At 60.8% G+C, this 57,180-nt stretch carries 48 protein-coding genes, 4 tRNA genes and 1 pseudogene (1 of these 53 only partly in view); 26 read left to right on the top strand and 27 right to left on the bottom strand.

All coding sequences use genetic code 11. The features are described 5' to 3' along the window. Window positions 1–2,776, top strand: a 2,776-nt coding sequence (locus ACIPQ1_RS26790; protein ID WP_446535067.1) for an RHS repeat domain-containing protein, incomplete at its 5' end; no start/stop codon positions are given. 108 nt (window positions 2,777–2,884) lie between these two features. On the opposite strand, the gene ACIPQ1_RS26795 is transcribed toward ACIPQ1_RS26790, so the two are convergent. Then, on the bottom strand, window positions 2,885–3,178 hold the full coding sequence (locus ACIPQ1_RS26795; protein WP_250964642.1) for a helix-turn-helix transcriptional regulator: 294 nt from the start codon (window positions 3,176–3,178) through the stop codon (window positions 2,885–2,887). A 337-nt stretch (window positions 3,179–3,515) separates the two neighbouring features. Between ACIPQ1_RS26795 and ACIPQ1_RS26800 the strand changes: the two genes are divergently transcribed. The 3 genes from ACIPQ1_RS26800 (at window position 3,516) to ACIPQ1_RS26810 (ending at window position 5,915) form a co-directional block, all read left to right on the top strand. Further along, window positions 3,516–3,920 carry a MarR family winged helix-turn-helix transcriptional regulator gene (locus ACIPQ1_RS26800; RefSeq protein WP_030142382.1) on the top strand — a complete coding sequence of 135 codons (405 nt, stop codon included), beginning with the start codon at window positions 3,516–3,518 and terminating at the stop codon, window positions 3,918–3,920. Between the two features lie 52 nt (window positions 3,921–3,972). Then, a complete protein-coding gene (locus ACIPQ1_RS26805; RefSeq protein WP_446535068.1) occupies window positions 3,973–5,181 on the top strand; it encodes an MFS transporter in 1,209 nt (402 codons plus the stop codon). A 182-nt stretch (window positions 5,182–5,363) separates the two neighbouring features. Then, window positions 5,364–5,915, top strand: coding sequence for a glutathione peroxidase (locus tag ACIPQ1_RS26810; protein ID WP_186709893.1), 552 nt, complete (start codon window positions 5,364–5,366; stop codon window positions 5,913–5,915). 89 nt (window positions 5,916–6,004) lie between these two features. Here ACIPQ1_RS26810 and ACIPQ1_RS26815 read toward each other — a convergent pair whose 3' ends face one another. The 3 genes from ACIPQ1_RS26815 to ACIPQ1_RS26825 form a co-directional block, all read right to left on the bottom strand. Beyond that, window positions 6,005–7,288: an OmpP1/FadL family transporter gene (locus ACIPQ1_RS26815; RefSeq protein ID WP_250964646.1), complete on the bottom strand. Its 1,284-nt coding sequence runs from the start codon at window positions 7,286–7,288 to the stop codon at window positions 6,005–6,007. A gap of 144 nt (window positions 7,289–7,432) precedes the next feature. After that, window positions 7,433–7,915, bottom strand: coding sequence for a hypothetical protein (locus tag ACIPQ1_RS26820; protein ID WP_250964647.1), 483 nt, complete (start codon window positions 7,913–7,915; stop codon window positions 7,433–7,435). A gap of 275 nt (window positions 7,916–8,190) precedes the next feature. Then, window positions 8,191–8,415 (bottom strand): hypothetical protein, encoded by a 225-nt coding sequence (locus tag ACIPQ1_RS26825; protein WP_008051046.1) that lies wholly within the window; start codon window positions 8,413–8,415, stop codon window positions 8,191–8,193. Between the two features lie 1,095 nt (window positions 8,416–9,510). Between ACIPQ1_RS26825 and ACIPQ1_RS26830 the strand changes: the two genes are divergently transcribed. Next, complete coding sequence (locus ACIPQ1_RS26830; protein ID WP_186728746.1) at window positions 9,511–9,834, top strand: sel1 repeat family protein; 324 nt, start codon at window positions 9,511–9,513, stop codon at window positions 9,832–9,834. Between the two features lie 188 nt (window positions 9,835–10,022). Beyond that, on the top strand, window positions 10,023–11,411 hold the full coding sequence (gene rmuC / locus ACIPQ1_RS26835; protein WP_411387547.1) for a DNA recombination protein RmuC: 1,389 nt from the start codon (window positions 10,023–10,025) through the stop codon (window positions 11,409–11,411). Window positions 11,412–11,586: 175 nt separating this feature from the next. Here the strand turns inward: rmuC and ACIPQ1_RS26840 are convergent, their stop codons facing one another. Beyond that, complete coding sequence (locus ACIPQ1_RS26840; RefSeq protein WP_411385370.1) at window positions 11,587–15,057, bottom strand: hybrid sensor histidine kinase/response regulator; 3,471 nt, start codon at window positions 15,055–15,057, stop codon at window positions 11,587–11,589. Window positions 15,058–15,443: 386 nt separating this feature from the next. Then, a pseudogene (locus tag ACIPQ1_RS26845) lies at window positions 15,444–15,557 on the bottom strand (TetR family transcriptional regulator); the annotation flags it as partial. 116 nt (window positions 15,558–15,673) lie between these two features. On the opposite strand from ACIPQ1_RS26845, the gene ACIPQ1_RS26850 reads away from it, so the two are divergent. The 3 genes from ACIPQ1_RS26850 to ACIPQ1_RS26860 all read left to right on the top strand — a co-directional run bounded on the left by ACIPQ1_RS26850 (window position 15,674) and on the right by ACIPQ1_RS26860 (window position 19,193). After that, window positions 15,674–15,985, top strand: a complete 312-nt coding sequence (locus tag ACIPQ1_RS26850) for a cupin (RefSeq protein WP_250964649.1) — start codon at window positions 15,674–15,676, stop codon at window positions 15,983–15,985. Window positions 15,986–16,088: 103 nt separating this feature from the next. Next, window positions 16,089–17,237, top strand: coding sequence for a TDT family transporter (locus ACIPQ1_RS26855; protein ID WP_411385368.1), 1,149 nt, complete (start codon window positions 16,089–16,091; stop codon window positions 17,235–17,237). 81 nt (window positions 17,238–17,318) lie between these two features. Then, window positions 17,319–19,193: an MFS transporter gene (locus tag ACIPQ1_RS26860; protein ID WP_446535069.1), complete on the top strand. Its 1,875-nt coding sequence runs from the start codon at window positions 17,319–17,321 to the stop codon at window positions 19,191–19,193. Window positions 19,194–19,307: 114 nt separating this feature from the next. Here ACIPQ1_RS26860 and sugE read toward each other — a convergent pair whose 3' ends face one another. From sugE to rdgC, 3 genes are all read right to left on the bottom strand, one after another. Beyond that, window positions 19,308–19,622: a quaternary ammonium compound efflux SMR transporter SugE gene (sugE, locus tag ACIPQ1_RS26865; RefSeq protein WP_411385366.1), complete on the bottom strand. Its 315-nt coding sequence runs from the start codon at window positions 19,620–19,622 to the stop codon at window positions 19,308–19,310. A 118-nt stretch (window positions 19,623–19,740) separates the two neighbouring features. Continuing rightward, window positions 19,741–20,706, bottom strand: coding sequence for a bile acid:sodium symporter family protein (locus ACIPQ1_RS26870; protein WP_411385365.1), 966 nt, complete (start codon window positions 20,704–20,706; stop codon window positions 19,741–19,743). A gap of 144 nt (window positions 20,707–20,850) precedes the next feature. Beyond that, window positions 20,851–21,771 carry a recombination-associated protein RdgC gene (rdgC, locus tag ACIPQ1_RS26875; RefSeq protein ID WP_014339706.1) on the bottom strand — a complete coding sequence of 307 codons (921 nt, stop codon included), beginning with the start codon at window positions 21,769–21,771 and terminating at the stop codon, window positions 20,851–20,853. A gap of 160 nt (window positions 21,772–21,931) precedes the next feature. On the opposite strand from rdgC, the gene ACIPQ1_RS26880 reads away from it, so the two are divergent. The 4 genes from ACIPQ1_RS26880 to ACIPQ1_RS26895 all read left to right on the top strand — a co-directional run bounded on the left by ACIPQ1_RS26880 (window position 21,932) and on the right by ACIPQ1_RS26895 (window position 22,448). After that, window positions 21,932–22,007 (top strand) — tRNA-Val (locus ACIPQ1_RS26880). 19 nt (window positions 22,008–22,026) lie between these two features. Further along, window positions 22,027–22,103 (top strand) — tRNA-Asp (locus ACIPQ1_RS26885). A gap of 175 nt (window positions 22,104–22,278) precedes the next feature. Beyond that, window positions 22,279–22,354 (top strand) — tRNA-Val (locus tag ACIPQ1_RS26890). A gap of 17 nt (window positions 22,355–22,371) precedes the next feature. Further along, window positions 22,372–22,448, top strand: a tRNA-Asp gene (locus ACIPQ1_RS26895). Window positions 22,449–22,827: 379 nt separating this feature from the next. Here the strand turns inward: ACIPQ1_RS26895 and ACIPQ1_RS26900 are convergent. Then, window positions 22,828–23,964 (bottom strand): catalase family protein, encoded by a 1,137-nt coding sequence (locus ACIPQ1_RS26900; protein ID WP_446535070.1) that lies wholly within the window; start codon window positions 23,962–23,964, stop codon window positions 22,828–22,830. Between the two features lie 31 nt (window positions 23,965–23,995). Further along, window positions 23,996–25,801, bottom strand: a complete 1,806-nt coding sequence (locus ACIPQ1_RS26905; RefSeq protein ID WP_446535071.1) for a di-heme-cytochrome C peroxidase — start codon at window positions 25,799–25,801, stop codon at window positions 23,996–23,998. Window positions 25,802–26,071: 270 nt separating this feature from the next. On the opposite strand from ACIPQ1_RS26905, the gene ACIPQ1_RS26910 reads away from it, so the two are divergent. From ACIPQ1_RS26910 to ACIPQ1_RS26940, 7 genes are all read left to right on the top strand, one after another. Beyond that, complete coding sequence (locus ACIPQ1_RS26910; RefSeq protein WP_030142016.1) at window positions 26,072–26,785, top strand: FKBP-type peptidyl-prolyl cis-trans isomerase; 714 nt, start codon at window positions 26,072–26,074, stop codon at window positions 26,783–26,785. A gap of 293 nt (window positions 26,786–27,078) precedes the next feature. Continuing rightward, window positions 27,079–27,534: a YkvA family protein gene (locus ACIPQ1_RS26915; protein WP_186709871.1), complete on the top strand. Its 456-nt coding sequence runs from the start codon at window positions 27,079–27,081 to the stop codon at window positions 27,532–27,534. Between the two features lie 102 nt (window positions 27,535–27,636). Continuing rightward, window positions 27,637–27,978 (top strand): helix-turn-helix domain-containing protein, encoded by a 342-nt coding sequence (locus tag ACIPQ1_RS26920; RefSeq protein ID WP_186709869.1) that lies wholly within the window; start codon window positions 27,637–27,639, stop codon window positions 27,976–27,978. Continuing rightward, the gene (locus tag ACIPQ1_RS26925; RefSeq protein ID WP_003179080.1) at window positions 27,975–28,346 is read left to right on the top strand and encodes a hypothetical protein; all 372 of its coding nucleotides are present in this window, start codon (window positions 27,975–27,977) and stop codon (window positions 28,344–28,346) included. Before ACIPQ1_RS26920 ends, ACIPQ1_RS26925 begins: the two co-directional genes overlap by 4 nt. Continuing rightward, window positions 28,347–28,748 carry a sel1 repeat family protein gene (locus tag ACIPQ1_RS26930; RefSeq protein ID WP_446535072.1) on the top strand — a complete coding sequence of 134 codons (402 nt, stop codon included), beginning with the start codon at window positions 28,347–28,349 and terminating at the stop codon, window positions 28,746–28,748. A 186-nt stretch (window positions 28,749–28,934) separates the two neighbouring features. Next, window positions 28,935–33,692: an RHS repeat-associated core domain-containing protein gene (locus ACIPQ1_RS26935; RefSeq protein ID WP_446535073.1), complete on the top strand. Its 4,758-nt coding sequence runs from the start codon at window positions 28,935–28,937 to the stop codon at window positions 33,690–33,692. A gap of 11 nt (window positions 33,693–33,703) precedes the next feature. Beyond that, on the top strand, window positions 33,704–34,126 hold the full coding sequence (locus ACIPQ1_RS26940; protein ID WP_250964661.1) for a hypothetical protein: 423 nt from the start codon (window positions 33,704–33,706) through the stop codon (window positions 34,124–34,126). 248 nt (window positions 34,127–34,374) lie between these two features. On the opposite strand, the gene ACIPQ1_RS26945 is transcribed toward ACIPQ1_RS26940, so the two are convergent. Continuing rightward, window positions 34,375–36,162 (bottom strand): bifunctional diguanylate cyclase/phosphodiesterase, encoded by a 1,788-nt coding sequence (locus ACIPQ1_RS26945; protein ID WP_446535074.1) that lies wholly within the window; start codon window positions 36,160–36,162, stop codon window positions 34,375–34,377. Window positions 36,163–36,280: 118 nt separating this feature from the next. Next, window positions 36,281–38,359, bottom strand: coding sequence for a carboxy terminal-processing peptidase (locus tag ACIPQ1_RS26950; RefSeq protein WP_446535078.1), 2,079 nt, complete (start codon window positions 38,357–38,359; stop codon window positions 36,281–36,283). A 139-nt stretch (window positions 38,360–38,498) separates the two neighbouring features. Between ACIPQ1_RS26950 and ACIPQ1_RS26955 the strand changes: the two genes are divergently transcribed. From ACIPQ1_RS26955 to ACIPQ1_RS26965, 3 genes are all read left to right on the top strand, one after another. After that, entirely contained in the window at window positions 38,499–39,461 is a 963-nt protein-coding gene (locus tag ACIPQ1_RS26955) for an NAD(P)H-quinone oxidoreductase (RefSeq protein ID WP_250964663.1), read from the top strand. Between the two features lie 252 nt (window positions 39,462–39,713). Further along, window positions 39,714–40,349 carry a DUF1326 domain-containing protein gene (locus tag ACIPQ1_RS26960; protein ID WP_186710137.1) on the top strand — a complete coding sequence of 212 codons (636 nt, stop codon included), beginning with the start codon at window positions 39,714–39,716 and terminating at the stop codon, window positions 40,347–40,349. A gap of 2 nt (window positions 40,350–40,351) precedes the next feature. Next, complete coding sequence (locus tag ACIPQ1_RS26965; protein ID WP_446535075.1) at window positions 40,352–41,140, top strand: DUF2182 domain-containing protein; 789 nt, start codon at window positions 40,352–40,354, stop codon at window positions 41,138–41,140. Between the two features lie 219 nt (window positions 41,141–41,359). Here the strand turns inward: ACIPQ1_RS26965 and ACIPQ1_RS26970 are convergent, their stop codons facing one another. From ACIPQ1_RS26970 to ACIPQ1_RS26995, 6 genes are all read right to left on the bottom strand, one after another. Continuing rightward, a complete protein-coding gene (locus tag ACIPQ1_RS26970; RefSeq protein ID WP_186710133.1) occupies window positions 41,360–42,013 on the bottom strand; it encodes an HAD family hydrolase in 654 nt (217 codons plus the stop codon). 46 nt (window positions 42,014–42,059) lie between these two features. Then, window positions 42,060–43,049 (bottom strand): ABC transporter ATP-binding protein, encoded by a 990-nt coding sequence (locus ACIPQ1_RS26975; protein ID WP_446535076.1) that lies wholly within the window; start codon window positions 43,047–43,049, stop codon window positions 42,060–42,062. Beyond that, window positions 43,046–43,846 carry an ABC transporter permease gene (locus ACIPQ1_RS26980; RefSeq protein ID WP_250964667.1) on the bottom strand — a complete coding sequence of 267 codons (801 nt, stop codon included), beginning with the start codon at window positions 43,844–43,846 and terminating at the stop codon, window positions 43,046–43,048. The genes ACIPQ1_RS26975 and ACIPQ1_RS26980 overlap by 4 nt, the downstream gene beginning before the upstream one ends. Next, on the bottom strand, window positions 43,833–44,669 hold the full coding sequence (locus ACIPQ1_RS26985; protein WP_186710146.1) for an ABC transporter permease: 837 nt from the start codon (window positions 44,667–44,669) through the stop codon (window positions 43,833–43,835). Before ACIPQ1_RS26985 ends, ACIPQ1_RS26980 begins: the two co-directional genes overlap by 14 nt. 5 nt (window positions 44,670–44,674) lie before the next feature. Continuing rightward, window positions 44,675–45,481: an alkaline phosphatase family protein gene (locus ACIPQ1_RS26990; protein ID WP_411385354.1), complete on the bottom strand. Its 807-nt coding sequence runs from the start codon at window positions 45,479–45,481 to the stop codon at window positions 44,675–44,677. Window positions 45,482–45,693: 212 nt separating this feature from the next. After that, window positions 45,694–46,761, bottom strand: a complete 1,068-nt coding sequence (locus ACIPQ1_RS26995) for an ABC transporter substrate-binding protein (RefSeq protein ID WP_411385353.1) — start codon at window positions 46,759–46,761, stop codon at window positions 45,694–45,696. A gap of 349 nt (window positions 46,762–47,110) precedes the next feature. On the opposite strand from ACIPQ1_RS26995, the gene ACIPQ1_RS27000 reads away from it, so the two are divergent. Further along, the gene (locus ACIPQ1_RS27000; RefSeq protein WP_186710122.1) at window positions 47,111–47,842 is read left to right on the top strand and encodes a UTRA domain-containing protein; all 732 of its coding nucleotides are present in this window, start codon (window positions 47,111–47,113) and stop codon (window positions 47,840–47,842) included. A 22-nt stretch (window positions 47,843–47,864) separates the two neighbouring features. Here the strand turns inward: ACIPQ1_RS27000 and ACIPQ1_RS27005 are convergent, their stop codons facing one another. The 6 genes from ACIPQ1_RS27005 to minC form a co-directional block, all read right to left on the bottom strand. Then, window positions 47,865–48,047 (bottom strand): hypothetical protein, encoded by a 183-nt coding sequence (locus tag ACIPQ1_RS27005; RefSeq protein WP_186730647.1) that lies wholly within the window; start codon window positions 48,045–48,047, stop codon window positions 47,865–47,867. Between the two features lie 124 nt (window positions 48,048–48,171). Continuing rightward, the gene (locus ACIPQ1_RS27010; protein ID WP_072406529.1) at window positions 48,172–49,461 is read right to left on the bottom strand and encodes a M18 family aminopeptidase; all 1,290 of its coding nucleotides are present in this window, start codon (window positions 49,459–49,461) and stop codon (window positions 48,172–48,174) included. 245 nt (window positions 49,462–49,706) lie between these two features. Then, entirely contained in the window at window positions 49,707–50,342 is a 636-nt protein-coding gene (locus ACIPQ1_RS27015; protein WP_018612476.1) for an RluA family pseudouridine synthase, read from the bottom strand. Window positions 50,343–50,529: 187 nt separating this feature from the next. Further along, window positions 50,530–50,784 carry a cell division topological specificity factor MinE gene (minE, locus tag ACIPQ1_RS27020; protein ID WP_003179111.1) on the bottom strand — a complete coding sequence of 85 codons (255 nt, stop codon included), beginning with the start codon at window positions 50,782–50,784 and terminating at the stop codon, window positions 50,530–50,532. Further along, a complete protein-coding gene (gene minD / locus ACIPQ1_RS27025) occupies window positions 50,784–51,596 on the bottom strand; it encodes a septum site-determining protein MinD (protein ID WP_003179114.1) in 813 nt (270 codons plus the stop codon). Before minD ends, minE begins: the two co-directional genes overlap by 1 nt. Window positions 51,597–51,796: 200 nt before the next feature. Beyond that, on the bottom strand, window positions 51,797–52,534 hold the full coding sequence (gene minC, locus ACIPQ1_RS27030) for a septum site-determining protein MinC (protein WP_411385352.1): 738 nt from the start codon (window positions 52,532–52,534) through the stop codon (window positions 51,797–51,799). Window positions 52,535–52,652: 118 nt separating this feature from the next. On the opposite strand from minC, the gene ACIPQ1_RS27035 reads away from it, so the two are divergent. After that, the gene (locus ACIPQ1_RS27035) at window positions 52,653–53,585 is read left to right on the top strand and encodes a lipid A biosynthesis lauroyl acyltransferase (protein WP_250964836.1); all 933 of its coding nucleotides are present in this window, start codon (window positions 52,653–52,655) and stop codon (window positions 53,583–53,585) included. A gap of 36 nt (window positions 53,586–53,621) precedes the next feature. Further along, the gene (locus tag ACIPQ1_RS27040) at window positions 53,622–54,776 is read left to right on the top strand and encodes a patatin-like phospholipase family protein (protein ID WP_411385351.1); all 1,155 of its coding nucleotides are present in this window, start codon (window positions 53,622–53,624) and stop codon (window positions 54,774–54,776) included. 348 nt (window positions 54,777–55,124) lie between these two features. On the opposite strand, the gene ACIPQ1_RS27045 is transcribed toward ACIPQ1_RS27040, so the two are convergent. Further along, complete coding sequence (locus tag ACIPQ1_RS27045) at window positions 55,125–55,910, bottom strand: outer membrane protein OmpK (protein ID WP_411385350.1); 786 nt, start codon at window positions 55,908–55,910, stop codon at window positions 55,125–55,127. A 485-nt stretch (window positions 55,911–56,395) separates the two neighbouring features. After that, window positions 56,396–57,180, bottom strand: partial view of a urate hydroxylase PuuD gene (locus ACIPQ1_RS27050; protein ID WP_411385349.1) — the 3' portion only. 517 nt of this gene lie beyond the right edge of the window; only the last 785 of its 1,302 coding nucleotides appear in the window; its start codon lies beyond the right edge, outside the window; the stop codon is at window positions 56,396–56,398.

Consider the following 57,180-nt stretch of genomic DNA (forward strand, 5'->3'; position numbering starts at 1 on the left):
ATACACCTTGGAAAATTTCATCGGTAACGGCGCGAACATCCAGTGGGAAAGCAACGGCCTGGATCAACTGTACAAGGCCTCGCGCACCTACTCCTACGGTTCCACCGCCAAGCATAAAATGGCCGGCGTGGTGGCGCGCACGGTGCAGCGCACCTTCAACAGCTTTCACCTGCTCACCGAGGAAAGTACGACCCAGGGCGATTGCGTCCAGCGGGTGCGCACCACCTTCCACACCGTCGACGGCCCCTTCGAACAGCAGCCGGCCTATTTCCAACTGCCTAAAACCGTGGAAAAGCGCTGGGAACTCACCAGCGATGTCACCCAGGTCCGCAGCGAAACATTGGCCACCACCTATGACAATTTCGGCAACCTGCTGCAAGAGCGCCAGCCCAACGGTATAACCACGGACTACGAATACTACCCGGTCGACGGCTACGTCGATGACGATGGAGACGTGCATTGCCCCGCCGACCCGCACGGTTTCGTGCGCAATCTGCGTTGCCAAACGGTGCACCCGGCCGAAGGGCACGAGGGTCAGGCGCCGGTCTTGCGCACTCGGTATCGCTATATGGAACTGTCGCCGCTGGACAATAGCCTGCCTGAGGGCAGTTTGCTCATGGCCAGTGAAGTGCTGCTTGAGGTTCGGGGGGATGGGGAAACAGAACAGCACAGGAGTCTCTTCGAGTACATCGACCACCCCACCGATGCCTTTCGGCACGGCAGGCCCCTGCAACACGTTGAATTGAAGAATGGCAACGCCACGACCACGGATTTTTGCTATGAAAAGATAGACGGGGAGGCGGGTGCCGAGACCGTGTTGCAGACCCTGGAAACCCTGACGGGCTTCGACCATGGCGAGCCGGATCGAAATGGCAAAGCCCGAAATGTGCAAAAAATAATCACCCGGCAGCATTCAGTGCTTCATGGCCAGGTGCTGCTCAGCCAGGACGACAATGATGTCGTGATCCGCACCACCTACGATGCGCTCCAGCGAGTGACCAGTGAAACCGTGGCGCCGGAAACCGAGTTCGAAGCCACGCGCCACTACACCTATGTCTTGACGTCCCTGGATGGGCAACAAGCGATGCAACAGCTTATCGACGTCAAGGGGGTGCGGACGCGCAGTTTCTTCGATGGACTAAACCGGGTGGTCCTGGAAGATCGCCAAGACGTGGACGACGACCCGGTAGGCAAGCCATGGCGGCCTGTATATTCGGCTCGATACGATGTGTTTGAGAACCTGGTCGAAGAAACCGAATTTGATTGGTTGGAAACACAATTACTGCCATTGGCCAGCGTCTACGAATTTGATGATTGGGGCCAGCAGTCCTGCGTGACCGGTCCGGACGGTGTCAAAACGTTCGAAATCACCGACCCGATCGGTGACAGGGTTGTGCCGATCGTACGTGCCTGGCGTCAGAGCTCCAGTGATGAGCTCTTGCACACGGGCGTGGAGACAACGTGGTTAGGTAAGTTCGAAAAACCGGAACGCATCGAGCGTCATGATCTGGCAGGACAACTGATCAGTGTGCACCGTTATGTTTACGACGGTCTCGGGCGTACGGTACGAGAGACTGACGCGCGCGATGCGATCACCGAGTATCGCTACGATGCCTATGACCGCATGACAGTGACCGTGCTGCCCGATAACGCACAGATCGTACGTGCATATGCTGAACACAGCAGCGAGGATCTGCCAACGAAGATCAGTGTCGATGGCGTGGTATTGGGTGAGCAGCGTTTCGATGGGCTCGACCGTATGACGCTGTCCAATACCGGTGGCCGTGTACGTCACATGATTTATGAGCCTGGCCAGGCCCAACCCGCTTCGGTACTCACTGCCTCGGGGCAGGAAGTAGTTTACGAATATGTGCCGTCATTAGGTGAGGAGCCCACACGGCGGCGTTTGCCGGGCGGTGACTCCAGCTACAGCTATGACAAGCTTACCGCTCGTTTACTCGATTGCCAGGAAGGCGATCAGCAACTGGTTCGGGAGTACTACAGCACCGGAGAGCTGAGAAGCGAGACGCGCCGCGAAAACGACCGTCAATACCAGATGGGATATGTCTACAGTTTTCGCGGGCGGCTGTTGCGCTATACCGATGTCCTGGGTCAGACCCAAAGCTATGACTATGACAACGCTGGACGCCTGAGATCGACCCGACTTGGCACTACCGTGTCGCAATTTACTTACGATGATCTGGGGCAGACCTGCGTCATTGAAACCCATGATGGGGTACAGATGTTGTGGTTGCGTATTGGCCTGACATATGACGCGCTTGGCCGCGAGATCTTGCGCACGTTCGACCGGGCGGGCTGGCAGCAGCAATTGATGCAGGCGTACAACGCCGTGGATGCCCTGGAACATAAATGTCTGAGCGAGGGTGGCGAGATTTTGCGTGACGAGCGTTATGAATACGATCTACGGGGGCGTTTGACGAACTACTTCTGCACAGGGCCCCTGTCTCCAATCGACCCTTATGGTAAGGCGATCAGAGCGCAGACATTCAGATTCGACGCACTGGATAACCTGACGCGTGTGCTGACCGACTTCCCAGAGGGGCGCAACGACGCTCACTATTTTTTCGAGGGCGAGGATCCGACACAGCTGAGCAGGGTGACCAACACGCATGCTGACTATCCTCGGCAAATCCAACTTGAATACGATGCCGATGGCAACATGACGCAGGATGAGTTGGCGCGCACGTTGGATTACGACGCGCTGGGGAGACTGATGACGGTTAGTGAGGGCGCCAGCGTTCGGGCCGGTGCCTAAGGTTGAGCGGCCCTCTGCTCGTTCGGCACACCGCTGGGTTGGGTATGACCGCCATGCTGGGTCAACGATGGCGGTCTCTTGAAGCTTGAGGGATTGCGAGGAGGAGGGTTACTTAATGAGTGGCTTATTGATCAAACCCAGTTCCAGCGCCTTGAACGCCGCCGTCCAGCGCGAATTCACACCAAACTTTCGCCGGATATTGCCAAAGTGATAGTTCACGCCGGCTTCGCTGCAGTTGATGATTTGGCTGATCTCCCAGGAAGACTTTCCGGCGGCGCTCCACTGTAGAACCTCTGTTTCCTTGCGGGTGAGTTTGACCGCTGTCGGTTGTTGCGAATCTTCGGACTGGAAATTGCCTTGGGCAGGTGCGGGATGGGTGCTGATTGGGTCGGTGCGATACATGATGAACACTCCCATTTAACGAAAATGGCATGGGGCGGCGAAGTCTCCCTACTTCTTGGCGTGGCTCGCACGACCCTGATTCAGACCTTGGGGGCTGTAGGAACGGTTTCGTTATAGCTCGATTCAAACCACTTGAAACCTGTCAGACATGACAGGTGGTGGATGCGAAATGATGAATGGTTGAAAGGTTGTCATACCGAAGCGATTGATATCTTTGGTATTTTTTAAGATTTGGTTGATTCACTGTGGTAAGGGGATTCGCTAGATCCCTCAGCCCAGGTTTAATATTTCTCCATTTAAATTTGCATTCAATCAATCCCGGGTATATACACGCACCATGCTTCCTTCCCAATGTCTGTGCATCAACCTGCGTCGCGCCGCCCGTGGCGTCAGCAGGTACTACGACGGCGCTCTCGATGGCTTCGGGATCAACGTTGCCCAGTATTCCTTGCTCAATAACCTGGCGCGCCTGGACCAGCCGAGCATCTCATCCCTGGCCGAGGCCATGGGGTTGGACCGCAGCACCCTCGGACGCAACCTGAGGGTGCTGGAAGGCGAGGGGCTGGTGAAGCTGGCTGAGGGCGACGATTTGCGTAACCGCATCGTCGTGCTCACCGAGGCGGGGAATGCCCGGTTGGCGGCGGCATTGCCGGCCTGGGAAGCGGCGCAACAGAAACTGATCGATAAGCTCGGTGCCGAAAAACGTGCGACCTTGCTGGCCTTGCTGGATGAACTGGCGTGACGCCGGTTCGTCCGATGATAAGTGGGTATATACCCGCGACCGGAGAACAAGAATGACATCGATGTGGCGTACCTGTGGTTGGGTCCTGGTGGGCAGCGCGCTGATCCTGGCGTTATCGCTGGGCGTGCGGCATGGTTTCGGGCTGTTCCTGGCGCCCATGAGTGCCGAGTTCGGCTGGGGCCGTGAGGTGTTCGCCTTCGCCATTGCCTTGCAGAACCTGATCTGGGGCCTGGCGCAGCCTTTCACCGGCGCCTTGGCCGATCGCTTCGGTGCCGCGAAAGTGGTGCTCATCGGCGGGGTTCTTTATGCCGTCGGCTTGGTATTCATGGGCATGGCCGACTCGCCATGGTCCTTGTCGCTGAGTGCGGGGCTGTTGATTGGCATCGGCCTGTCGGGCACGTCTTTCTCGGTGATCCTGGGCGTGGTCGGACGGGCCGTGCCGCCGGAAAAGCGCAGCATGGGCATGGGCATCGCCAGTGCTGCCGGTTCCTTCGGCCAGTTCGCCATGCTGCCGGGTACGCTGGGGCTGATCGGCTGGCTCGGTTGGTCGGCGGCGCTGCTGGCGCTGGGGTTGCTGGTGGCGTTGATCGTGCCACTGGTGAGCATGCTCAAGGATTCGCCGTTGCCGGTGGCCGGCCATGAACAAACCCTGGCCGAAGCCTTGCGCGAAGCGTGCAGCCATTCCGGGTTCTGGCTGCTGGCGGTGGGCTTCTTTGTCTGCGGTTTCCAGGTGGTGTTCATCGGCGTGCATCTGCCGGCGTACCTGGTGGACCAACACCTGCCCGCCAGCGTCGGTACCACCGTGTTGGCCCTGGTCGGTTTGTTCAATATTTTCGGCACCTATACCGCCGGCTGGCTGGGCGGGCGCATGTCCAAGCCGCGCCTGCTGACCGGGTTGTACCTGATGCGGGCGGTGGTGATCGGTTTGTTCCTGTGGCTGCCGGTAACGACCACCACGGCGTACCTGTTCGGCATGGCGATGGGCTTTCTGTGGCTGTCGACGGTGCCGTTGACCAATGGCACGGTGGCGACGTTGTTTGGTGTACGAAATCTCTCGATGTTGGGTGGGATCGTGTTCCTGTTCCACCAGTTGGGCTCGTTCCTCGGTGGTTGGCTGGGCGGGGTGGTGTATGACCGCACCGGCAGCTACGACTTGATCTGGCAGGTGTCGATCCTGCTCAGCCTGTTGGCGGCGGCGTTGAACTGGCCGGTGCGTGAGCGGCCAGTGGCGCGCTTGCAAGTCCAGGTCGGTGCGGCATGAGTCGCGTCGGCCCGTGGTTGATCGCTGTCGGTGCCGGCCTGCTGCTGGCGTTTGCCTGGTGGGGTTGGCATCAGGGCGGCTTGGCGTTGATGCAACTGGGCATGGGCACGTGCTGAACAATGGACGGCATCGGACGCGGCGAGTAACGTCGTGGTCTGACACGTTTTTAAGGACATACCGACATGTTGATGCGCTGGTTTGCTGTTCCCGCCCTGTTGCTGGCTGTGACCGGGCAAGTCTGGGCCGCCGACTGCCCGCCGTTGCTGGAGGGTTCGTTGCCCAAGCTGCGGGCCAAGGAAACCGTCGACTTATGCCAGCGCTTCGCCGGCAAGCCCCTGGTGGTGGTCAACACTGCCAGCTTCTGTGGGTTCGCCCCGCAATTCAAAGGCCTTGAGGCGCTCAACCAGCGCTACAAGGACCAAGGCTTGCAAGTGCTGGGCGTGCCGTCCAATGATTTCAAGCAGGAAGCCAAGGACGGGGCAGAAACCGCCAAGGTCTGCTACGTCAATTACGGCGTGACCTTTACCATGACCGAACCACAACCGGTGCGTGGTGCGGATGCGATACCGCTGTTCAAGCACCTGGCTGAACAATCCGCCGCGCCGAAGTGGAATTTCTACAAGTACGTGGTGGACCGCCAGGGTAAAGTCGTTGGCAGTTTTTCCAGTCGGATCAAGCCTGACGATCCGGATTTCATCAAGGCTGTGGAGACGGCCATCGCCTCAAAACCCTGATTGCCCGTCACGAAAAAGCCCCGCTTCCTTGCAGAGAGCGGGGCTTTTTTTGCTTCAGGTGGCGAGAGGTTCAGTTTCGCCGTGAAACATTAGAAGCGGTAGGTTGCACCCACACCGAAACCGTTGGCGCTGTTTTCGTATTTGGCGTTGTAGGACTGGCCGAGGGCGTTGTCGCCGCTGACGTTGACTTTTTCTTCCTTGAGGTAGGAATAAGCGACGTCGATGGTCAGGTCATCGGTCGGGCTCCAACCGGCGCCCAGGCTGAAGATGGTCCGGTCGCCGGTCGGGATGCGTGGCGAGCGGTCGGTGTTGTTGGTCGGCGCCTGGTCGAAGGTCAGGCCGGTACGCAGTACCCACTGCTTGTTCAACTGGTAGGAGGTCCCGATGGCGTAGGCCCAGGTGTCGTGCCAGTTCTGTTCTTCAGTAATGGAGCTGAAGAACCCCGGCGCGAAAGCGCCACCCGTCGCTGGCGTCACACCGTCATTGTTCACGGTGATTTCTTTCAGGCGGCTCCAACGCGTCCAGGTGCTGCCCGCGTAGACGGTCCAGGCATCGTTGATTTGCTGCGTGACCGAAAAGTCCACCGATTCAGGCGTCGTGATGTCCAGCGAAGCATCGTAGCGCGCGCCGTTCAGCAGGCTGGGAGGCGTGCCCGCCCCAGGGCTGATTTCGGTGTGGCCTTCGAGCTTGTACTTGACCTTGGAGTGGTAGGTCAGGCCAACACGGGTGGTATCGGTCGCCTGGACCAGCAAGCCGATGTTGTAGCCATAGCCGATGTCGTCACCCTTGATCTTCACACTACCGTCATTCGGCGACAGCGGCGAGGTCAAATCCGATTCCAGGGAGCCGGAAATACGGTTGATGGTCGGGCCGAAACCGATCGAGACCTTGTCGTTGAAGGCATAGCTGACGGTTGGCTGGAAAGTGACGACCTTCACTTCGCTCTTGCTGCCGAAGTTACGGCCTTGGAAGCCATTTTCATAATCGGTGATCAAGCCGAACGGTGCATAGACACCCAAGCCGAAAGCCCACTGATCATCGATAGGCTTGACGTAGTAACCCATCGGAACGCCAGTGAGCGGAACCATGTCGCCCTTGTTGGTACCGGACTGGGTGCCGCTGGCATCGTCGATGTCGGTCGAGGCATCAATGGCGGCGAAACCACCAGTGACTTGCTGGCGCTTGAGGCGCGACATGCCGGCAGGGTTGCCGAACACGGTGCTGGCGTCATCGGCAGAAGAAGAACGTCCTGCGAAACCAGTGCCCATGCCACTGATGCTTTGTTCGTTCAAGGCAAAGCCACTGGCGAAAAGTTGCGTGGATGCCAAGGTAACGGCAAGGCCAAGTGTGGTTTTGAGCATCATTTTTTTCATTGTTAGAACTCCTGGTGATCACCGGGGCGAAAATTACCAACATTTTCGTTCAAGCGCTATAGCCTGGATGGCTTGATTTAGAGCGGTTTTGTAGGACAATCCGACCAGATTCGCGACCGTTGTGGGAAGTTTCCAAATTTCCCGTCAGCAAGCGACCTGATTCAGCGGTGAAATACAGCTTCGCCAAGCGCAGGTGAAATCTCGCAGGCGCCCTTGGGGATGAAAGGTCTGGCGCCAGATGCGAGCCATGCCCAGCAGGTCATCGGCGTCGGGAAGCGCGGTGTTCTGTTCCTCCACCAACAGCCAGGCGATGGCGGTGGCGTAGCGCAGGTTGACGGTCAATTCCAGGTGCGGGCCGCTGAGAAAGGCGTGCTGGCTGGCCAGGCCGCGCACCAGGCTGGCCCGTTCCGGATCCCGCGCCAGGTAATGGTCCCAAAGGGCTTGGTGTCGGGGCTCTGTGATGCGATACAGGCCATGTCCGCGGCGATCATGCAGGGCTGAACCCAGGGCAGATTGGCTGGCGGCAATACCCAGCAACAAGGATTCCGCGGTTGCGCTGTGACACTCCAGGTAGAGGAGCGTCGGGCGGATCACATATCGACACAGTTCGCTGGCAGCGATACCCATAAAACCCTCGTGATGTGAGGTGGGCGGAGCCTGAGGAGTGTGGGCTTGGCAGCAGTGGATCGGTCCAGGCTCCGCCAGAAGCGGATCATGCCGCTTGACTTGAAGTGTAGTGTCATATTCCCGCTGTAAAGGACTGTTTTTAAAACATCTTCGGCGAATGGTTATAACTGTTATATCCCTTGGTGCTTACGCCGTTTCGCTTTATCGAGAAATTTCGGGCAATAAAAAGCCCCGCTTCATGGGCGGGGCCTTGGGGGTTTCAGCCTTTCTGCGTCTCAGGCAACCAGTGCCTGACGGGTACGCTCGATCACGGCCTGCAGCGGTTCGGCGCTGGAGTACTGGTCGGGGTACAGGCGTTCGCTGTGACGGGCGATGCCGTGTTCGTTGACCAGCGTGAAGCTGAAGCAGCCTTTGCGAGCGGCCATGATCAGGCAGTTCATTGGAGCAAAAGCGTTGGTTAGGGTGCGGATGGCATCCTGTGTCTGGATTTGAGTAGACATGTTATGGGTGTTCCTACAAATGACACGGTTAAGAACCGTGCAACGTTAAAACGTTCCAGTAACGTCGACCACCATTGGTCGAACGAAGAACCCGACTGGAACAAAGCAGCCAGTTTGAGCGCTATATAAAGTGCGCGCTTGGGCTGGCAGGTAGGTACTTAGGAGGGCAGGCAACACATCGAGGGCAAAGGTTCTGGGCCCGGGGTGAAGATCCTGATCAATTTTGCAGGTTGGTTCGGTCAGAGTAATGAGCCTGGCAACACCCTTCGGATTCGATCGAAGGCTGTGTTGGCGCAAGGTTTACCTGGAAACCATCGAGGGGGTCGGTCTCCTTTTTTCGGTGAGCGTCCTTTGGAGGATGGCTGACCGCGGAGATGTGTTCGACCCGGAATTGACTTTCAGCTTGGTACTAACGCCGCGGATACTAACGGATTGAATCTGTGAAGGGAAGGGTGTTGATTAAAAAATATTCAAACGAGCCCTGGCAATGAGTCGAGCCATGACCCGTGGCGAGGGAGCTTGCTCCCGCTGGGCTGCGCAGCAGTCCTAAAGATAGGGCCGCTTCGCGCTGGAGCGCCAGCCCGGCCCAGCGGGAGCAAGCTCCCTCGCCACGGGGTCGGTTTTCAATCTGATCCAAGGATGAACGGCTTAGCACAGGATTCTAACGTCTGCTGGTGTGGTCAGGTTACCCAAGCGTCGCGCATGGCCTCAGGTTATCCCCAGCTTCATACCGCCAGATGCGCCAAAAAATCGCAGCGTTATAACCCGTTCAGCTGTTACTTGTGCACACTCGCCGCACCACTTGTCACCTTACTGTCATGTCGAAACAATCCGGGGTGGGTGCCTGTATCCAAAATTTAAGTCAATGAAAAACATCGCTTTTTTTTACTGGTGAAAAAATCGTCAGTTTGAGCCCAGGCCCCGTTCCACAGGGCTTTGCGCGAGTTCAGGGTGGGTTGTCCACTGACTTATCCACAGCTTCTGTGGATTGTCCCAAGCGCTTGCTCTAGCACGGGCGTGCCGGTTTTTTTTCGGCTTTACCCGTACGAAAAAAGGAGTAAAGTGGCGCGCCTTCCGATCTGTCCCACAGTGTTTATGAAGTTTCGCTCAGTATCAAATCCTGTTACTTCCGCACCCTCTGGTGTTACCCCACCCAAGCGTATGTCGATGCGGGTGGCTGAGTGGCTGCTCGACAGCCCGCGGCTCGGGGACAGCCCCAGCGTCAAGCACCTCGCCGGTCGTTTGCTCAAGCAACCGGCCCGTGAAGGCGTGGTGGCTGCGCAAAGTCGTCTCGGGCAGTTGATGTGCCGTGAATGCGGCAACGCTCGGGATCGACGCATCGGCCACGACCTGCTGCGCCAGGCCGCCCGGGCCGGCGATGATCGTGCCCGCCGGGCCCTCGGTGAAATCGAAGACTGAAATCGCAGACTGCGCTGGGCAACCCCCAGCCGCTTGGTTAACCTTCGGGCTTTATTTGATCGGCAGGAATTGTCATGGCTATGGATTTGACCAGCCTGTTGTTTGGCCTGGCAGGCGCCGCGGTGCCGTTGCTGGCACTGGCCTGGCACCTGCAACGCCAAGCCGCCACTGCCCAGACCGAATTGGCTCTGCTGGAAGAGCGCCTGGCCACGGCCCACATGGCCCACGATGGCCTCAACGCCCAGCTCGATGCCTGCCGCGACGAGATCAGCGACCTGAGCCAGGCCAACGCCGCCAAGCAAGCCGAGCTTGCCGCGGCCTGTCGCGAAGTCGATTTGCTGCAGATCGAGCGCGACAATGCGCGGGATGCGGCCCACGCCTGGAACCTTGAACGCGCCAACAAGGAAGCCGAGCTGCGTCGGCTCGATGCCCAGGCGGCGTCGTTGCAGGCCGAACTGCGCGAGCAACAGGAAAGTCATCAGCAACGCCTGGATGACCTGCAAGGTTCGCGAGATGAGCTGCGGGCACAGTTCGCCGAGCTTGCTGGAAAGATCTTCGATGAACGTGAGCAACGCTTCGCCGAAACCAGCCAGCAACGCCTGGGCCAGTTGCTCGATCCGCTGAAAGAGCGCATCCAGTCCTTCGAAAAACGCGTTGAAGAAAGTTATCAGGCCGAGGCCCGGGAGCGTTTCTCCCTGGGCAAGGAACTGGAACGCCTGCAACAACTCAACCTGCGCCTGAGCGACGAGGCCACCAACCTCACCCGCGCGCTCAAGGGCCAGAAAACCCAGGGCAACTGGGGCGAACTGATCCTGGAGCGGGTGCTTGAACATGCCGGCCTGGAGAAGGGCCGCGAATATCAGACCCAAGTCAGCCTCAAGGGTCCGGACGGTGAGCGTTTCCAGCCGGACGTGTTGATTTACCTGCCGGGCGACAAGCAAGTGGTGGTCGATTCCAAGGTCAGCCTCACGGCCTACCAGCAGTACGTGGCGGCCGAAGATGACGCCATCGGCCAACTCGCCCTCAAGCAACATGTGCTGTCGTTGCGAACTCACGTCAAAGGCTTGGCCGGCAAGGACTACAAGCGCCTGGACGGTTTGCACAGCCTGGATTTCGTGTTGCTGTTCGTGCCGATCGAAGCGGCGTTTTCCGCCGCCCTGCAAGCCGAGCCGAACCTGTTCCAGGAAGCCTTCGACCGCAACATCGTGATCGTCAGCCCGACCACGCTGCTGGCGACACTACGGGTGATCGACAGCTTGTGGAAGCAGGAACGCCAGAGCCAGAACGCCCGGGAAATCGCCGAGCGGGCCGGGTGGCTGTATGACAAATTCGTTTTGTTTATCCAGGATCTGGACGAGATCGGCAGTCGCTTGCAGCAGTTGGACAAAGCCTACAGCGCAGCGCGCAACAAACTGACGGAAGGGCGCGGCAACCTGGTCAGCCGCAGCGAACAACTCAAGCTGCTTGGCGCCCGGGCCAGCAAGAGCTTGCCCAGCGAACTGCTCGAACGGGCGATGACCGATGCGGATGGGCTGCCGGAGTTGCCGGAAGAAGCCAGCGAGAAAACCCAGGGCTGAAGCGAACCCAAAGCTGAAGCCGCCCTCGGGCTGAATCAGATCTCAAGGCAAAAACAGCACCCTGTGGCGAGGGAGCTTGCTCCCGCTGGGCTGCGCAGCGGCCCTCTTTCTTGTGAGTGCTGCGCACTCAAGCGGGAGCAAGCTCCCTCGCCATAGGAGCTATCATTTGCCGAAGTTACAACGGCAAATGCCGACTCAACAACGCCCGCAACGCCGCCGGCTTCACCGGCTTGGCCAGGTAATCCAGGCCTGCCGCATGCACCAGTGCCACCGTCTCGGGCCGACCATCGGCGCTGATCACCACGCCCGGCACCGGTTCTCCCATGCGCCTGCGCAACCAGGCCATCAGTTCGGTGCCGGTCTCGCCGTCGTCCAGATGAAAGTCCACCAGCGCCAGTTGCGGTCGGCCGCCCTGGGCCAGCCAACGCTCGCATTCCTCGCGGTTGCGCGCCGTCCACACCTGGCAACCCCAGCGCGTCAGCAGGCTATTCATGCCGATCAGGATGCTGTCTTCGTTATCGACGCACAGCACCTGCGCGCCGCTTGGCAAATGACCGTTGGGCTCGGTCACGGCGCTCGGTGCGACAGTTTGCGTCTGGGCCAAGGGAACGCTGACACTAAACACGCTGCCACGCCCCGGCCAGGAGCGCACCTGCAGGCTATGGTCCAGCACGCGACAGAGCCCGTCGGCGATGGCCAGGCCCAGCCCCAGGCCTTTTTCGGCGCGGGTCTGGTGGCTGTCCAGGCGCTTGAACTCTTCGAATATGACCTGCAGCTTGTCCTCGGCGATGCCCGGCCCGCGATCCCAGACCTCCAGGCACAACTCGCCGTTGCGCCGGCGCACGCCCAGCAACACCGGCCCCTTGGCGTAGCGGAACGCGTTGGTCAAGAAGTTCTGCAAAATACGTCGCAGCAGCTTGATATCGCTGTCCACGCGCAGGGATGAGCCGCGAACCCGGAACTTCAAGCCTTGCTCCTGGGCCAGCGCCGTGAACTCTGCACCGAGGGTGTCGAACAGGTCGTTGAGGGCGAAGGGCTTGCGGTCGGGGTTGATCTTGCCGTTTTCCAGGCGGGAGATATCCAGCAGGTCGGTGATCAGGTCTTCCGCCGAGCGCAGCGAACTGTCCAAGTGGTGCACCAGTTGCCGGGCCTCGCTCGGCAACGCGTTGTGCTGATGGGACAACGCTGCGGAGAACAGGCGCGCGGCGTTGAGCGGTTGCATCAGGTCGTGGCTGACCGCGGCCAGGAACCGGGTCTTGGACTGGTAAGCCGCTTCGGCGGTGCCCTTGGCGTCGGTCAGGGCCAGGTTCAGTTGGGACAATTCCCGCGTGCGTTCGGCCACCCGTTGCTCCAGCCCCTCGTTGGCTTCCGTCAACGCCTGCGCGGCCTCGCGGAAGGCGGTGATGTCGGTGAAGCTCATGACGAAACCACCACCGGGCATGGGGTTGCCGATCAGCTCGATGACCCGGCCGTTGGGGAACAGTCGCTCGGAGGTATGGGCGCGGCCCTGGCGCATCCAGTGCAGGCGCCTGGCGACGTGGACTTCCGCCTCGCCCGGCCCACAGAGGCCACGTTCGGCGTTGTAGCGGATGATGTCGGCAATGGGCCGGCCGACACTGATCAAGCCATCCGGGTAGTTGAACAGTTCCAGGTAGCGACGATTCCACGCCACCAGCCTAAGGGATTGGTCGACCACGCTGATGCCCTGGCTGATGTTTTCGATGGCGCCTTGCAGCAGTGCGCGGTTGAACTGCAGCACTTCCGACGCTTCGTCCGCGATCCGGACCACGTCTTCAAGCTGCATTTCCCGACCTTCGATAGCGGCTTTTACCACGGCGCGTGTCGAAGAGGCGCCGAGTACACCGGCCAGCAGGCGTTCGGTGTGGGCGATCCATTCGCTGTCGGCGTTCTGGTTCGGGTTGAAGCCTTTGCCTTGGCGGTAGGCAAAGCGGATGAAGCTCTGCCGCGCCCGTTCTTCACCGACGAAACGCGCGGCCAGTTGCAACAGGTCTTCGATGTGCACCGCCAGCATCGAGCGGGGGTTGGGACGGGCGCTGATTTCCTGGCCGATGAAGCGTCCGGCCTGCCAGTGCTCCGAGACCCGGGTGCGCGACAGCACGGACACCCAGGCAAACAGCGTGAAGTTGCCGGCCAGGGAAAGGACCACCCCTTGGGTCAGCGGGGTAATCGGCAGGTTCAGCGGATTGCCGTGCAACCAGGCCAGGCCCGGGAAGGTGCTGAGCGACCAGCCGAGGCTGTGGGCGGCGATCGGCAGGACCAAGGTGTAGAACCACAGGAAGATCCCCGTGGCGAGGCCAGCGAATACGCCGCGGCGGTTGGCCTGTTTCCAGTACAGCGCACCGAGCATGGCTGGGGCCAGCTGGGTCACGGCGGCGAAGGCGATCTGGCCGATGGTCGCTAGGCTCGCCGTCGAACCCAGCAGACGGTAACTGACGTAGGCCAGCAACAGGATCACCACGATGCTCACTCGGCGCACCGAGAGCATCCACTGGCGGAACACCTCGAAAGGGCGTTCGGCGGCGTTGCGGCGCAGCAGCCACGGCAACAACATGTCGTTGGAAACCATGGTCGACAGCGCCACGCTGGCGACGATCACCATGCCGGTGGCCGCCGAGGCGCCGCCGATGAACGCCAGCACGGCCAGGGCCGGGTGGGCCTGGGCCAGCGGCAGGCTGATGACGAACGAGTCCGGCAGCACCGAGCTGGGCAGCATCATTTGCCCGGCGAGAGCGATGGGCACCACGAACAGCGCGGCCAGGGCCAGGTAGGCGGGAAACACCCATTTGGCCAGGCGCAGGTCCTGGGGCTCGATGTTTTCCACCACGGTCACGTGGAACTGCCGTGGCAAGCAGATGATCGCCATCATCGCCACCCCGGTCTGCACCACCATGGACGGCCAGTTGATGGTTTCTTTCCAGTATTGCTCCAGGCGTGGGGCGAGCATCGCCTGATTGAAAAGGTCGTCGAAGCCGTCATACAGGCCGTACGTGACGAACGCACCGACGGCCAGGAAGGCGAACAGCTTGACCAGGGATTCGAAGGCGATCGCCAGCACCATGCCGCGGTGGTGTTCGGTGGCGTCCAGGTTGCGGGTACCGAACACGATGGTGAACAGCGCCAGGATCAGCGAGACGATCAGCGCGGTGTCCTGGGCGCGCGTGCCCATGGCATCGGCGCCGGCGCCGATCAACAGGTTCACCCCGAGCACGATGCCCTTGAGCTGCAAGGCGATGTACGGCAGCACGCCGACCAGGCAGATCAACGCGACCACCACCGCCAGGGATTGGGATTTGCCGTAGCGGGCGGCAATGAAGTCGGCGATGGAGGTGATGTTCTCCTGCTTGCTGATCATCACCATTTTCTGCAGCACCCACGGCGCGAACACCAGCAGCAGGATCGGCCCGAGGTAGATCGGCAGGAATGACCAGAGCTGTTCGGCGGCCTGGCCCACGGCGCCAAAGAACGTCCAACTGGTGCAATAGACCGCCAGCGACAGGCTGTAGACCCAGGCCCGCACCCGTGGCGGCAGCGGCGTGCTGCGCCGGTCGCCGTAGAAGGCGATGGCGAACATGATGGCCATATAGGCCAGGGCGACAACGGCGATCAGCCCGCTGGACAACGACATGGAAACTCCCCGACAAAGACACCGGGGCTTGAGCCCGGCAGGACAGTCTCGCATGCCCGCTCGGGTTCGTCAGTGTCGACCAAGGTCGAGGCGTGGTGGGGTGTCGCAGGTGGGGGAGTACTCGGGTTATTGGGTGTTCTTTCGGGCCTCTTCGCGAGCAGGCTCGCTCCCACATTGGATCTGTGGTGGATACAAATCTTGTGTCCACTGGAGAACCCATGTGGGAGCGAGCCTGCTCGCGAAAGCGCTGGGTCAGCTTGCATCGATGTTGAATGTGCACCCCGCCTTCGCGAGCAAGCTCGCTCCCACAGGGATCTGGGGTGGACACTCGCTCTATGGGCACCCATGGAACCCGTGTGGGAGCGAGCTTGCTCGCGATGGCGGCCTTACTGACCCAACGCAATATCCACCAACCGATGCAGCTCTTCTACCGCCAACGGCGCGGTGGCAAAGAGTATGCGGAACACCGTCGGCGCCACCACCACATTGATCAGCCGCTCGATTGCGTCAGTCGGTGAAACCAGTCAGCGATGGCGTTCGGCCTTGAAACCCGGCATGCAAGAGCCGCCGGCAGTGGGTTAGTCTTGGCACCTCAACCTGCTTACGGACGGATTCCTTGAAAATCATTCGCAGCAAGTCCTTCACCGGTGACCGTGCCTGGGCGGCGCTCGATATCGCCAACATGAACGGCATCACCACGCGCCTGCACTGGACCGATCAGCCGTACAAATGGCACGTCAACGACGGCCAGGAAGTTTTCGTGGTGCTCGATGGGCAAGTGCGGATGTGCTATCGGGAAGAGGGTGTCGAAAAGGCGACCCTGCTGGACGTTGGGGACATTTTCTACGCCTCGGTGGGCACCGAACATGTCGCCAAGCCTTTGGGCGAAGCGAGAATCCTGGTGATCGAAACCGAGGGCAGCGTCTGACGTTTATCTGTAAAACAGATTACATATAGAGAAATTACCCGTTATATGGATATTCGATCCAGCCCTAGCATGGCTCCACCTCATCCGGGGACAGGAGTTCGCCATGACATGCTATGCCGCCAAAAACCGCTTGCGCCCGTTGAGCCATTTGCCCAGGCCGCTGGAAGCCATTCGCCAATTCACACCTAACTGGTTCGCCGTGACCATGGGCACCGGTGTGCTGGCGCTGGCCTTGGCGCAATGGCCGGCGCAGATGCCGGGCCTGCGCGCCTTGGGCGAAGGGTTGTGGTTGTTCAACACGCTGTTGTTCGTGGTGTTCGCCCTCATGTACACGGCCCGTTGGGTGCTGTTCTTCGACGAAGCGCGACGGATTTTCGGCCATTCGACGGTCTCGATGTTTTTCGGCACCATTCCCATGGGGCTGGCGACCCTCATCAACGGCTTTCTGGTCTTTGGGCTGCCGCGCTGGGGGGAGGGCGTGGTGGCGGTGGCCGAGACGTTATGGTGGATCGACGTGGCCATGTCGCTGGCCTGTGGCGTGCTGATCCCCTTCTTGATGTTCACCCGCCAGGAACACCGGATCGACCAGATGACCGCCGTGTGGTTGTTGCCGGTGGTGGCCGCCGAAGTCGCGGCGGCCAGCGGCGGGCTGTTGGCGCCGCATCTGGCCGACGTCCATGGGCAACTGGTCATGCTGGTGACCAGTTACGTGCTCTGGGCCTTTTCCCTGCCCGTGGCGTTCAGCATCCTGACGATTCTGCTGTTGCGCATGGCCCTGCACAAACTGCCTCACGAGAACATGGCCGCCTCGAGCTGGCTGGCCCTCGGCCCGATTGGCACCGGTGCCTTGGGCATGTTGCTGCTGGGCAACGATGCCCCGCTGATTTTTGCCGCCAATGGCCTGCCCGGCGTGGGCGACATCGCCGCCGGCTTGGGCCTGGTGGCTGGCATCACGCTGTGGGGCCTGGGCTTGTGGTGGATGTTGATGGCGCTGCTGATCACCGCGCGCTATTTGCGCGAAGGCATTCCCTTCAACCTAGGCTGGTGGGGCTTTACCTTTCCCCTGGGCGTGTACGCGCTAACGACACTGAAGCTTTCCGAGCTGCTGGGCCTGGGTTTCTTCGGCGTGTTCGGTGCTGTGCTGGTGGCCATGCTGGTGGTGATGTGGCTGATCGTTGGGCGGCGCACGGTGCTGGGCGCCTGGCACGGTGAGCTGTTTGTGTCGCCCTGCATCGCAGGGCTGGCGAAATAATCGCTAAAGACAGGTAATGTGTGGCCTGGATCGAAAAACGTTCATTCCAATAAGCGTCCACGCCACTCAGGAACATGGAAGATGAGTCACCCTTCGCAGTTCACCTTGCTTCGCACGCGGCGTTTTCTGCCGTTCTTCATCACGCAGTCCTTGGGCGCGTTCAACGACAACATTTTCAAGCAGTCGCTGATCCTCGCCATCCTCTACAAATTGACCATCGAAGGCGACCGCTCGATCTGGGTCAACCTCTGCGCGCTGCTGTTCATCCTGCCATTCTTTCTGTTCTCGGCATTGGCGGGGCAGTTCGGGGAAAAATTCGCCAAGGACGCGTTGATTCGTCTGATCAAGCTTGGCGAAATCGCCATCATGGCGGTGGGCGCGGTGGGTTTCCTGTTCGATCACTTGTGGCTGATGCTGGTGGCGCTGTTCGCCATGGGCACGCATTCGGCGTTGTTCGGTCCGGTGAAGTATTCGATCTTGCCGCAGGCCTTGCGTGAAGATGAGTTGGTCGGCGGCAACGGCTTGGTGGAGATGGGCACGTTCCTGGCGATCCTGGCAGGCACCATTGGCGCCGGAATCATGATGTCCTCGGCGCATTACGCCCCGGTGGTGGCTAGCGCGATCATCGGCATCGCCGTGCTTGGTTACCTGGCCAGTCGCAGCATTCCGCGCGCGGCGGCGGCCTCGCCGCAAATGCGTCTGAACTGGAACATCTTCAGTCAATCCTGGGCCACCCTGAAATTGGGGTTGGGGCAAACCCCGGCGGTGTCCCGGTCGATTGTCGGCAACTCCTGGTTCTGGTTCGTCGGGGCGATTTACCTGACGCAGATTCCCGCCTATGCCAAGGAGTGGATGCACGGCGACGAGACCGTGGTGACCTTGATCCTCACAGTGTTCTCGGTGGGGATCGCGTTGGGTTCCATGCTTTGTGAAAAGCTTTCCGGGCGCAAAGTCGAGATCGGCCTGGTGCCGTTCGGTTCGTTCGGTTTGACCGTGTTTGGCCTGCTGTTGTGGTGGCATTCCGGTGGAATTCCCGCCAGCGTCGAGGGCCACGGTTGGCTTGCAGTGCTCGGTTTTGGCCATGCCTGGCTGGTGTTGATCGACATCCTCGGATTGGGCGTCTTTGGCGGTTTCTACATCGTGCCGCTGTATGCGCTGATCCAGTCGCGCACCGTGGAGAACGAGCGGGCGCGGGTGATTGCCGCCAACAATATTCTTAATGCGTTGTTCATGGTGGTCTCGGCGATCGTCTCCATCATGTTGCTGAGCCTGGCCAAGCTGTCGATCCCGCAGCTGTTCCTGGTGGTGTCGTTGCTCAACATCGGCGTCAACGCCTACATCTTCAAGATCGTCCCCGAGTTCAGCATGCGTTTCATGATCTGGCTGCTGAGCCATTCCATGTACCGCGTGGAGCATCGCAACTTGGAGGCGATACCGGATGAAGGCGCAGCGCTGCTGGTCTGCAATCACGTGTCCTTCGTCGATGCCTTGCTGATTGGCGGCGCGGTGCGTCGGCCGATTCGCTTCGTGATGTACTACAAGATCTACAACCTGCCGGTCCTGAATTTCATCTTCCGCACCGCCGGCACCATCCCGATTGCCGGGCGCCAGGAAGATATCCATATCTATGAAAAAGCCTTCAAGCGAATTGCCCAATACTTGAAGGACGGCGAGCTGGTGTGCATTTTCCCTGAAGGAAAACTGACAGCAGACGGTGAGATCAATGAGTTCAAGAGTGGACTGACGCGCATCCTCCAGGAAACCCCGGTGCCAGTGATTCCCCTGGCGCTGCAGGGGTTGTGGGGCAGTTTCTTCAGTCGCGACCCGGCCAAGGGGCTGTTTCGCCGGTTCTGGTCGCGGGTGACGTTGGTGGCGGGTTCGGCGGTGGAAGTCGAGGCGGCAACGCCTTCGAGTTTGCAGGCGTTGGTGGGGGAACTGCGTGGGGCTGTCAGGTAACTGCTGACTGTGAGGGCCCCTTCGCGAGCAAGCTCGCTCCCACATTGGACCGAATCGCCTAGGCTGCATGCGGTCAAAGTGTGGGAGCGAGCTTGCTCGCGATAGCGGCAGTGGCTAGGCGCTGACCTTGAGGCCGATCAATCCGACGACAATCAACGCCACGCTGGCCAGGCGAACCAGCGCCATCGACTCACCAAACAAAATGATCCCGGCGATCACCGTGCCCACGGCACCGACCCCGGTCCAGATCGCATAGGCCGTCCCCAGCGGAAGTTCCTTCATCGCCAGGCCGAGCAGGCCGAGGCTGATCGCCATGGCGGCGATGGTCAGTGCGGTGGGAAGAGGGCGGCTGAAACCGTCGGTATATTTCAGGCCGACAGCCCAGCCGACTTCGAACAGGCCGGCAAAAAACAGAATGATCCAGGACATCACGCACCTCATCGATGGGTGGGGTCGTCCCCGGATAGTGAACTCTTTGGAGTTGCGGGGTCGTCCCCGCATTGGGCGCAAGAGTGCCCAATGCTGACTGTTTGGTCAAGTCGCTCGGTCAGTCTGCCGCTTGACGGTCAAGTAGCTCGCGGTCCTGTTTTTCGCTCATGCGCCGGAAGTACGTCGAGAGCAGGGCTCCGGAAATATTGTGCCAGACGCTGAACAGCGCACTGGGCACCGCCGCCAGCGGCGAAAAGTGCGCGCTCGCCAGCGCCGCGCCGAGGCCGGAGTTCTGCATGCCGACTTCCAATGAAAGGGTTTTGCGCTGGGCCAACGGCAAGCCGAACAAACGCCCGGTGAAGTACCCCAGCAGATAACCGAAGCTGTTGTGCAGCATCACAATGGCCATGATCAGCAGGCCGGATTCGGCGATCTTCGCCTGACTGGCCGCGACCACCGCCGCCACAATGATCACGATGCTCACCACGGATATCAGTGGCAGCACGTCTATGGCATGACGAACCCGGGCACCCAACAGGCGTTGGGCGACGATGCCCAGGGCGATCGGCACCAGCACGATTTGCAGGATCGACCAGAACAACGCCGAGAACGACACCGGCAACCAGGCCGAGGCCAGCAGCCAGATCAGCGCAGGGGTCAGCAGCGGAGCAAGCAGGGTGGTGATGGCGGAAATCGCCACGGCCAAGGCCAAATCACCGCGCGCCAGCCAGGTCATGACGTTGGACGATGTACCGCTCGGGCAGCAACCCACCAGAATGACGCCGACGGCGATCTCCGGCGGCAGGCTGAATATTTGGCAAAGCAACCACGCCGTACCGGGCATGATCACGAATTGGGCAACCACCCCCAGGGCTACGCGTCCTGGATGGCGGGCGACTTCGGCAAAATCCTCCAGCTTCAATGCCAGGCCCATGCCGAACATCACCAGGCCCAGTAGCGGCACGATGGCGACTTTCAGGCCAACGAACCATTGCGGTTGCAGGAAAGCCAGTACCGCGAAAAACAGTACCCAGTAAGCGAAGGTGTTGCCGACGAAGCGGCTTAATGCAGCCAATGCGCGCATGACCTGATCCTTATTATTAAGAACACCGAATACTAATGTGGGAGCGAGCTTGCTCGCGATAGCGGAGTGTCAGTCAACATCTTGGTGGCTGTCATACCGCTATCGCGAGCAAGCTCGCTCCCACAAGGGTAACCCGTTGCTTTTTTAGATCCCCTGGGGAATCTCTTCACCACCCAACGCTTCCACCAGCGCCGGCAAGAACTCGCCGAACGTCAGCATCATCAGCGTGAAGCTGGCGTCCAGTTGGCCGAGCGCTTCGTCGCCGCCGTCCTGCTCTGCCTGGTCCTGCAACAGGTCTTCGAACTTCAGGCGCTTGACCACCATCTTGTCGTCGAGCACGAAGGACAACTTGTCCTGCCAGGCCAGCGACAATTGCGTCACCACCTTGCCGGTGTTCAGGTGCAGCTGGATTTCGTCGCTGGTCAGATCCTGGCGCTTGCAACGCACGATGCCGCCGTCTTCATGGGTGTCGCGCAGTTCGCATTCATCCAGAACGAAGAAGTCGTCCGCGGCCTTTTGGGTCTTGACCCAGTCGGTCATGGTTGCGGTCGGGGCCATCTTGACCGTCAGCGGGCGTACCGGCAGCGAGCCGATGACTTCGCGCAGGGTCGACAGCAGGTCTTCGGCGCGTTTCGGGCTGGCCGAGTTCACCAGGATCAGGCCCTGTTTCGGCGCGATTGCGGCAAAGGTGGACGAGCGACGGATGAACGCACGGGGCAGGAACGCCTGGATGATTTCATCCTTGAGCTGGTCCCGTTCCTTTTTATAGACCTTGCGCATTTGCTCGGCTTCGATCTCTTCGACCTTTTCCTTCAGGGCATCGCGCACGACGCTGCCCGGCAAGATGCGTTCTTCCTTGCGCGCGGCGATCAGCAGGAAGTCCTGGCTGACGTGTACCAGCGGCGCGTCTTCGCCTTTGCCAAACGGCGCGACGAAACCGTAAGTGGTCAACTCCTGGCTTGCACATGGACGCGCCAGTTTGCTGGCCAGTGCAGTTTCCAACGCCTCGGCATCAAAAGGCAGATCTTGGGTCAGGCGATAGATAAGCAGGTTTTTGAACCACATGGGGTGAGTCTCTCCTTTATACAAAGGGGGGCATTATTCTCTTCGCGGCGCCATAGGCCAACCCTTCGCTAAGCCTTTGGAAGGCCTGAAAAAATTAATTTAAAAAGTGCTTGCCAGCTTAAAGAGTGCTCCGTAGAATGCGCGCCACACCGAAAGCGAAGGGTGATTAGCTCAGCTGGGAGAGCGTCTGCCTTACAAGCAGAATGTCGGCGGTTCGATCCCGTCATCACCCACCATTCGCTCAACGTGTTACGCGCAGCGGTAGTTCAGTCGGTTAGAATACCGGCCTGTCACGCCGGGGGTCGCGGGTTCGAGTCCCGTCCGCTGCGCCATATTCGGTAACCTGGAACACTGAACGCCAGGTCACCACGGAAAGCCCGCTCACGCGGGCTTTTTGCTGTTTGCAGTTCCCGCGGTGTGTGTTGCTCATGTTTTTTGCTAAATTTGCTAATTAAATCAGCACGTTACAAAAAACTGTGAGAGAATGCGCCCCGCATCGAAAGTGAAGGGTGATTAGCTCAGCTGGGAGAGCGTCTGCCTTACAAGCAGAATGTCGGCGGTTCGATCCCGTCATCACCCACCAAACTTTCAATGTTACGCGCAGCGGTAGTTCAGTCGGTTAGAATACCGGCCTGTCACGCCGGGGGTCGCGGGTTCGAGTCCCGTCCGCTGCGCCATATTCGGTTACCTGGAATGCTGAACGCCAGGTGGCTACTAGAAACGACGCTTTTCCTTTACGAGGGGAGAGCGTCGTTTTTTTTGTTCTCTTTTTTTGTGTGTGTTTCTGTTGCTGCAGTAACGGCGACTTAGGGTTCCGCCCTGGCGGCGGGTCACTTTGAAGAGCCCGGAAGCCGGCCCAGTCGAAAGTAACCAAAGCGCTCAAGCCCACCACGGTTTCATAGTCGATGAAGGTGCTGGATGGTCTGGCCTCATCGCGAGCAAGCTCGCTCCCACAGGTGATCTCGGGCGTCCATGAGTCTTGGGTTCATCGCAGACCCATTGTGGGAGCGAGCCTGCTCGCGATAGCGGAACGGATATACACCCAACCCCCCCCGTCTACTGCTCAGCATTCCGCCGATGCCGATAATCGCTGACCGCCTCATACACCGCCTTACGCAACCGATTAATCCCCCCGATCGGCCGATGCGCCTCAATCCCAAACCAAGGATTGAACGACTGATTATCACAAGCCAGATTCAACTTGGGCGTATCAAAATCCTGAGCCGGCACCTTAATGCGCGCCACGGTTTCGAATGGCGCATCACTTTCCTGCCATTCAATACTGGTGTCTTCGATCGGCATGTACTTGCTCGGATCCTGACGCTGGACCTGCAAGACAAAACACGCCGGCATCCGGTCTGTGGATAACTGCTGGTTCAGCGCGCTGCGCAAGAAATTCGGCAAATCCTGATTCTGCGGTGGCAGGGTATAGCTTGGACAGCTGTCCGGATCCGGCGCGACGCGAAACTTGGCGTTGGCCTCGCCAAACTTATAAGGCGATACCGAGAAATAAGTGGTCTGGGTCGGACTGGCCGGAGCCGGCGAGAGGGTCGCCAAAGCGATGAACAGATGCCGAATCTGCCAAGTGCGCGGGTCCAGGCTCGGAAAAAAAGCCATCGCCTTCTTCCCGTCAGCCTGAGCGGCCACATTCTGACGGTACTCGGCGACATCGCTGACAAAGAAGTTCGGATGATTGAACATTACGAAATCCTGCTCGCCGAATGATTGCCGGTCCGCCAGCAATTTCTTGCCGGGCACGTTCAGCAGTTTGATTGCCATCCCCCGGGCATCGCGCAGGCTGTCGAATTGCGGATAAGCGTTGCCGTTGGACAGGCGGATCGTGGCCTGCCAGGTCTTGCCCGGTTCGGCGAACACCCCCTGGCGCAACGGGCTAGGCAGGTCGCTCTGCACCTGGACCTCGGCCATGACGCAACCGTGCGCCTTGGCATGGGCATCACGCAGATAGCGTGTGCCTTCGCGGTGCTGATCGACGATGCGGATCGCAGTCTGGATGATGTCCTGGGTCATGGCGGTTTCGCCGGGTGCCACCTGTTCCTTGTCCGGGACAGGTCCCCTGTGTTGCCAGGCAAACCAGGCCGAGGACAGTGCCCAGCCGAGCAACCCGATGCCCAGCAGCCATAGGAGCGTCTTGCCCAAAAAGGCGCCGAGGCGCAGCCAGAGCGTGATCAACATGCCAACATCCTTTTACCGGTGGGGTTCATCATTACAGTTGCGACTCCAGTGGCCCGCCCAGCACTTTTAAATACTCCAGCAAGGCCCAGCGTTCCTGCGGTTGCAGCAGGCGGCCAATGACGCCGTTGCCGCGTTCGCCCGCGCGGAATTCATGGCCGCTGTTGTGATTGCCGGTAATCCGGGTATCGAAGTTAAAGCCGTTAGTGAAGGCTTCGGTGCGATAGCCCAAATGGCGTGGGTCGTATTCGAAGTTGCCTTTATAGAAGGTGGTCGCCCGCTCAGCCTGGGGGGACAACAGTTGATAAATCGTCGGCACCGAGCCGTTGTGCAGGAACGGTGGCGTGGCCCAGACACCCGCCAAAGGTCGGGCCTTGTAGGCGCGCAATTCACGGACGCCGATGGGCAGGCCGAAACCGTCCAGGGCCGGGCGTTCGGCGGGGGTGACCTCGGCGTCACGGTAAGCGCGGTTTTCGACGAAGGCAGTGACGTAGGCCAAGCCTTTGGCGACCGAGAGTTGGCTCAGGTCCAGCGGCTCCGTCGGGGTCGGGTGCAGTTGCACTTCCAGCTTCGCCAGCTCGGCCGGGTCCCACTGCAGGCTGGTCAGGTCGTAACGGTGATCAGCAATATTATTGGCAGTGCCCGGGTCGGTGCCGATCACTTTCACCGGCAGCATGTGCAACTGCTGTACCGGTCTGTCGGGCCCCTGGACCACTTTGGGCACATGGCAGCCGGCGCAGTTTTCGACGAACAGGGCCCGGCCCTTGGCGGCCAGCGGTTTATCGACCGCGCCCAGCAACGCTTCCGGCCACACGGGCGCCTTGAGCAGTTGCAGGGTCTCTTCGATCTTGTTCAAGTCCCGCACGCGCACGCTGGAGGGGTATCGCGCGTCGCCCTGCAGCGGTTTGCCCTGGGCGTCGAAAAAATTCAGTGTGGCGCCGACTCCCAGCGCTTCACCGACGTTTCGGGCCATCGGTTGCTGGGCCGATCCGTTCCACTGCACCCAGTCGAAGGTCCACATTTCCCACAACTGTGGGTAGTCCACCGGCGCGTTGGCGACCCGGTAGTTTTCCGCCGAGATGGCGTCGCCGAAGCTGGCGTTGGCGATACGGCCGAAGGCGTCGGTACGGCCAGGGCCTTCTTCGGTGGGGTAGAGGCCGCGATGGGTATCGTTCCAGGCCACCCGCAGGAAAGTATCCAGGGAGTCCTTGAACGCCTTGCGCAGGTCCTCGTGGCGGGCGTCGTAGTCCTTGCCCAGGACTTGGCGGGCGAAGCGTTCGAATTTCCAAGGGTTGTAGTACGTAGATGCCAGACTGGCGACTAATGCCTGTCCGAAACTGCCACCGCGTAGCGTAGGAACGCTGGAAGGCAGCACGTGCTGTGCCGAGCCGCCGTCGATTCGTATCGCCTGGCCCTTGAAGCGCAATTCGCCGGTGTGGCACGCAGCGCAGGTGATATCGAGGAATTGGTCGGCGCTGCCGGCGTTCTGGTGCCGGGTGAAACCCACCGGCAGATTGCCGGGATTCTCAGGCGTGGCTTTCTGGGCCGGATCGATCAGGAAGCCAAAGCGCGCCAAGTACTCCGGCGATGCGAAGCGTTGTTGCGAAAACGGCAGTTCGAGGGCCGTGAACCAGTCGTAGCGCAGGCCTTTGACCTGGGTGCCCTGGGGCGTGAAGTAATAGGTCTGGCGTTCGGCGGCGCTCCATTGATCCAGGTAATGCACCTGTTGGATGGGCTCATAGAACGGCAGCCGGGGATTGGCGACGTAATAAAGCACCACGGCCACGACGACGATCAGCAGCGCGAGGAGCAGCAAGAGAATGCGAGAGAGGAGGCGCACGGTAACGTCCTTGTTTTTTTTGATATGCCCTTATGCCTCAGCGCTGCGCGGCGGGCAAGTGGCCAGTAGCCCCGGCCTGTGGGGGAGCGGCGAGGTGTCCCTGTGCGTAACGGATGACAGATGCTTCATTTGCCTGGGATTAAAAAGCGTTTGCGGACCTGAACTTATCATCACTTTGCGGCTCACATGCCGGTAGCCATTGGTCGTGGCCGCCTGATAAGCTCGCGGCTTTACTCGATTGCCCTTTAGGCGCATGAACAAGGAAATAGCATGAAACAGCATCGGTTGGCGGCGGCGGTAGCCCTGGTTGGCCTGGTACTCGCGGGTTGCGACTCGCAGACCAGCGTAGAGCTGAAAACCCCGGCGCAGAAAGCTTCCTACGGTATCGGCCTGAACATGGGCAAAAGCCTGGCTCAGGAAGGTATGGATGACCTGGACTCCAAAGCGGTTGCCCAGGGCATCGAAGATGCCGTCGGCAAGAAAGAACAGAAGCTGAAAGACGAAGAACTGGTCGAAGCCTTTGCCGCGCTGCAAAAGCGTGCCGAAGAGCGCATGGCCAAGATGAGCGAAGAGTCGGCAGCCGCCGGCAAGAAATTCCTCGAAGAAAATGGCAAGAAAGCCGGTGTCACCACCACCGCTTCCGGCCTGCAGTACGAAGTGGTCAAGAAAGCCGATGGCGCGCAGCCTAAGCCGACCGACGTAGTGACCGTTCACTACACCGGCAAGCTGACCAATGGCACCGTGTTCGACAGCTCCGTCGAGCGTGGCAGCCCGATTGACCTGCCGGTCAGCGGCGTGATCCCAGGTTGGGTCGAAGGCCTGCAACTGATGCACGTCGGCGAGAAGTACAAGCTGTACATCCCGAGCGACCTGGCCTACGGCGCCCAGAGCCCGAGCCCGGCCATCCCGGCCAACTCGGTCCTGGTGTTCGACCTGGAGCTGCTGGCGATCAAGGATCCGGCAAAAGAAGACGCAGCCAAGTAACCGCGTCTGTTATAACGACAACGCCTCGCTTATGCGGGGCGTTGTTGCATCTGGGCGGCGGCAAGATGGCAAAAAAACGAACGCCCGGCGCACGCTATAGTCATAGGCATTACAGGCGCTGTGCTAGACGCAGTCGGCTGGTCAAGTCAATGAAATATTGGGTTTTTTTATGTGAGTAAAAAACGCCCGATCTAAGCCGGGCCCTTATGGAACGGGGGCTTCAGCGGTGAAATGCAGCTCTGTTCACAAGGTTATCCACAATTTGTGTGGATAACATTTCAGTGGGAGAAAAAATGAAGGCCCCGTGGAATTTTGCGCGATTTCTGCCCTTGGCAGGCCGCCTGTTGGCCCGCGGTCGATTGCCGACATTGCTCTTCGCCGTCGCCAGCAAAGGTGCCCGAGAGGGTGGGCGGCTGGGCAAGCTCAAGGAGGACCTGCGCCTGTTGCAGGCCTTGTGCCTGGCCTACTGGCGCGGCGAATACCGCGCGGTCAGCGCCAAGTCGATGCTGTCGATAGTGGCGGGGCTCATGTACTTCCTCAGCCCCTTGGACGCCATTCCAGACCTCTTGCCAATGTTTGGCATGTTCGATGACATCGCGGTGCTGGCCTGGATCATGAAAACCCTCGACGTTGAGCTCGAGGCATTCCGCGCCTGGCGTTATCGACAGTCACCCGAGACGCTGGCCAAAGTCGAAAGGCTTCCCGACACTCCGGAACAACTCCAGCTCCAAGGTCAGAAAAAGCCCTGATCCCCTGAGAATGCATCACCCCGCGACCTTAGCCGGCATTTAGGATTACACTTCCAAGGAAAAAGGCTGACTCGCTAAGTGTTGTTGTCCTACGGGGTAGACATGGATATTCAAATAATCACACGTGACGGAGAGCCCGAGTACGCGGTTTTGCCGTGGGACCAGTACCAAGCGTTGTTGAAAGCAGCAGGTGTCAATCAAGCTCCGCCGCGCGAAGCGACAGTCCGGCACGCGGCGGCACCCGACCAGGTTCTCCCTGGCCTGGATCAGTTACGCAGTTTGCGCGAAGGAAAGGGCATCGCCATTGAGGCGTTGGCTCGCACGGTAGGTATCAGCCCGTCTTATCTGGCCTTGATCGAGAGCGGCGAGCGACAGCCCGATGCCGCGATTCGGCGCAGTCTGGCCTGGGAGTTGACGGTGCCGGGTTGGAGGGAAGAATCGTGAGCGTACGCATCAGTCGGCAGCATTGGGATGGGTTGTTAGGTGAATTGGACCAGGCGCGGCGCCAGCGCCATTTATTGACTTACCGCGCCTTGCTGGAGCGCTTGCAACTCCCCAGCCCGGCCATGCAGACCTTGACCGCGGCCCTTGAGCATTTGGCGGCGCTGGACGCCCGGGCAGAACAGCCACTGCGCAGTTCCCTGGTGATCAGCCAGGGCGCGAGCCGGTTGCCGCGTACGGGGTTCTTCGAGTGCGTAGAACGCCTGGGCCGCTTTTCCGGGCCTTCCGATGGGGTGGCCGCCGCTTCCTGGCACGCTTCGGAAGTGGTCCGGGTGTTTGAATACGAATACCCCGAGTCGGCGGAGGCCTGAGTGCTCTGGCGACTCAAGGCGCGGCTTGGTTATTGGCTGGCGCGTCGGTTGTTTCACTGGCCCTGGTTCGTCCGCCAGGCACGTGGCTGGGCCTGGCTCGAGGGCCAGTTCTCGCGCATGGCCAACCTGGGCGATGTCGGTGCGCAAAGTTTCTACGGGCACATCCTCACCTTTCGCGGCCAAGGGTTGGGCGCCCGTGAAGAAGGGGTTCGCCTGCTGCGCCTGGCGGCACTGGCCGGTGATGGCAAGGCCGCCTACCAAGTCGGCGTGATCAGCCTGGCCGGTACCACCAACAAGGCGCCGGACCCGCTCGAAGCGGCACGCTGGTGGACCTTGGCGGCGAAAGCCGGGCATCCGTTGGCCGAGATCAAGCTCAAGGCCCTCGAAGCCCGCGACCCTTAGCGTTATCCACAGGCTATTCGTGGTGCAGTCGGGCGAATTTAGCGAATCGCCCTACATCCTTTGTCCCGTTCCCCTGACTTAATTCCTCCGCCATCCCCGGCACAGTCTCGCGCTCCTTGAGTGCTGCGAGACATTGCCCATGTTCGACCGTTTTTTCCTGCCGGCCCTTGAGCGAGCCCTGTCCTGATGGAGCAGGTTAGCCGTATCGAGCAGGAACTCGACAGCTTCAAAGACACCTTGTCGGTCTACCGCGAGCAGCTTGAGCGCTGGTACAGCCGGGCGGCGGACCGGGCCAGCCACGCGGCCGACTTGCCCTCGCTGATGGGCATGGAACGGCTGATCCGCTTCGGCGACAGCACCACTGCCGTCGGCACCCGTGACGATGATTTTCTCTCCACGGTCGTCCAGTGCCCCCAGGGCGGCGTGATGACGATCGAGAGCAAGTTCGAGTCGGTGTACGACATCCCCTTGGGCGACATCGTGGTGGATGTGGTGGCGGTGGAGGGCGGCGAGGTTACGCCGGTCACTCTGGACGCCCAGGGCCTGGGGACCTTCACAGGGGAGGCGGGCCAGTCCTATCGGGTTCACGTTCAGGGCGAGGTGTCTGCCAAGCAAATAGAGAACTTGTTTTCTTCCTACGATGGCTTGGCCGGTGATCTGACGGACTGGCTACGCGGCGAGTGGCAAGGTTTCAAGCCGCGATGGGCGCAGCAGTCCTTGGCGACGTCGGCGGCTGCGGTGGGGAACGGGTTGCTCGCTGGCAGTTGGGCAGCGATTGAAAGTGTGTGGGACAGCATCAGCTTGCTCTCGGACATCCTCAAGGATCCCGGTCAGTTTGTTGATCGGTTGGGCGAAAGCGCTGATCAGTTGAAAAAACTGGCTCAGGACACGCCGCAAGTGATGGCCAGGCTGCAGCTGCTGACCAGCGACGAAGCGGCACTGTGCCTGTTGGTGCGCACCGCCAGTCTCTGGCTGGACATGCTGCCGCCCAGTGAGATTGCTGGTGACACGGCCGAAGCCTTGTCGAGGGTGACGGTGCAGTTGTTGATCGATCTGTTGATCGGTGTCGTCCTGACCTTCACCGGGGCGGGGGCCGGTATCGCTTATCTGTCGATGCGCCTGGGGAATGTAGGTGTGCACCTGCTGGGTGCCCTGCAACGTTTCATCCGTGCGATCTTCGCGATGGTCAACGGCTTCATGACCTACGTGGACCGCTACAAAACCGTGGCGGCACGCGGCATCGCGGCGGGAATAAAAAAAGGTCGGATGCAACTGCGCTGGGATGCGCAGCGCCATACCACGCTGAAAAAACACGAACATCACGACGACGCCCCCGCCCAATCGAAAAACCCCAACGGCGACAGCGCCGACACCGCCGCCCAGACCCAGACCAGCGGCTGCCCGGTGTCGATGGTCACCGGTGAAGAGCTGCTGACCCTCGACGATGGCACCCTCGACGGCCGTTTGCCGTTCGTTTTTACCCGTTTGTACCGCACCAGCGCCGCCGACCTGGACGTCGGCCTCGGACGCGGCTGGCGCCATGCCCTGGCCCATCGCCTGGAACTCGACGGCGAACAGGTCACCTGGGTCGACCAGGAAAACCGTCGCACGCTCTTTCCATTGCCCACCACCCAGCGCCCGGCGATCCACAACAGCCTGGCCCGGGCGGCGATCTACCTAGGCAGCGAGCCGGATGAACTGATCGTCGCCCAACCCGGCGAAAACGCCCCGTTCCTGCACTTTCGCGACGGCCACCTGATCGCCCTCAGCGACCGCTACGACAACCGCCTGACCCTCCAGCGCAACATCCACGGCGACATTTGCCGCCTGGACAACGGCGCCGGGCGTTCCCTGCGCCTGCGCTACGAACAGCGCCACCTGATCGCCGTCGACTACCAGAGCTTCCACCCGGCCATCACCCTCGACGAAGCCTGGCGGACCGAGCAGACGCTGGTGTCCTACCGCTACGACGGACGTTTCCGACTGATCGAAGCGACCAATGCCGCCGGAGAAAGCGAACGCTACGACTACGACGACCAGCACGTCATCCTCCAGCGGCAATTGGCCGGCGGGGCGAGTTTTTATTGGGAGTGGCAAGGCGTCGGGCCGGCGTCCCGTTGCGTACGGCATTGGGCCTCGTTTGCGCAGATGGACAGCCGCTACACCTGGGGCGAGGACGGCAGCGTCACGGTCCGGCACCTGGATGGCAGCCAGGAGGTGTATGTCCACGACGACCGGGCGCGGCTGGTGCGCAAGGTCGAGCCCGACGGCGGCGAACACCTCAAGGCCTATGACGAACAGGGCCGGTTGATCGCCGAACAGGACCCGCTGGGGGCGGTCCGTGAATACCGCTACGACGACGTCGGACGGCTGCTGGCGCTGATTCCTCCAGATGAAGCGCCGACGTCCTACGAATACCGCAACGGTTTCCTGCACACCCGTTCCCGTGGCAAGGCGGTGTGGACCTACCGGCGCAATGACCACGGTGATGTGATTGCCAGCATCGACCCGGACGGCCAGCGTACGGAATATGCCTACGACGCCCATGGGCAACTGCTGGCGAAGTATGACCCGGACGGCGGCGAACATCGCTTCACCTGGAGTCGCCTGGGCCAACTGACTGAAGAAATCCTGCCCGACGGCGGTCACCGGCATTTTTCCTACGATGCCCTGGGACGTTTGCTCAGCCGCCGGGACGAACACGGCGCCCTCACGCACTACCAATGGGACGCCGTCGGCCGACTGCTGCAAGTGACCCTGCCCACCGGCGCCATCCGGGCCTGGAGCTACAACGCCTACGGCAAGGTCATCGCCGAACGCGACGAGCAGGGCCGGACCACCCGCTACGAATACGCCGATGACCTGCACCTGGTCAGTCGTCGCCTGAACCCCGACGGCAGCGAGCTGAAGTATCGCTACGACTCGGCGCGGCTGTTGCTGACCGAGATCGAGAACGAATCCGGCGAACAATATCAGCTGGACTACACGCCCAACGGCTTGATCCGACAGCAAGTCGGCTTCGACGGGCAACGCACCGCCTACGCCTACGACCTCAACGGTCACCTGCTGGAGAAAACCGAGCACGGCGAGGACGGCTCGCAATGGGTCACCCGCTACCAGCGCGACGCGGCCGGGCGGCTGCAACTCAAGACCTTGCCCGACGGCCAGGCCATCGAATACCGCTACGACGAACTGGGCCGGCTGGTCTACGTCGACGACGGCAGCGACCATCCGCTGGCCTTCGAATACGACGCCCAGGACCGCCTGATCAGCGAACATCAGGGCTGGGGCACCCTGCGTTATCGCTACGATGCCTGCGGGCGCCTCAACCACCTGCGCCTGCCGGACGACAGCCAACTCGACTACCACCACGCCCCAGGCGGTGTACTGACCGCCATCGACCTCAACGGCGCGCGCCTGACCGAACACCGCTTTGACGGCAACCGCGAACGACAACGCCAGCAAGGCCAGTTGCTCAGTGACTACAGGTACGACGAACAGGGCCGCCTCAAGGCCCAGACCGTGTGGCAGAACCCACAGCAGCAACTGCTCTGGCGCGACTATACCTACAGCCCCAAGGGCAACCTGCAAACCCTTTCCGACCACCGAAGCCGCCGCAGCTACCAGTACGATTCTCTAGATCGCCTGACCCGCATCGACTTTTCCCACAGCGAACCGCCGGAACACTTCAGCCACGACCCGGCCGGCAACCTGCTGATGCAGGACCGCCCCGGCCCGACCACCCTCAAGGGCAACCGCCTGCTGAAGGAGGGCGACCGCCACTACGACTACGACGCCTTCGGCAACCTGATCCGCGAACGCCGCGGCGAGTCCCTGGTCAGCGCCTACCGCTACGACAGCCAACACCGCCTGGTCGGCATCACCACGGCCGACGGCTGCGAAACCTCCTACCGCTACGACGCCTTCGGCCGACGCATCAGCAAGACCGTGGACGGCCTGACCACGGAATTTTTCTGGCAGGGCGACCAGCTCGTCGCCGAAAACAGCCCGCGCCACCACCGCAGCTACGTCTATGAACCCGGCACCTTCCGTCCACTGGCGATGCTCGACGGTGAAGGCCCGGAAAAAGCCGCGCCGTTCTACTACCACCTCGACCACCTGGGCACGCCCCAGGAACTGACTAACCCCGCCGGCCAGATCGTCTGGTCGGCGCGCTACAACGGCTACGGCAAAGTCACCGCACTCACGCACGGTGACGGTGAACAGCTTGAGCAACCGCTGCGCTTCCAAGGCCAATACTTCGACCCCGAAAGCGGCCTGCACTACAACCGGCACCGCTACTACAATCCCGAGACTGGCCGCTATTTGACGCCTGATCCGAGCAAGTTGGTGGGTGGGCTCAATGGGTACCGGTACACCCTGAACCCGACGGGGTGGGTGGATCCGTTGGGGTTGGTGGATTGTCCGGGGAAGGGTGGGTGTAGGCCGGCGGTTGGGGATCAGGATCCGGCGGCGAAGGTTGGGGTGGATGAGGGTGAGCCGGCGCTGCCCAAGCCGACTGCCGCTGAGTTGGCCGAAAAAGAAGTCAGGCGTCTAGATCGGGAGCAAGGCATGCATATGGTTGGTAAGCATAGCCTTGCGGTTCCAGACCAAGTGTGGAAGCAGCGAGCCATTGATGGTACAGATCCCTTAACTGGTAGAACCCCTTCGCATAGGAAGGGGAATCCAAGTTCAAGGTTTAATAGTTGGGAGTTACAGCTAAAGGCCTATGAGTTAGCAATTGCAAAAAAAAATAGCGGGCATGAACTGCTGGTAGACAAAAGCGGAAGCAAATATCTACGGGCAGATCTACCGGGTGCGGGGAAAGGATACATTCCAAACTCCAAGGATCCAACCAATCCAAAACTGGTTGACATGAACCGTATAGAAATGAAATTTGATCGGGATACCGAAATTCCATTTACACTGTATCCAATAAAATAGGAAGTAATAAAGTGATCGATCCAAGCACCGGCCAGCCATATATACCCACGCCTGCGTATTTTTTGGGTTGTTTTGATATATATGATCGAGAAGAAACGCTAGGGGAAGAGCTTGAAAAATATGACCCCAACAGCCCAGCGGATCGAGAGATATTAATCTTAAACTACTCGCTGTCTAAAAAATGGAAAATAACGTACAGGCAAAAATTTGCATTGTATAAAAGTTTAGAAGAAGCGTTGCAAGACAGCGATTATGATTTTCAGACTTTACTAGAACATGATTGTCAGGAGTGCTCATCGCTACCCGACGGGTGGGACACAATGAACGACCCAAGAATTTTTTTTGAAGATATATACAGACTGGCAAGTGAGCTATGGGCGGATGATCTTCGCAAAGCTGAATCTGAGGACAGATCTACTTGGGATTATATATAGCAGAATTGCCGATAAGGGGATTTGTCTCAAAGGTGGAGATATGATCGTTCCTACTGCACCACCAAACCGCTTTTGTGGCGAGGGAGCTTGCTCCCGCTGGGCTGCGCAGCAGCCCCCTCTTCTGACCGACGCCTCGGTGTGTCTGACTGACCGAGTGGGTTGTTTTTAGGGCTGCTTCGCAGCCCAGCGGGAGCAAGCTCCCTCGCCACAGGGTTAGCGCCAGGCGTTCGGGCCAATGCGGGACTCACTTACACCGACAACCCCAACTCCACCACAACCTCCCGCTCAGCCAAACCCTCCACCAAATACACACTCCCTCCCAAAATCTCCTTGGCATGGTGCTTGGCCTGCGAAGCCAATTCCGCCAACTGGCTGGCATCCAACTCCCCACAAGCCTCGGCACGCAAGTGCACCACGCCAATCGACAATGACAACAACGCGAACTCCTGCCTAATCCCCTGCCGATTCAACGCCGTAAAGCATCCCGCCTCCAAATGCTCGGGGCGGTAGAAGCGGCGGCAGTGGGTCTGGAAGTCGCTGAGCAACTGGTCCAGACGCTTGCGCCAGTCGTCCGGGCCGAGGACCAGCAGGAAGTCGTCGCCGCCGATGTGGCCGACGAAGTCGCGGCTGGGGTCGATGCGTTCGTTCAGGCATTGGGCCAGGCACAGCAGGACTTCGTCGCCTCGACCGTAGCCGTAGATGTCATTGAAGGGCTTGAAGCTGTCGATGTCGACGTAGCAGATCACCGATTCCTGCCGTTGTTGCAGCAGGCGCGTGAGGCATTGCTGGATCGGCACATTGCCCGGCAGCAGGGTCAGCGGGTTGGCGTAGCGGGCTTGTTGGATTTTCAGTTCGGTGATGAGCTTGAGCACGTCGATCACCCGGCCCAGGCCCAGGTAGCCGCCGTTGAGGGTGATGATGAAATCTTCTTCGATGCGTTGCCGGGCGCGGCTGGTGATCAGGCGGCTGACTTGTTGCAGCGACTGGTTCAACTCCACCGCCAGGAAGTCATCGCTCATCAGCCGACTGATGGGCTTGCGGGCGAACAGGTCGGTGGCAAAGGGCTTGAGCAAGGCGTCCGAGAGTGAATGGCGATGGACGATGCCACAGGGCTGATTCTGATTGTCCAGCACCGCCAGGGAGTTGAGATTGGCCTGGCGCCGGAACGCTTCCAGCACGGAGGCTGTCGGCGTGTCGTGAGCCACCGCCGGTTGTTCGTTGAGCAGCGCACCGAGGTCGTTGACCTCATCATTCATTGCCACCACGCCGCTGTCCTGCCGGGGCATCAGCGCCCTGGCATCGCGGGACGGTTGTTCCTGGGGCCGGGCCAGCAGATAGCCCTGGACCAGATCGACGCCCATTTCGATCAGCACCGCCAGTTCTTCCGGTAGTTCGATGCCCTCGGCAATCACCTGGGCGCGGGAAGCCCGGGCAATTTTCAGGATCGAGCCGACGAACTCGCGCTTGAGGGCGTCCTGATGAATGCCATCGATGAAGTGCCGGTCGATCTTCACATAGTCGGGTCGCAATTCGGACCACAGCCGCAGGCTCGAATAACCGGCACCGAGGTCGTCCAAGGCAATCGAGAAACCCATCGCCCGGTAATGATGCAGGGCGGTTTGCAAGAGCTGGAAGTCATCGATGGGGGTCTGTTCGGTCAGTTCGATCACCACCTGGCTAGGGGCAATGCCGAAGTCTTGCAGCAATTGCAGCGTGCGTCCTGTCTGGTGCGCGGATTCCAGCAAGGACTCGGGCGAAACGTTGAGAAACAGCTTGCCCGGCAGCTTTTGCTCATTGAAGCGTTGGCAGGCGCTGCGGCGGCAGGCCAGTTCTAGTTCACTGAGGCGTCCAGCCTGACGGGCCACCGAGAGCAGCGCGATGGGCGAGTGCAGCGGGCTGTTGGAAGGGCCTCGGGTCAAGGCTTCATAGCCCACGATGCGCCGTTCGGAAAGGCAGATGATCGGTTGGAACAGACTGTGCAAACCGCTTTGAGCCAGGATCGAACTCAAGGCACCCAGCTGTTCTGTCGTGGTCATGGCAATCTCTGGCGATAAAAAAAGGACCGGGTGCGGGGCACCCAGTCCTGTATTTCACGACAGACTGATGTCAGTTTGATGACACTCCGACGAGCATCACCATTAAATGGCCATCATCTTAGTGCTTGGCGATGGCCGTGTTGAGTTTCAGGTAATCCAGCAGGATCCGCCCGGTCTCGCTCAGGTAGGCGTCGTCTTCCGGCTTGGTTTTCTCCGGCTCGGTGATCAGGTCTTCGTCTTCTTTCTTCAGCTCTTTGAGCGGTTCTTCGCCCTTGGCCTTGCGACGCAGGTTTTCCATGGCCAGTTGCTTGGCCTCGATGTCGGCATGCTGCGCCCGACGGTCGGCTTCGTTGAGGGTGACGGTTTTTTCCATCATCAACTTCTGCGCCAGGGCCAGCTTGTCGCGGATAAACACGAACTCCGCGTCCTGGGACGAGCGCGCGTCATGGTCGGACTTGAGTTGGGCCAGGTACGGCTTGAACGGGTCCACGGCCGGTTTGATCGCTGGCCGGATGGTGTCCCATGGCATGGCTTCGGGCAGGGCGCTTTCACCGATTTCCTTGGTGTCGATGATCGACGGGTAATCGATGTCAGGCAGCACGCCTTGGTGCTGGGTGCTCTGGCCGGACACCCGGTAGAACTTCGCCAGGGTCAGCTTCAGTTCGCCGTGGTTGAGCGGCTGGATGGTCTGCACGGTGCCTTTGCCGAAGGTCTGGCCACCGATGATCAACGCACGGTGATAGTCCTGCATGGCGCCGGCGAAAATCTCCGAGGCCGACGCCGACAGGCGGTTGACCAGCAAGGCCATCGGCCCCTTGTAGAACGCGCCCGGATTTTCGTCTTCCAGCACATCCACTCGGCCATCGGCGTTGCGCACGAGCACGGTCGGGCCCTTGTCGATGAACAGGCTGGTCAACTCGGTGGCTTCCTGCAGGGAGCCGCCGCCGTTGTTGCGCAGGTCGATGACGACACCGTCGACGTTTTCCTTTTGCAGTTCGGTCAGCAGCTTCTTGACGTCGCGAGTCGTGCTCTTGTAGTCCGGATCGCCAGCGCGGAACGCCTTGAAGTTCAGGTAGAAGGTCGGGATCTCGATGATGCCGATCTTGTAGTCCTTGCCATCCTGCTTGAGGTTGAGGACCGATTTCTTCGCTGCCTGGTCATCCAGATTCACCGCTTCACGGGTGATGGACACGATCTTGCTGGTCTGGTCGTTCGGCGCATTGCTGGCCGGAATGACCTCCAGGCGCACCACCGAGCCTTTCGGGCCGCGGATCAGCTTGACCACTTCCTCCAGGCGCCAGCCGACCACATCGACCATTTCCTTGTTGCCCTGGGCGACGCCGATGATCTTGTCCGCCGGGCTGACCTGCTTGGTCTTGTCGGCAGGCCCGGCCGGTACCAGGCGCACGATCTTCACTTGATCGTTATCGCTCTGCAGCACCGCGCCGATGCCTTCCAGGGACAGGCTCATGTTGATGTCGAAGTTTTCCGCGTTATCCGGCGACAGGTAATTGGTGTGCGGGTCGTAGGACATGGCGAAGGTATTGATGTACGCCTGGAAAATATCCTCGGCGCGGGTCTGGTCCAGGCGCGCCAACTGGTTCTTGTAGCGCTTGGTCAGGGTTTCCTGGATCTGCTTGGAATCCTTGCCGGCGATCTTCATGCGCAGCACTTCGTCCTTGACGCGCTTGCGCCACAGGTCATCGAGTTCGGCCGTGCTTTTGAGCCAAGGGGCGTCCTTGCGGTCGACTTGCAAGGTTTCCTTGGCATTGAAGTCGATTTTGTCGACGCCTTTGTTCAGTTCGGCCAGGGTGTAGTCCAGGCGCGCCTTCACGCGGTCCAGGTAACGTTTGTAGATGGTGAACCCGGCGTTCAGGTCGCCGCTCTTGAGGAAATCGTCGAACTGGGTTTTCCACTTGTCGAATTCGGCGATGTCACTGGCCAGGAAGTAACTGCGCGATGGATCGAGCAGCTTCAAGTAGCTGTCGTAGATGATGACCGAGCGCGCGTCATCGAGCGGTGGCTTGCTGTAGTGATGGCGCTTGAGCAATTCGACGACGTTAAGGCTGGCAATCACTTCGTCGCGATCGGGCTGAAGCTTGTCCCAGCTGTTGGCCGCGAACGTATCGTTCGACAACGGTAACAGGCCGAGGCCAATGACGAGCGCGAGGGCGGTGCTGGGGAACAGGTGCTTCATGCTGATTCGACGCAGGGACAATTGATAACGCATATTAGGCCGTCTTTGAAGTCGCCGGTTCCATGTGGCCCGGGCGCATAATGCAAGAAAGCCCGGCGTTGAAGCAGCGGGCCCAGTCGAGACTCACTATGGAGGCACCGTGAAAGCATTGCAAGGCGTTGAAGGCCAAGTGGTATGGGCTGATGAGCCAAGTCCGGCATGTGATGTCGGGCAAGTTCGCATCCGTGTGGCGGCCGCCGGCCTGAATCGGGCCGATTTGTTGCAAAAAGCCGGGCTTTACCCGCCGCCACCCGGCGCCAGCCAAGTGTTGGGGCTGGAATGTTCGGGGGTGATCAGCGAGGTGGGGCCGGGCTCGTCCTGGCAGGTGGGCGACCGCGTTTGCGCGTTGCTGGCCGGCGGCGGGATGGCCGAAGAGGTGGTGGTCGATGGCCGGCATGTGCTGCCGGTGCCGGAGGGCTTGTCACTGGCTGAAGCGGCCGCGCTGCCTGAGGTCTACAGCACCGCGTGGCTGAATCTGTTCCAGTTGGCGGCGCTCAAACCGGGCGAGAAAGTGCTGCTGCACGCCGGCGCCAGCGGTGTCGGTTCGGCCGCGATCCAGTTGTGCAAGGCCTTTGGCAACCCGTGCTGGGTCAGTGTCGGTTCGGCCGAACGGCTGGCCTATTGCGAGGCCCTGGGTGCCCAAGGCGGTGTAATCCGCACCGATGGCCTGGAGAGCCTGAACGACCTTGGCCCCTTCGACGTGATCCTCGATCCGGTGGGCGGCAGCTACGCCAAACTCAACGTGAAACTTTTGTCAGTTGACGGCCGCTGGGTGTTGATCGGCCTGATGGGCGGGCGCACGACCGAACTCGATCTGGCACAGGTATTGGGCAAGCGTATCCAACTGCTCGGCTCGACCTTGCGCAGTCGCGACGAGCAGTTCAAGGCCGACCTGATCAGCGAACTGTGGCAACAAGTGTGGCCGCTGTTTGCCGACAAACGCCTGAGCCCGCAACTGGCCCGGACCTTCGCGATCAAGGATGCTGAAGCGGCGTTTGCCGAGCTGGCGACCAACCAGGTGTCCGGGAAGTTGGTGCTGCTGATCGATGAAAGCCTGAGCTGATACAGATCCTGTGGGAGCGAGCTTGCTCGCGATAGCGGTGTGACAGTCAATGACGTTGTTGAATGATCGACCGCCATCGCGAGCAAGCTCGCTCCCACAGGTTTGTTTATTTGCAGGGCCGGCTGTAGGTCGGGTGCCTACTTTGCACCTTCGGTCGGCCGCCCGTATCCGATGCGCGCGTCCTGCTAGCGTTAACTAATGGGGATGGGGTAACCGCAGCTTTCATTTCACCAGCAGGTGAAGAGGTTGATCATGGCCATCGCCGAATGGCGCATGCAGGGCGTCGAATTCATTGCCTGCAACTGCAATTGGGGCTGCCCCTGCCAATTCAATGCGCCACCGACCCACGGCCACTGCCAGGCGGTGGCGTCGATGCGAGTGGAACACGGGTATTTCAATCAGGTGGCGCTGGACGGCTTGTGCTGGGCCGCCACCTTCGCTTGGCCGGGCGCCATCCACGAGGGCAACGGCAGTTGTCAGGTGTTCATCGATGAACGTGCCGACGAGGCGCAACGCCAGGCCCTGTTGACGATCCTTTCCGGGCTGGAGAGCGACCCTGGGGCCAACGTGTTCCAGGTGTTCAGCAGCACCATGACTGAAGCGTTCGATCCGCTGTTCGTGCCCATCACCTTATCCATCGATGTCGATCAGCGCTTGGCGCACCTGGACATTCCAGGCGTGTTGCAGGCCAGCGGCGAGCCGATCCGCAGCCCGATCGACGGCTCACCGCATCGCGTCCGCCTGTCCCTGCCCGAGGGCTTCGAGTTCCATGAGGCCGAAGTCGCCAGCGGTAGCTACCAGACGCATTCAGCCCTCAAGCTGCAGTCCCAGGGCAGTCATAGCCACCTCGCCCACGTGCACTTCACTGGCCACGGCATAGAGCCGTAGCGATGGCAGAACCTCAGGCGGCGACCCCGGGCAAGCGGCTGACAGGCGAGCAGTGGCTCCTGCTGCTCTGTCTGCTCGGGCTGACCACCCTGGCCTGGCTGACACTGCTGCGCATGGCCCACGACCTGAGTGCGCCGGGCGGCATGGCGGATGCGGCAATGGCCGGCATGATCATGCCCTGGAGCCCGGCCGATGCGCTGCTGATGTTCGCCATGTGGACGGTGATGATGATCGGCATGATGCTGCCCAGCGCGCTGCCCATGTTGCTGATCTACCAGCAGATGCTGCGCAAGCGCATGCCGACACCGCAGCGACACCTGGCCCTGCTGCTGTTCTGCAGTGCCTATGGCGTGGTCTGGGCCGGCTTCGCCCTCGGCGCCACGGCGCTGCAATGGGCGCTCGAGCAGCTCGCCTTGCTCAGCCCAGGGATGCGCACCACCAGTACCGGGCTGGGCGCCGGCCTGTTGCTGGTCGCTGGGGTCTATCAGTGGCTGCCAAGCAAGGCGGCCTGCCTTGAGCATTGTCGCGGGCCGCTGCATTTTCTTCTCGCCTACTGGCGCCCCGACGTGCTCGGCGGCTGGCGCATGGGCCTGGCCCATGGCGCTTACTGCCTGGGCTGCTGCTGGGCCCTGATGGGCCTGCTGTTCGTGGTCGGTGTGATGAACCTGCTTTGGGTGGCAGTGATCGGTGCCTTCATCTTGCTGGAAAAAAACCTGCCCCAGGGACTCTGGCTCAGTCGTCTCTGCGGTGTGTTGTTGCTCGGCTGGAGTTTTTGGCTGCTGCTAGGTTGAACCTGTGGGCGAGCAAGCTCGCTCCCACAGGTCTTTTATTCGCAGGCATGGATCACCCCCGTGGCGAGGGAGCTTGCTCCCGCTGGGTGGCGCAGCCGCCCCAATCGGGACGACGCAACTATCCAGGTAGACCGCGTCAGCCGGTTTACGACTGCTTCGCAGCCGAGCGGGAGCAAGCTCCCTCGCCACAGGGACCGGAGTTTTGTTCCCGTCCGATATTTATTTCCAGGTATGAATCGGCCAGCCGGCTGATTCGGCATGGGCCTTCAATACCGGGTCGGGGTTCACCACGTGCGGGTGATCGACCTTGAGCAACAGCGGCAAGTCATTGCGCGAGTCGGAATAAAAACTCGCGCCTTCCAGGTTCTCTTCCTCGGCATCCAGCCAGTCCAGCAGCCGGGCGATCTTGCCTTCGCGGTAGGTCAGGGTGCCGACGGTCTGGCCGCTGTACACCCCATGGGCCACTTCCAGTTCGATGGCCAGGATTTCGTCGATGCCCAGGCGTTCGGCAATCGGCTTGACCAGGTGTGTGCCCGAGGCCGAGATCACCAGGATCCGGTCACCGGCCTTGCGGTGTTCGGCAATGGCCTTGGTGGCGTCGCTGAAGATGATTGGCTCGATGAAATCTTCCACCCACGGCGCCACCAGATGCTCGATCTCCTCGGGCGTGCGGCCGATCATCGGCTCCAGGCTGAAGTCCATGTACGTTTCCATGCTCAACTTGCCGTGGCTGTAGGCGTCCATCAGCTCGTTGTTGCGCCGCATGAACGACTCGGGATCGACCCAGCCCAGGCGGCCCATTTGCTCACTCCAGAGGGTGGCGCAGTCGCCGTGGATCAGGGTTTCGTCCAAATCAAAAATTGCCAGGGCCATCAGCAGGTTTTCCTTCTTAAGATCAGCTTCAAAATCAACAAGGCCGTCAGGCTACCTCACACAGGGCCGACGGATCGATGGAAAGTGCCAGCCGTGTGCCGTCAGCATGCAGGTCGGCAGCCGAGCGATTGAGCACATCCACCACCAGTTCCACGCCGCGGGCCTCGACCCGGTAACGGATGACGTTGCCCAACAGGCTGTGGCTGCGAATCAGCGCGTCGGCCTCGCCGCTGCGGCTCAGCTCGATGGCTTCCGGGCGGATGGCGATGCGACCGTTCACTGGCCGCTGCAGCAGTTTGCTCGCGCTGTCAGCGTCCAGCAGGTTGTAGTTGCCGATGAAGCCGGCGGCAAAGACATCGACTGGCGCCGTGTAAAGGGTTTCGGCATCGCCGCTTTGTACGATCTTTCCCTGGTTCATCAGGAAAATCCGGTCAGACATGGTCAGGGCTTCTTCCTGATCGTGTGTGACGAAGATCGTGGTCAGGCCCAACTCACGCTGGATCTGTCGGATCTGTTCGCGCAAGTGCTTGCGAATCCGCGCATCCAGGGCCGACAGCGGCTCGTCCAGCAGCAACAGGCGCGGCCGTGTGACCAGGGAGCGGGCCAGGGCGACGCGCTGGCATTGGCCGCCGGAGAGTTGATGGGGATAGCGGCCGGCAAAATCATGCAGCTCCACCAGGCGCAGGATCTCCAGCACCCGCTGGCGGCTGTCCCCGGCATCGACCTTCTGCATGCGCAGGCCGAAGGCGACGTTCTGCTCCACGGTCATGTTGGGAAACAAGGCGTAGCTCTGGAAAACCATGCCGATGCCGCGTTTCTGTGGGCTCAGCGGGACGATGTCTTGCCCGTCGAGGATGATCTGGCCAGCATCCACCGCAGTCAGGCCGGCGATGCAGCGCAACAGCGTGGATTTGCCGCAACCGGAAGGGCCGAGGAGGGTGACGAATTCGCCCTTGCCGATCTCGCAGTTGATGTCGCTGAACACCGGCGTGCCGGCGTAGCTTTTTTGCAGGTGTTGGACGCTGACGTAGCTCATTGGCTTTTGTCCTTGCTCAAGATGTTGGCCGCCCAGGTCAGGACCAGTACGAAGAAGAAATAGGAAATCACCAGGGCACTGGTGAAGTGACCGCTGCTGTTGCGCATGTTGTTCAGGTAGACCTGCAGGGTTTCATAGCGGGTGCCGACGAGGATGTTGGCAAACACGAACTCGCCGAACAGAAATGAAAAGGACAGCAGTAGCGCCACCATCAGGCCCTTGCGCAGGTTCGGCAGCACCACCAGGAACGCGGCCTGGAAGGTGCTGGCGCCGAGCAGTTGGGCAGCGTCCATCAAGTCGCGCAGGTTGATCGCTTGCAGGTTGTTGGTGATCGCCCGGTACATGAAGGGCAGGGCGACGGTGAAGTAGCAACCGATCAGGATCCACGGCGTACCGACCATCGCCAGCGGCCCGGAACCATAGAGTTGCAACAGCCCCACCGACGACACCACCGGCGGCACCGCGAAGGGCAGCAGGATCAGGATGTTCATCAGCGCGTCGAGCTTGGGAAAGTGGTAATGCACCACGAACAGCAACGGCAGGATCAACACCACCGAGAGCACCAGCGCACCGACACAGACCAGCAGCGATTGACCGAAGGCGTGGAGAAAACGCGGATCGCTCCACAACTGCACATACCATTTGAAGGTGAAGCCGCTGGGCAGCACGGTGGCCGACCAACTGCTGGCGATGGAGTAGACGAGTGTGCCGGCCAGGGGCAGCAGCAGGATGGCGAACAGCAGGTACACCACTATCCGATGATAGAGCCCGACGGAGCCCGGTTCAGCGCGAGACATGGTAGCTCCTCTTGAGCAGCAACTGATGGACGACGGTCACCACGGTCATCAACGCCACCAGTATCACGGCCAGGGCACTGGCCATGTTCGGGTCGAGGGAAATGTCGCCGGAGACCATGGCGGCGATGCGGATCGGCAGCACGTTGAAGTTGCCGGTGGTCAACGCGTAGACCGTGGCGTAGGCGCCGAGGGCGTTGGCCAGCAGGATCACGAAAGTGCCCAGCAGCGCCGGGGTCAGCACCGGCAAGCCGATGTGCCGCCAGAACTGCCAGCCGTTGGCGCCGAGCAACTCGGCGGACTCGCGCCAGTCTTCGCGCAGGGCGTCGAAGGCCGGGTAGAGCAGCAGCACGCCCAGGGGAATCTGGAAGTAGGTGTAGAGAATGATCAGCCCGGTTTTCGAATACAGGTTGAAATCCTCGATGATCCCCGCCTGCTTGAGCATGAGCGTGATGCTGCCGTTGAACCCCAGCAAGATGATGAAGGCGAAGGCCAGGGGCACGCCGGCGAAGTTGCTGGTCATGTTGGCGAACGCATTGACGAAATTGCGCAGCCGCGAATCCACCCGGCGCAGCGAATAGCTGCCGAGCACGGCAATGACGATGCCGAACACGCTGGACCAGAAGCTGATCTCCAGGCTGTGCTGGATTGCCTGCCGATAAAACTTCGAACTGAAGATTTTGCTGAAGTTGGCCAGGCCCCAGCCGAACTCCTCCGATTCCAGGCTGTTGACCAGCACCCAGAGCAGCGGGGCGATCTGGAACACGATGAAGAAAATCGCGAAGGGCACCAGGCACAACGCTGCCAGCCATTTGCCGCGCGTCATGGCGTTCACTTGAGTAGCTCCTGGCAATAAGGTTTGTCGTGGTCGACGCCGAGCAATTGGCAGATGGTGCCGCACAGTTCGGTCTGCTTGGGCGCGGCAGCGGGATCGAGACTGAAGCTGTCACCCAGCACGAACAGCGGCACTTCCCGTTCTTCAGCCAGCAGGCCGTTGTGGGAACGGTCGTTGTTCATGCCATGGTCGGCGGTCACCAGCACCTGGTAACCGGCGTCGAGCCACGCTTGCAGATAGACCGCCAGGTTGATATCGGCCGAGCGGGCGCTGTTGCGGTATTGCGGGGTGTCGAGGCCGTGCTTGTGGCCGGCGTCGTCGATATTCATCGGGTGCACCAGCAGGAAGTTCGGCAAGTAGCGCAGGCGCAGGTGTTCGGCGTCGGCGAACAGATGGGAATCGGGGTAGTGGTCATTCCAATAGAAATGCCCGTATTGGATCGGCAGGCCGGGGTTGTCGGTGTGACGGTCGCGACCGGCGACGAAGGGGGACGCGTTGTAGAGTTCGCTGACCCAGTGATACGCCGCAGCCGCCGTGCTCAGGCCGGCCTGGGTGGCGTAGTGGAAAATGCTGCGCTGGTTCGACAGGCGCGAGACGTTGTTGTGCACGATCCCGCTGTCGATGGGCACGACGCCGGTGAGGATGCATTCGTAGAGCGGGCGGGACAGGGCGGGCAACTCACATTCCAGTTTGTAGAGGGCCGCGCGTCCTGCGCCGACGTAAGCCTGCAAATGCCCCATGGCATGCCGGGCGACCTCATGGTTGAGACCGTCGAGCACCACCAGGATGACGTTGTGCTTCATGGGTACCGGGACTCCGGGCAGATACCAGAAAACTCGGATCCTCCAGGAACCTGATGTGAGAACCAGCTTCTGTGGGAGCGAGCTTGCTCGCGATGAGGGCGACACGGTTCAACTGCGGGACCGTGTCATCGTTCATCGCGAGCAAGCTCGCTCCCACGGGGCTTGCTCTCACAGTTGGATTTCCAGTGGATCTCCGAGCGGGAGCGACCGCCTTATTGCATGTTGATGATCACTTCTTCCTGCCACTTCTGCGGCAGTGCCTTGGAAGTCTTCTCCCACGCATCCGCATCCTTGATCGGGGTCACGCCTTTGTACTGCTCGTTCGGCAGCAGTTTGGCCTGGACCTCTTCCGGCAGTTTCAGGTGCTCGGCGCGGATTGGACGGGCATTGCCCTTGGCCAGGTTGATCTGGCCGGCGTCGCTGAAGATGTACTCACGGGCCAACTTGGCGGCGTTCGGGTGCTTGGCGTATTTGTTGATGATGGTGGTGTAGCCGGAGATCACCGAGCCGTCGGACGGAATCAGTACGACGTAGTCATCGGGGTTGGCCATCTTGGCCTTGTAGCTCAGGCCGTTGAAATCCCAGACCACGCCGACTTCGACTTCACCTTTCTCCATCGTGGCGATGGTCGGGTTGGCCATGGACAGGCGTCCTTGCTTGGCGATATCGGCAAACATCAACAGCGCCGGCTGGACGTTCTTCTCGTCGCCGCCGTTGGCCAGGGCCGCGGCCAGCACGCCGTTGGCGGCCTGGGCGGCGGTGCTCACGTCACCGATGGAGACTTTGTACTTGCCTGTCTTCAGGTCGGCCCATTTGGTCGGCACTTCGGAACCGTGCAGCAGCTTCTTGTTGACGATGAAGGCGATGGTGCCGGTGTAGGCCAATGCCCAGTTGCCGTCCTTGTCCTTGGCCCAGGCCGGTACTTGTTCCCAGGTGCTTGGCTTGTAGGGCTGGACCACGCCCTGCTTGACCGCGATCGGGCCGAAGGCCGCACCGACGTCGCCGATGTCGGCGCTGGCGTTGTCTTTTTCGGCGGCGAACTTGGCGATTTCCTGGGCCGAGCTCATGTCGGTGTCGATGTGTTTCAAGCCGTAGAGCTTGGCCAAGTCCTCCCAGGTGCCTTTCCAGTTTGCCCAGTCATCGGGCATGCCGACGCTGTTGACGGCGCCTTCCGCTTTCGCAGCGGCTTCCAACGTTTTCAGATCGGTGTCAGCGGCCATGGCGGCGGTGCACATGGCAATGGTCGAGCCTAACAGTGATGCCAGGAAAAGCTGTTTCATCCGAAGCTCCTATGGGCGTTTTCAACGCTGCGATTGCGGTTGTGTTGGTCTAGGTCAGCAATACCTGAGCCAATGTAGGCGAGCCCTGTGACATTTTGATGTCGGTGCCGCAGGCGGCGGGAAATGCCCGGCTCGTGGGGGTTGGCTGCGAATTAAGCGTAGACCATGGTTAAACGGCTGATCTGCAAGGACTTGGCCGTTAATTTGCACGCTGGCAAAACGACCGTTCGGCGGCTCTGTCATCTACCAGTCATGTGCAGTGCCTAGGCTTGCTGGACTCAGAAGCGGATCGATGAGCCGTCGATCCTGCCCCGAAACAGTGCTGGTCTAGTCCAGATAGGTAACGTTGATGCGCATCGATGCAACCAAAGCGGTGACAGCCATTGGACAGGTGCTGCAAGAGCAACTCGACCACGGGTTGCTGGCGCCCGGCAGCAAGTTGCCGGCCGAGCGCAAGCTCAGTGAATTGTTCGGGACCACGCGGATCACCGTGCGCGAAGCGTTGTTGCAGCTCGAAGCCCAGGGGCAGATCTATCGGGAGGAGCGCCGGGGCTGGTTCGTCTCGCCGCCGCGCCTGGCCTACAACCTGATGCAGCGCAGCCATTTCCACGCCATGGTCGCGGCCCAGGGGCGGGTGCCTTCTACCCAAGTGATTTCTGCACGCCTGCAACCGGCTTCGGCGGCCGTGTGTGCGTGGTTGCAGTTGCCGGCGCTGTCCAGCGTGATCCAGATCTGCCGTGTGCGGCGTATCGATGAGCGGCTGGTGCTGTACGTCGAGCACTACCTGAACCCGCAGTATTTCCCGGACATCCTCGGGTTCGACCTTAACCAATCCATCACCGAGCTGTACGCCCGCCATTACGACCTGCACTACGGCCGGGTGAAGTTCGAAATCGTGCCCACCTCGTTACAGCCGGAAGCGGCAGCGGCGTTGAGGGTCTCGGTGGGCAGCCCCGGGCTGCGCATCGCACGGGTCAACTATGACCAGCACCAGCGGCTGATCGACTGCGACCTGGAGTTCTGGCGCCACGATGCGATCCATGTCGGCGTGGATGTGCCGGAGCAACCTGTGCCGGAATAATTGCCGGTGGCCGGCGCCAGGCTCAGAGCGATTCGTTGAGCTTGCTCAGGATCTTGATCACCACCGTGGCGAGGATCAACAACATGCCGATCCACATGGCGAAGACACCGACGTTCTTGTCACGGAAGTTGAAACCGATGGCCAGCAGGATCATGCCGGCAATGATGGGCACCAGCATGGCGTTGAGCGCAGACATCGAGATCATGACGACGGCCTTGTCGAGGGGGATAAGGACAGTCTAGTTGGGGTTTGGTTGGGGTGGGCTGATGTGTGTCACAGCCTCCCCGAATCTTGAGGTGGACATCATTGTGGCGAGGGAGCAGCTGCAACTATGGCAACTCGCGAGACGCGTAGAACGCGCTCAGCACCTTCACCAAATGCGCCAGGTCATGGCTGCCGCACAGTTCGCGGATCGAATGCATGGCGAAGGTCGGCAGGCCGATGTCCACGGTGCGCACGCCCAGCTGACTGGCGGTGATCGGGCCGATGGTCGAGCCGCAGCCCATGTCGCTGCGCACCACGAAGCTCTGCACCGGCACTTCTTCGGCCATGCACAAATGGCGGAAGAACCCGGCGGTTTCGCTGTTGGTGGCGTAGCGCTGGTTGCTGTTGACCTTGATCACCGGACCGGCGTTGAGCTTGGGGCCGTGGTTGGCGTCGTGCTTGTCGGCATAGTTGGGGTGCACGCCGTGGGCGTTGTCCGCCGAAACCAGCAGGGATTTCTGAATGGTCCGTACGAATTCTTCACCTTCGGGCAGCAGGCGACGCAGGGTCTGTTCCAGCATCGGCCCGTCGGCGCCACAGGCCGAGCATGAGCCGACCTCTTCGTGATCGTTGCACACCAGCACGCAGGTTTCTTCAGTGTCGGCGTTCAGCAAGGCTTGCAGGCCGGCGTAGCATGACAGCAGGTTGTCCAGGCGCGCGCCGGCAATGAAATCACCATGCAGGCCAATGACCGCGGCGCTTTGGGTGTCGTAGAAGCTCAACTCGTAATCGAGCACCACGTCGGCGTTCAGGCCGTGTTCCCGGGCCAGTTGATCGGTGAGCACGGCACGGAAGTCGACGCGCTCGTCACCGGCGAACTGCGCGAGGATCGGCGGCAGCTCGTTCTGCGGGTTGATGGCCCAGCCTTGGTTGGCTTCGCGATTGAGGTGGATGGCCAGGTTGGGAATCGTGGCGATCGGCGCCTTGAAATCGATCAGTTGGCTCTCGACCTTGCCATCGCGGCGGAAAGTCACGCGCCCGGCCAGGGACAGGTCACGGTCGAACCATGGCGCCAGCAGCGCGCCGCCATAGACTTCCACCCCCAGTTGCCAGAACCCGTGGCGTTGCAGCTCCGGCTGCGGCTTGACCCGCAGGCAGGGGCTGTCGGTGTGGGCGCCGACCAGGCGGATGCCGTCGTGCAGCGGTGAGTGGCGGCCGAGCTTGAAGGCAATGATCGAAGAGTCGTTGCGCGTGACGTAATAACGACCGTTGGCCTCGGTGGCCCAAGTCTCGCGTTCGTCAAGACGCTGGTAACCGGCCGCCTCCAGGCGCTTGGCCAGGCTGGCGGTGGCATGAAACGGGGTAGGGGAGGCCTTGAGGAAGTCGATCAGGCCTTGGTTCAACTCTGCGCGCATAAGTCACTCCAAACAGCGATGGGCGGGAGTTTACCGTATTGCTGGTCGATGGGGAGGGGAGAGGGGTATGTATAGGGGGAACTTGGGTTGTCGAACCCGTGGCGAGGGAGCTTGCTCCCGCTGGGCTGCGTAGCAGCCCCAACAGCGGCGACCCCATCAAGCAGGTTTGCCGAGGTATCAGCCTTTAGGGCCGCTTCGCGCCCCAGCGGGAGCAAGCTCCCTCGCCACAGGGTCGGTGGTGTTTCTTAAAACGGCGCAGGGCACTCGAAGCGCAGGCGCTCGCCGCTTTGCGGGTGGGTGAAGCTCAACATGCTCGCGTGCAGGCACAGGCGCGGCCAGGCGGCGAGGGCCTGGGGGTGGGCGTAGAGCCCGTCGCCCAGCAGCGGGTGACCGATGGAGAGCATGTGCACGCGCAGTTGGTGCGAGCGTCCGGTGATGGGTGTCAGCTCGACCCGGCACCAGTCGCCGCAACGTTCCAGCACGCGCCAGAAGGTCAGGGCGTGTTTGCCCTGTTCATGGTCCACCACATGCCGGGGTTTGGTCGGCGGGTCGTAGCGCAGGGGCAGGTCGATGCTGCCGCTGTCCAGCTCCGGTTGGCCCCAGCACAGCGCGGTGTAGGCTTTTTCGGTTTCGCGGTCATGAAATTGCCGGGACAGTTCGCGATGGGTGTCCGGGTCACGGGCCAGCAGGATAATGCCAGAGGTTTCCCAGTCCAGTCGGTGTACGATTCGCGCTTCCGGATAGCCGTTTTCCTGCAGGCGGGTGATCAGGCAGTCCTTGTTGTCGTCGGCCCGGCCGGGCACGGAAAGCAACAAGGTCGGCTTGTCGACCACCAGGACAGCGGCGTCCTGATGAATGATGCGGATGTTGGACAGGGGCATTAAAAACAGTCTCGCTACAAACGCCAACGGCGGCTCGGGCCCCTCGTCCTATATGTAGGAGCTGGCGGAGCCTGCGATCTTTTCCGAGCTTCCTTGAGTTTCAAGTGAAAGATCAAAAGATCGCAGGCTTCGCCAGCCCCTACACAAGGGCACAGAGCCCGAGCCGCCGTGGCTCCCGCCGGTGCGATCAGCGATCCGGCAGGGTGATATTGAGTTCCAGGATCGAGCAGCTGCCCTGGCTTTCCAGCGCCACATGCACGTCATCGCTACCGATGTTGACGTATTTGCGGATCACTTCCACCAGTTCCTTCTGCAAGGCTGGCAGGTAGTCAGGGGTACTGCGTTGGCCGCGTTCGTGCGCCACGATGATCTGTAGACGCTCTTTCGCGACCGAGGCGGTACTGGGCTTTTTGTTGGCACGAAAGAAGTCAAAAAGGTTCATTACCTACCTCCAAACAGGCGCTCGAAGAAACCTTTCTTCGTTACATCGAGGAAACGATGCTCCACGGTTTTGCCCAGCAGGCGATCGACGGCATCGCTGTATGCCTGGCCGGCATCGCTCTGGTCGTCGAGGATCACTGGCACGCCGGAGTTGGAAGCCTTGAGGACCGCTTGGGATTCCGGAATGACACCCAGCAGGGTGACGGCGAGGATTTCCTTGACGTCTTCGACGCCCAGCATTTCGCCATCGCTGACTCGTTGCGGGTTGTAGCGGGTCAGCAGCAAGTGCTCCTTGATCGGCTCCTCGCCCTTCTCGGCGCGCCGGGACTTGCTCGCCAGCAGGCCCAGCATGCGGTCGGAGTCGCGGACCGACGACACTTCCGGGTTGGTCACGACAATCGCTTCGTCGGCGAAGTACATGGCCAGGTGGGCACCTTTCTCGATACCGGCCGGGGAGTCGCAGACCACGAACTCAAAGTCTTCCTTGAGCTGCATCAGCACTTTTTCCACGCCTTCCTGGGTCAGCGCGTCTTTGTCGCGGGTCTGGCTGGCGGCCAGCACGTAGAGGTTTTCAAGGCGCTTGTCCTTGATCAGGGCCTGCTGCAGGTTCGCTTCGCCGTTGACCACGTTGACGAAGTCGTAGACCACGCGACGCTCGCAACCCATGATCAGGTCGAGGTTACGCAGGCCGACGTCGAAGTCGACGATGACTGTCTTGTGGCCGCGCAGAGCGAGGCCGGTACCGATAGCGGCGCTGGTGGTGGTCTTACCCACACCACCCTTGCCGGATGTAACCACGAGAATCTTGGCCAAGGTGTTTCACCCCTAAGGAAAAAGGACTTTGTCAGCCCCTGAAAAACATCTCTGGAAAACCGCTGCAATTGGACAGGCTTGGCTGGAATCGGCTGTCGGGCGGGGTCTACCTCCGGTAAACACTGCCTGATCCTTTTTCCTACGTCGTTTAAGCCGTTTTCGCTCGTTTTAGAGATGCTTGGAAAATGCGGCAGTATCCGTTAAAGCCGAATGATGTTCAACACGTCGCCTGACAGGCTGATCTGGACGCCGGCCCCCCACAACGGGTCGCGGCGCAAATCTTCGGAGACCTTGTACTGCCCGGCGATGGAAACCAGCTCGGCGCTCAATTGCTGGCAGAAGATCCTGGCCTTGGTATCACCCTTGACGCCGGCCAGTGCTCGACCGCGCATCGGGCCGTATACATGGATGTTGCCATCGGCCAGAAGTTCCGCCCCCGGGCTGACCGAGGAGACGATGACCAGATCGCCACCCTGGGCATAAATCTGTTGCCCGCCGCGCACGGGCGAGGTGATCACGCGCGTCGGCTTGACGCTGGGCTCCGGTGGTTTTTCCGGAATTTTCTTCGCTTCGACCGGATTCAGTTCCAGCACGCGCTCCCGGGCGCCGGACGGCGGCAGCACCGGAATGTCCACGGCGATGGCGGCGGCGATGTCTTCGATGCGGCTGGCGCGGATCGCCAGGGTGCGCAGGCCGTGCTGGCGGCAGACGCGCATCAGGCCCGGCAGGTCCACTGAGCCGTCGCCGGCCGGCAGCTTGTCCAGGGCCAGCACCAGGGGGGCATTGCTGAAGAAATTCGGGGCCTGGGCGACTTTCGCCGCCAGTTGCCGGTCAAGGCTCTCCAGGTCGTTGCGGGCCAGTTCCAGCACCGTAATGGCGAGCATGCTGCCCTTCAGCTGGAACACGGGATCTTGGTCTAGCGGTTCGGTTTGGCTCATGGTCGGCGTACAACGGCTTGTCACTAAAAGTGCCGAGACTTATAACGAGATCGTCCGCCAGCCGCAACCCGGGTCGAACAATGTAGAATGCGCGGCCCATGTCTTAATGGAAGCTGTAATGGATCGCCCGCGTTTTCGAGCTGCATTTTTTCATCCGCGTTTCTGGCTGCTGTGGTGCGGCCTGGGGCTGTTGTGGCTGATCGTTCAACTGCCTTATCCGTTATTGCTGCGGGTCGGTCGCGCATTGGGCGCGCTGATGTATCGGATGGCCGGCGACCGACGGCGCATCGCCCGTCGCAACCTGGAGCTGTGCTTCCCGGAAAAATCCGCCGCCGAGCGCAAGCGTCTGCTCAAGGACAACTTCGCCTCCACCGGCATCGCCTTTTTCGAGATGGCCATGAGTTGGTGGTGGTCGCGTTCGCGTTTGGCGAAACTGGCCCATGTCGAAGGGCTGGAGCACCTCAAGCAGGCCCAGCGCGAGGGCAAGGGCGTGATTTTGATGGCGTTGCATTTCACCACGCTGGAAATCGGCGCGGCCTTGCTTGGCCAGCAGCACACCATCGATGGCATGTACCGCGAGCACAAGAACCCGCTGTTCGACTACATCCAGCGTCGGGGCCGCGAGCGGCACAACCTCGATTCCCTGGCGGTGGAGCGTGACGACGTGCGTGGCATGCTCAAGCTGCTGCGGGCCGGACGGGCGATCTGGTATGCGCCGGACCAGGACTACGGCGCCAAGCAAAGCGTGTTCGTGCCGCTGTTCGGCGTCCAGGCCGCGACGGTCACCGCCACCAGCAAGTTCGCCCGCCTGGGCAAGGCGCTGGTGGTGCCTTTCACCCAGGAGCGGCTGGCCGATGGCAGCGGTTATCGCCTGGTGATCCAGGCGCCGCTGACGGATTTTCCGGGCGAGACCGAGGAAGCCGATTGCATCCGCATCAACCAGTGGGTAGAGCGGTCGGTGAGCGATTGTCCCGAGCAGTACCTTTGGGCCCACCGGCGCTTCAAGAGCCGTCCGCCAGGCGAGCCCAAGCTGTACGACAAACGCGGCTGAGTTTTTTTGATATCACCTTGAGCACGGAGCATTGCGATGACCCCAGCTGAACCGGTTACAGGTTTGATTCTTTCCGGCGGCGGGGCTCGAGCGGCGTATCAGGTAGGTGTACTGGCGGCCATCGCCGAATTGCTGCCGGATGGGGCGGATAACCCGTTTCCGGTGATCGTCGGCACCTCGGCCGGGGCGATCAACGCGGTCAGCCTGGCGAGCGGGGCGATGGACTTCAAGACGGCCATCGAGCGGCTGACCGCGTTCTGGCAAGCGGTGCGCAGCCATCAAGTCATGCGCAGCGACTGGCGAGGCGTGTTGGCCCAGTCGATGCGTTTCTTCATCCACAGCCTGCTGGGCCTGGGGGCCAAGTTGCCAGTGGCGCTGATCGACAGTTCGCCGTTGCGCGAACTGCTCCAGGCCCAATTCCACGCCTCGGGCATCGAGCAGTCCATCGCCGAGCAGCAGCTGCGGGCGGTGGCGGTGACGGCGTTCGGTTATGAATCCGGCCAGGCCGTTACGTTCTACCAAGGGCGGGGGACCATCGATGCCTGGTTGCGCCATCGGCGTATCGGTGTGCCGACGCAGTTGTCGGTGGAGCATTTGCTGGCCAGTTCGGCGATTCCATTGTTGTTCGCGCCGGTCAGGATCGGCCCGCAATATTTCGGCGACGGCGCGGTGCGGCAATCGGCGCCCATCAGCCCAGCCCTGCACCTGGGGGCCAATCGTGTGCTGGTGATCGGTGTCAGCGGCAATCCTCGGGGCGCCGGCGGGCAAGATCCGCGCGAGCGCAGCTACACCGGCCTGCAACCGACCCTGGCGCAGATCGGCGGTCATATGCTCAACAGCACGTTCATCGACAGCCTGGAAAGCGACATCGAGTTGCTTGAGCGCCTGAACGGGTTCAGCCACTTGCTGCCCGATGACGTCCCGGCCCACGCCCTCGGCGCCGCACCGGTGGACGTGCTGGTGATCTCACCCAGCCAACCGATCGACGAAATCGCCGCCCGCCATCGCCAGGAATTGCCCCGTGCGTTGCGCGTCTTCTTGCGTGGGCCGGGCGCGACCAAGACCAGCGGCGCAGGGGTGCTGAGCTACCTGTTGTTCGAGGCGGGGTATTGCAGCGAGCTGATCGAGCTGGGGCGCCAGGATGCGTTGGCGCAGCGTGAGGCGTTGAGTCGGTTTCTGGGGTTGGCTTAGGAGTGATGTCAGTAGGTTCACCCCAATCGCGAGCAGGCTCGCTCCCACAGTAGATCTTCAGTGGACACAAAATCTGTGTATGACATAAATCCTCTGTGGGAGCGAGCTTGCTCGCGATGACGGCGGCACATCCAGCATCGACTCAGGCTGACCCACCGCAATCGCGAGCAAGCTCGCTCCCACACTAGATCTTCAGTGGATACAAAATCTGTGTACGACATAAATCCACTGTGGGAGCGAGCCTGCTCGCGATAACGGCGGCACATCCAGCATCGACTCAGGCTGACCCACCGCAATCGCGAGCAAGCTAGCTCCCACAGGGTATTGCTGCGGATGTAGATCCTGGGATCAGAAATGGTACTTCAGCAAAAAGCTGGTCGTGCTCTGGTTGGTCTTGAACCCGTCGCTGTCTTCGATCGCGTACTTGTTCTTCCAGTAGTCGTATTCCACCCCGACGTATAGCTGCTTGGCGCCGAGCTTCAAGGCCTTGCCCAAGTCATATTTGACCTGCGGGACGATGTGCAGGTTGGCGTGGTAGGTGCCCTTGGAATTGGTGTCGTTGTCCACCACCCAGTCGATGAACCCGTCGAACAGGATATCGGATGAACCCACCGGCAGGGTATAGGCCCAGACCGGGGTGATCTGCCAGACGTTGTCGCCGGCGCGTGGGCCTTCGGTCTGGCGGTTGTAGAAGTTCAGCTGGAAGTAGTCGAAGCCGGGAATCGCCAGGTCGAAACCCGGGCCGATCAGGTACGACTCGTTGTCGCCTTCCCCGAACTCATAGGTCATGGCCAGCAGCACGTCCTTGATCGGCCCCAGTGCCAGCTTCTGGTCGAAGATCTTGCCGAACGACAGGCGCGGGCTGAATTCACCGTAGTAGGTGTTCGGGCCGGACTGGCTGTCGTCCTGGCCGTTGTAGAAGATCCGATCGAGGAAGAAGAAGTTGTCCCCGTATTTCCAGGCATCGGCGTGTTCGAAGGTCACGGTCTGCTGGATACGCGGGTTGATCTGGAAATCCTTGCCATACAGGTAGCTCAGGCTGTTGTTCTGCCACTGGAACAGGTCGTCGGCCATCGCCTGGCCTGCGGCCAGCAAGGATCCTGCGAGTATCAGGCTGGTGCACGTACGTTTCATTCGGTTTGCTCCCAAAGGTAAGTGGTACCGCTTTTTTTCGAGTCAGCGCTCTGGTGTGGCGCCTTTTTTCCATGGATGAAAAACATCCGTTCGGTCAGCTTTTTGAGCGTGGCGAATGCTGATAGCAAGAGCTGAGCCAAGGCAGGTGGGAAACCCGCAGAAGACTCATCCAGCTGTTTGGAACAGTCGAAAAGAGGATGCTTATTCTATTCACCGGTGCCGGGCTAAGTTGGCGGACCAGTCAGGATCTGAGGGGGTTTTTGTGTCGGCCGGTTTCGAGCGGCCGCGCAGGATACGGGCTTGTCTTGAAGGGCTCAAGTGCCCTGTAACGGCGCGTGTGCGGCGAATTTGGGGCGTGATGGCAGGGCTTGGTCATCAGGTGCTTTCCTCTTGTTTTTATTGTTGAGGCGCAGGCAGTCGCTGACGGGCGACCGGTCATTGCCGGTCGGCCTGTCAGCGGTGGGACATTTATTGAAAGCAGTGGCTCAGTTGGTGCGCGCGCCCTGATTGATCCAGGCGCCGATCAGGTCGCGTTCCTGCTGGGTCATCTGGGTGATGTTGCCCAACGGCATGATCTGGGTGGTCACGGCCTGGGCCTGGATGCGCGCGGCTTCTTGCTGAATCTGCTGCGGCGTATCGAACATCACCCCGCCCGGCGCGGCGCTGAACAACGGGCTGGTGGGCTTGGCCGAGTGGCAGACCGAGCAGCGTTCCTGGATCACGCTGTGGACCTTCTCGAACGAAGGGCCCTGGGGGCTGGCGGCCTGGGCCGGTTTTTCCGCTGGCGCTGCCGGGGCAGTTGCGGGCTTGGCGCCACCGCCCACGGCGGTTTCCGGCAGGGGCTGGTACTCGATGGCGGCCGGCGCCTTTGCTACTTCCGGTGCGCTGGAGATGGGTTTGGGCCCGGTGACATAGGCCAGGCAAATCATCGCCAGGGCGCCGACCGGCAGCGTCCAGGCAAACCGGTTGCTGTCATGGCGCGTGTTGAAGTAATGCCGCACCAACACCGCCGCCACGGCGATCCCGGCCAGGATCAGCCAGTTGTATTGGCTGCCGTAGGTGCTCGGGAAGTGGTTGCTGATCATGATGAACAGCACCGGCAGGGTGAAGTAATTGTTGTGACGCGAACGCAGCAAGCCCTTGGCCGGCAGCGCCGGGTCGGGGGTACGGTTCTCGGCGATGGCCGCGACCAGGGCCCGTTGTGCCGGCATGATGATGCGGAACACGTTGCCCACCATGATCGTGCCGATGACCGCCCCGACATGCAGGT

This window comes from Pseudomonas sp. LARHCG127, assembly GCF_052871455.1.

What these genes read in the sequence shown, in the direction of transcription:
- ACIPQ1_RS26795 (WP_250964642.1), bottom strand. Translation starts at nt 3,178, where the DNA reads ATGTATCGCACCGACCCAATCAGCACCCATCCCGCACCTGCCCAAGGC.
- ACIPQ1_RS26800 (WP_030142382.1), top strand. Translation starts at nt 3,516, where the DNA reads ATGCTTCCTTCCCAATGTCTGTGCATCAACCTGCGTCGCGCCGCCCGT.
- ACIPQ1_RS26805 (WP_446535068.1), top strand. Translation starts at nt 3,973, where the DNA reads ATGACATCGATGTGGCGTACCTGTGGTTGGGTCCTGGTGGGCAGCGCG.
- ACIPQ1_RS26810 (WP_186709893.1), top strand. Translation starts at nt 5,364, where the DNA reads ATGTTGATGCGCTGGTTTGCTGTTCCCGCCCTGTTGCTGGCTGTGACC.
- ACIPQ1_RS26815 (WP_250964646.1), bottom strand. Translation starts at nt 7,288, where the DNA reads ATGAAAAAAATGATGCTCAAAACCACACTTGGCCTTGCCGTTACCTTG.
- ACIPQ1_RS26820 (WP_250964647.1), bottom strand. Translation starts at nt 7,915, where the DNA reads ATGGGTATCGCTGCCAGCGAACTGTGTCGATATGTGATCCGCCCGACG.
- ACIPQ1_RS26825 (WP_008051046.1), bottom strand. Translation starts at nt 8,415, where the DNA reads ATGTCTACTCAAATCCAGACACAGGATGCCATCCGCACCCTAACCAAC.
- ACIPQ1_RS26830 (WP_186728746.1), top strand. Translation starts at nt 9,511, where the DNA reads ATGAAGTTTCGCTCAGTATCAAATCCTGTTACTTCCGCACCCTCTGGT.
- ACIPQ1_RS26840 (WP_411385370.1), bottom strand. Translation starts at nt 15,057, where the DNA reads ATGTCGTTGTCCAGCGGGCTGATCGCCGTTGTCGCCCTGGCCTATATG.
- ACIPQ1_RS26855 (WP_411385368.1), top strand. Translation starts at nt 16,089, where the DNA reads ATGACATGCTATGCCGCCAAAAACCGCTTGCGCCCGTTGAGCCATTTG.
- ACIPQ1_RS26860 (WP_446535069.1), top strand. Translation starts at nt 17,319, where the DNA reads ATGAGTCACCCTTCGCAGTTCACCTTGCTTCGCACGCGGCGTTTTCTG.
- sugE (WP_411385366.1), bottom strand. Translation starts at nt 19,622, where the DNA reads ATGTCCTGGATCATTCTGTTTTTTGCCGGCCTGTTCGAAGTCGGCTGG.
- ACIPQ1_RS26870 (WP_411385365.1), bottom strand. Translation starts at nt 20,706, where the DNA reads ATGCGCGCATTGGCTGCATTAAGCCGCTTCGTCGGCAACACCTTCGCT.
- rdgC (WP_014339706.1), bottom strand. Translation starts at nt 21,771, where the DNA reads ATGTGGTTCAAAAACCTGCTTATCTATCGCCTGACCCAAGATCTGCCT.
- ACIPQ1_RS26900 (WP_446535070.1), bottom strand. Translation starts at nt 23,964, where the DNA reads ATGTTGATCACGCTCTGGCTGCGCCTCGGCGCCTTTTTGGGCAAGACG.
- ACIPQ1_RS26910 (WP_030142016.1), top strand. Translation starts at nt 26,072, where the DNA reads ATGAAACAGCATCGGTTGGCGGCGGCGGTAGCCCTGGTTGGCCTGGTA.
- ACIPQ1_RS26915 (WP_186709871.1), top strand. Translation starts at nt 27,079, where the DNA reads ATGAAGGCCCCGTGGAATTTTGCGCGATTTCTGCCCTTGGCAGGCCGC.
- ACIPQ1_RS26920 (WP_186709869.1), top strand. Translation starts at nt 27,637, where the DNA reads ATGGATATTCAAATAATCACACGTGACGGAGAGCCCGAGTACGCGGTT.
- ACIPQ1_RS26935 (WP_446535073.1), top strand. Translation starts at nt 28,935, where the DNA reads ATGGAGCAGGTTAGCCGTATCGAGCAGGAACTCGACAGCTTCAAAGAC.
- ACIPQ1_RS26945 (WP_446535074.1), bottom strand. Translation starts at nt 36,162, where the DNA reads ATGACCACGACAGAACAGCTGGGTGCCTTGAGTTCGATCCTGGCTCAA.
- ACIPQ1_RS26950 (WP_446535078.1), bottom strand. Translation starts at nt 38,359, where the DNA reads ATGAAGCACCTGTTCCCCAGCACCGCCCTCGCGCTCGTCATTGGCCTC.
- ACIPQ1_RS26960 (WP_186710137.1), top strand. Translation starts at nt 39,714, where the DNA reads ATGGCCATCGCCGAATGGCGCATGCAGGGCGTCGAATTCATTGCCTGC.
- ACIPQ1_RS26965 (WP_446535075.1), top strand. Translation starts at nt 40,352, where the DNA reads ATGGCAGAACCTCAGGCGGCGACCCCGGGCAAGCGGCTGACAGGCGAG.
- ACIPQ1_RS26970 (WP_186710133.1), bottom strand. Translation starts at nt 42,013, where the DNA reads ATGGCCCTGGCAATTTTTGATTTGGACGAAACCCTGATCCACGGCGAC.
- ACIPQ1_RS26975 (WP_446535076.1), bottom strand. Translation starts at nt 43,049, where the DNA reads ATGAGCTACGTCAGCGTCCAACACCTGCAAAAAAGCTACGCCGGCACG.
- ACIPQ1_RS26980 (WP_250964667.1), bottom strand. Translation starts at nt 43,846, where the DNA reads ATGTCTCGCGCTGAACCGGGCTCCGTCGGGCTCTATCATCGGATAGTG.
- ACIPQ1_RS26985 (WP_186710146.1), bottom strand. Translation starts at nt 44,669, where the DNA reads ATGACGCGCGGCAAATGGCTGGCAGCGTTGTGCCTGGTGCCCTTCGCG.
- ACIPQ1_RS26990 (WP_411385354.1), bottom strand. Translation starts at nt 45,481, where the DNA reads ATGAAGCACAACGTCATCCTGGTGGTGCTCGACGGTCTCAACCATGAG.
- ACIPQ1_RS26995 (WP_411385353.1), bottom strand. Translation starts at nt 46,761, where the DNA reads ATGAAACAGCTTTTCCTGGCATCACTGTTAGGCTCGACCATTGCCATG.
- ACIPQ1_RS27000 (WP_186710122.1), top strand. Translation starts at nt 47,111, where the DNA reads ATGCGCATCGATGCAACCAAAGCGGTGACAGCCATTGGACAGGTGCTG.
- ACIPQ1_RS27005 (WP_186730647.1), bottom strand. Translation starts at nt 48,047, where the DNA reads ATGATCTCGATGTCTGCGCTCAACGCCATGCTGGTGCCCATCATTGCC.
- ACIPQ1_RS27010 (WP_072406529.1), bottom strand. Translation starts at nt 49,461, where the DNA reads ATGCGCGCAGAGTTGAACCAAGGCCTGATCGACTTCCTCAAGGCCTCC.
- ACIPQ1_RS27015 (WP_018612476.1), bottom strand. Translation starts at nt 50,342, where the DNA reads ATGCCCCTGTCCAACATCCGCATCATTCATCAGGACGCCGCTGTCCTG.
- minE (WP_003179111.1), bottom strand. Translation starts at nt 50,784, where the DNA reads ATGAACCTTTTTGACTTCTTTCGTGCCAACAAAAAGCCCAGTACCGCC.
- minC (WP_411385352.1), bottom strand. Translation starts at nt 52,534, where the DNA reads ATGAGCCAAACCGAACCGCTAGACCAAGATCCCGTGTTCCAGCTGAAG.
- ACIPQ1_RS27035 (WP_250964836.1), top strand. Translation starts at nt 52,653, where the DNA reads ATGGATCGCCCGCGTTTTCGAGCTGCATTTTTTCATCCGCGTTTCTGG.
- ACIPQ1_RS27040 (WP_411385351.1), top strand. Translation starts at nt 53,622, where the DNA reads ATGACCCCAGCTGAACCGGTTACAGGTTTGATTCTTTCCGGCGGCGGG.
- ACIPQ1_RS27045 (WP_411385350.1), bottom strand. Translation starts at nt 55,910, where the DNA reads ATGAAACGTACGTGCACCAGCCTGATACTCGCAGGATCCTTGCTGGCC.